Below are 44200 nucleotides of genomic sequence, written 5' to 3'. Positions count from 1 at the left end.
GAGAACTCTCTCGATTAATTCCCGCATCACTGCGAAAACCAATCTGGTGTTCTCATATCAAAACGTGACCGTCATTTGTCTTCTAACAGATGAACCTAAGTCCATCCTGCGAGACCGCCGACCACGTTTCTCTTTCTTCTCATATTCAATTGTCAAAGAACCGACGCTCCCGCCCCAAAAGGCTAAAACGTCAAAAACCCAAGAGCCAAACCGTAACCCGGCCCCAATCAGCATCCGCCAATCTTTTTAGGTTTTCACCGAAACGAAGAAGTCCGTCGCTAGCAGCGCCGCCGCCCTCGTTCAGTGAGCGGGTTATAGATCCGAGCCCCGGAACAAGTCAACAGGGGTCGTCGCAAAAACTTCAAGAAAAATGCAAGGCTCTGAATTAACACGATAATTTGCAGTTTTACGCGCAAGGGGGCTGTCAGCACCCTTTCACGCTCATGATTCACGCGCGGCGGTGAAGCGATTGGCCGGCATAGAGAGACCAAGGTTCTCGCGCAGCGTCTTTCCTTCGTACTCGTCACGGAAGAGACCGCGGCGGCGCAGTTCCGGGAGCACCAGTTTGACGAAATCATCGAGGCTGGACGGCAGGGTCGGGAACATCAGGATAAAGCCGTCGGCTGCCCGGGTCTCGAACCATTCCTCCATGAAGTCGGCAATCTGGGTGGGCGTCCCGGTGATACCATTGCCGGTGTGCTTTTCCGCATAGTGACGGATCAGCTCGCCGACCGTCCGGCCGCTTTTGACGAAATCCACAAGCTCGTCGAACAGCGCCCGCGAACCGCGTGGCGTCTCGGGCAGACGGTCCATGGGGAACGGCTGGTCGAGAGGAACGCCTGCGAGATCCGCCTCAAGAAATTCCGACAGCATCAGCCGACCGACATCGGGATGCAGCTTGTCGATCATGAAATCGACCTTGGCCTGCGCTTCGGCTTCGGTCTCTCCGACGTTGATGACAATGCCCGGCATGATCTTGAGATCGTCAGGATCCCGACCGTAGGCGGGCATGCGATCCTTGACGTTCTTATAGAAGGCCCGGTTGCGATCGATGTTGGAGGCGAGACTGAAGACGATCTCCGAGGTGCGCGCGGCAAGATCCATGCCGGGCTCCGACCCGCCGGCCTGAGCAATCACCGGGCGGCCCTGGGGCGAACGTGCGATGTTGAGGGGACCCCGGACCTGGAAATGCTTGCCCACATGGTTGAGCGTATGCAGCTTATCCTTGTCGTAATAGATCCCGGTCTCGCGATCGAGCTTGAGCGCGTCCGCCTCGAAACTGTCCCACAGACCGAAAACGACATCGACGAATTCCGCACCCCGCTCGTAGCGCAGGGCGTGGGGATCGAGTCCGTCGCGGTTGAAGTTATAGCCCGTCTCGTTGTGATCTGATGTCACGACATTCCAGCAGGCGCGGCCGCCGCTCAAATGATCGATCGAGGCAAAGATGCGCGCGACGTTGTAGGGTTCGTAATAACTGGTCGAAACGGTCGCGACCAGACCGAGCTTTTCGGTGGAAACCGCGAGCGCCGAGAGAAGCGAAAGCGGCTCGAAACGGTTCATCTTGGTCGGCTGTCGCGCCAGGGCTGCCGGATCGCCGACAGCGGCCGCGGGAGAGTCCGCCATGAACATGAAATCGAACTTGGCCGCCTCGGACTGTTTCGCGACGTTGAGGAGATGGGCGAAATCATTGGCGCCGTTCACATCGCTATCAGGATGCAGCCATGAAGCGGGATGAAAGCCGAAGGTATAGACGAATGTGCCAAGCTTGAGTTTGTCGCGACGCGCCATGCTGTTATTTCGAACTCCCGATTGATGCCGATCGGTGCGCGGTATCGATCCGCTCTGCGCACACTTGCCCGAAGCTTAGCAGCAGCCTCCCGGTCGGCAAGAACCGACCGGTTGTTTTCGCGCAAATACCGCACGCAATCTGGGGGCAAGGGGATCAGCCCGCTCGATATCCCGGCCGACAACGGTAAAACATCGGCAAGGGTCCTGCCCGTCAGGACGGTGCGAAGGGTTGAACCGCCTGACCGCCGAACAATGTTTCCCGTGGGATTTGGAAGATGAAATACGGATTGAGGAGCGGCAGCATCGTTGCCTGTTCCAGCCGTTGCAAATGATCATCACTCAGTGTGATTGCGAGCGACGCGACGTTCTCCGTGAGTTGGGCGACTCGGCTCGCACCGATCAGAACCGAGGACACGCCGGGTCGGTTGACAACCCAGGCAAGCGCAACTTCCGCCGGGGAACGGCCGATCTCGTCTGCGACCGTCTTCACCACATCGACCACGTCGAAGTTGCGCTCGGTAAACAACATGCCCCCAAACGGATTGTCCCCGTTTAACCGGCCGTCGCTGTCTCCCTCGCTCGTCGGTGCACCGCTATCGGGCATCGCTGTGGCGCGCCCCGCATCGGCAATCTTGTCGCGACCATACTTGCCGGACAGCAAGCCGGCAGCGAGCGGGCTCCAGGGAACGAGCCCCAAGCCGAACTCGGCACCTGCCGGGATAACATCGAGCTCGACGCCTCTGTCGATGAGCGAATAACTGTACTGCAGGCCGATCGGCTTCGGAAGGCCGTGCGCTTCCGCAAGTGTTGCGATCTTGGCGACATACCAGGCCGGCGTGTTGGAAAAGCCGTAATGCAGGATCTTTCCGGCGTGCACCGCGTCCGCCAGGGTCTGCAGCACCTCCTCGGCGGGCGTCGTACGATCCCAGACATGGATCCAGTACATGTCGATATAATCGGTTTTCATCCGCCGCAGCGAACCCTCCATCCCGAGCCGGATGTTTTTCGCGCCATTCCCACCCCAGAGAGGCGTGCCCCGCGCGCGGGAAAAACCGGACTTGGTGGCGATCACCAGACGATCCCGGTTGCCTTTGTCCTTCATGAAAGTGCCGAGCATGGTTTCGCTTTCGCCGCCCGAATAGATGTCGGCGGTATCGACGAAGTTGCCGCCAGCGTCGGTATAGGTATCGAACAAATCACGCGACGTCTTTTCACCGGCGCCCCACCGACCGGCGCCGAACGTCATCGTTCCGAGCGCGAGCGGGCTGACGATCAGTCCGGATTTGCCGAGTGTGCGGTAATGCGTGAGATCCATGCGTCTTCTCCATGCTGGTGATGACGAAGAACCTAGCAACACCTGCTCCTGCCGATTAGAGGTTGCGGGCGGCATGAACTTGTGAACAGCATGCAGCAATGGAACGCAACCACCTCAATGATCTCATGGCGTTCGCGACGGTCGCACGAGAGTGCAGCTTTACCCGTGCGGCCGCGATCCTCGCCATGTCGCCATCGGCACTCAGCCATGCGATGCGCGGGCTGGAAGAAAGGCTGGGCGTTCGGCTTCTGGCGCGCACGACACGCAGCGTGTCTCCGACGGAAGCGGGCGAGCGGTTGCTTCGATCACTGAACCCGGCGCTGGCGGAGATAGAAGACGGCCTGCAGGCAATGGCTGAATGGCGCGACAACCCGTCTGGCACAGTGCGGATCACCACCTTTGCCTATGCGGCCAGGATCGTGCTTCTCCCGAAACTGCCGGGATTCCTGCTTGCAAACCCGGATGTGCGCGTGGAGGTCAACATCGATGATGGCTTGACCGACATCGTCGCGGCCGGTTTCGATGCGGGCATCCGGCTGGGAGAAACGGTCGAAAAGGACATGATCGCAGTCAAGATCGGCCCGGACCTGAGGACGGTGGTCGTCGGCACTCCCTCCTATTTCGAGAGATACCCGCCTCCCCTGACACCCTATGATCTCGACCGTCATGCCTGCATCGGTTATCGGCTGAAGACATCGGGCGGACTTCTTCCCTGGGAATTCCAGAGGGGTGACAAGGAAATCAAGATCCGCACCCGCGGGCCTCTGGTCGCCAACGACGGCGATCTTCCGGCTGCAGCCGTACGAGCGGGCGCCGGACTCGGTTACATTATGGAGCATGACGTGGCGGAGGATATTGCGTCGGGCAAGCTCATCCAGGTCCTCACCGACTGGTGTCCGAAATTCCCGGGTTTTCATCTTTATCACCCGAGCCGTCGACAATCCCCGCCGGCGTTGCGGGCGCTGATCGCTGCCTTGAAAACCAGTTGAGCAAGGGCTCCGCAATTTGCTACTGGCGCGGTCAGCAACGTGTTTTTGTGCGTACGCTTGATGACATCTCCTTTCGATCTATCTGGACCTCATGAAAATTGTCGAAAAAAGAAGCGACCGGATCAAGTTCAGGGACTGCGTGCGGTTGCTCGAGCGCCCTACGGGTCGGAACGCCATCGCCATGCAGGCTGCATTTGCGGTCGTCGATCTGGCGATCCTGGCATTCTTCCTGCTCGGCCCGTATCTTCGGTCCAGCCCGTCCTATCTGATCGTCGATTACATCATCGCAGCCTGGATCGGGTTGGAGCTCATGGTCCGCGCCGTCGCAGCGCCGTCACTGCGCCACTGGCTCGCAAGGCCGTTGACCTGGATCGATCTCGTTCTCCTGGTGACGCTGCTTTTCCCCGACGCGCTGTTCAACTTTGCCTTTCTTCGCGTCATGCGCCTTTGGGCCATCGGACAAAGCCCCTTGCTGAAGGAGGTTCTGCGGCGTGCGGGCTGCGTGTCCTATCTGGACGTCGTGCGCGCCGTGCTGAACTTCCTGGTGTTCCTGTTTCTGATGACCGGGTTCGTTTACACCACGTTCTTCTACAATCGTGACGGAAGCGAAGGTTTCATCGACGCGCTCTACTTCACGGTGGCAACGGTCACCACGACCGGTTTCGGAGATATCACGCTTCCGGGAACGGTCGGCAAGCTGACATCCGTCTTCACCATGATCATCGGCATCTCGCTGTTTGTCCGGCTGGCGCAGGCGATCGTCAGGCCGCACAAGGTCACGTTTCCCTGCCCGCGCTGCGCTCTGCAACGCCATGACGCAGACGCGGTGCATTGCAAGGCCTGTGGAGAGGTGTTGAACATTCCGGATGAGGGCAGTTGAGATAGTGCACTAAATCTTAACGATGTTTCACCCTGTGACACCGCCTCCCCGGCGCCTATCTCGTTGTTCGACGAAGGCGCGCCGCATGCCGCGGTTCTAGTGGGTCTTGCTCGCAGTCAAACATGCGTCAATGCCGCAATTGTCCGCAATGCGCACCCTGTTGTTTGTAATCAATGCATCCTCTTTCCATCCTTCCCCAGGACAACAGTCGTATATAAAGAAGATGATTGATGCCCAAATGTTAGAGAGGAACTGGATCAGGGAAACGGCGCTAGCGCAGCGACTTCCGCAGTCCGAAAAACGAGAAAGACACTCGTAATTGTGAGGGGGAAATGTGGAAATCGCCTGGAATCAAACACACCTAAGAACGCTCCACTGGCGGACTGGACAGTAAGACCTCATGCTTTGACTGCAACGCCAACCGTCAGCTAAAGGTTACTCAATTTCGAAGAGGCGTCGATCCGTTCGCTTAACCTTTCAAAGTTAGCTGCGATGTTGAGTATGCTTATCTCATAGTCGAAATTGCCTGGAAATCCGTCGTCAATCGCTGAGCACCTGAACGAGTGCGTTCAGTAGTACGCAGTCGGGCTTCCTTAACCTGAAGATCTAGTTACCACACTCCAGGTATGCTTCCACATCGAAAGGCTGCAGGAAGTAAACAGAACGGGGAAGCCTCGGGCTGGGATGAGGAAGTCGAAAGCGGCCCGCTCATCGCTTCACTCCCGATATTTCCGCATGAAGCGGCTGTCGATGCGATGCTTCCACTTGGCCACCCAGCGGCCGGCCACGGCTATGTTCCACTTGTCGGCGATGGCCCGCCCGTCGGCGAGAGAGATCAGTGCCAGCCATTGCCGTTGCGGTTGATAAGATAGCGGGGCTTCTCCGCAGAGGCTGCGGCGGATGTTCTCGGCCAGGACCGGTCCTTGGCGCACGGCAAACACGCCGGCCTTTGGACGGGGGCTCGGCAGAGATGCGACGTCGCCGGCAGCGAAGACATCCGGATGCGAAAGGGATCGCAGCGTATCATCCACGCGAATGAAACCGTTTTGGTCGAGGAGAAGGCCGGTCTCGCGCAAGAAGCCTGGTGCGCCGCTCGACGTCGTCCAGATGACCTGATCTGCTGCGAGCCGCCGCCCATCACGGGCGATGAGTTCAGCGTCGTGGAAAGCGACGACATCGAACGCGGGGTGATGGGCGATGGCCGCCCTTCGCAATTCCCGCTCCAACAAATGCCGCGCCCGCCGACTGCGCTCCGGAACCGGCTCCGCTGCCCGTCCGACGAGTATTATGCGGATGTCTCGTCCGGAAAACCGGCGTCTGAGCGCAAAGGCGACCTCCACGCCTGCCACCCCCTGCCCGACGACCGCGAGCGTTGAGAGCCGTCCTTCTGCGGCCAGCGCATCGAGCCGGGCAAGGCGATCGGCAAAGCTTGCGATCGGCTTTACGGAGATGCCGGCCGATATGCCGTCGGGCAGTATAGGGGTGGAGCCTATATCGATCGAGAGCAGACCGTAGCCGAGGCTTTGGCCGCTCGCGAGCGAGACGACGCGGCGTTCCGGGTCGATAGCGGTCGCCGTGGTTTCGGCAAAGGTGACGCGAGAACGCGCGCACAAGGTCGCCAGATCGATGTGGAAATCGTCGAAACCATATTCCCCCGAGATATGGCCCGGAAGCATGCCGGAATAGGGCGCATAGCGAGACGGCGAAACCAGCGTGAGCTGCGCGCCGAGACCCATCTGCCCCAGAAGGCGCACCACCTCGACATGGGCGTGGCCACCACCGAGAAGCACGACTGGGTTTTTCGCGCTCGTCTCAGTCATGAGACGCTCCGTTCATGCCGATCCGATGAACGGGACCGCCAGCGGCCTCGGCGTCGGCATCGTCATGGGTGACGAGAATGACCGGCAGGCCGGCGGTCCTTGCGCGCTCGAACACTAGGGTTCGCATCTGGGCGCGCAGCTCCATGTCGAGCTTGGAGAAGGGTTCGTCGAGCAAAAGCAATCTGGGCCGGGAGACGAGAACGCGGGCAAGCGCCACCCGGCCCTTTTGTCCGCCAGAGAGCGTGGCCGGGTCCCGGTCCGCAAAATCTGCAAGGTTCATGTCGGCGAGAATGTCTGCCGCGATTTGTCGGCGGCGGCGGCGATCTCGTACATCTGCCGGAATGGCGAAGGCGACATTGGCACCAACAGACATATGCGGGAAGAGCAGCGGGTCTTGAAACAGGATTCCGGCGCGACGGGCTTGCGGCTCCAGCGACAGGAGATCGACACCATCGACGGAGACCTTACCTTTAGCGTCGAATACCGGATCGAGGAACCCACCGATGAAAGACAGCAAGGTGGATTTGCCCGATCCCGATGGTCCCATGACGGTGAAGACTGAACCGGGAGGAACCTCCGCGGTCAGCGCAATCAGGCTGACATCACCCATCCGGATCAGCACGTTCGAAAGGGAGAGGCCGTTGGTCGGCTGTCGCTGGAGCATCATCAGACCCTCATCTCCCGGCGGTTGCGGTGGAGCGCTGAGGGGATCAGCGCGAGGAGCGCGAAGGCGAGAAAAGGCACGATGGTCTGCAGCAGGGCATAGACTCCGATGACTCGGCGGTTGTTGCCGGAGGCTAGAGCGACGGCCTCCGTGGTGATGGTCGAGAGCCGCCCCTCCGCAATCAGGAGGGTTGGCAGATACTGCCCAACCGAGACGGCAAAGCCAAGGGCAAGCGCTGTCAGGATCGGACGGATCAGCATGGGCAGGCGGATCGACACGAGCACCGACAGCCGTGACCGGCCGAGGGCCGTGGCGATGATCTCGTACCGACGATCGAGCGCGCGCCAGGGATCGGCGAGCGAGAGGAAGACATAAGGCAGCACAAAGACCAGGTGCACGAGCACGAGGGCTGTCAGCCTGTATTCGCCGCCACCACTGCCGATGAAAAGCAGCTGCAGGCCGAAAACGAAGGTGATCTGCGGCACGATCAGCGGCAGGTAGAGCATCAACAGCGCCTTCTGGCTCGCGCTGCGTCCCGTCTGAATCTCCCGCTCCAGGCAGCCGATGGTCAAGAGGATGGCCAGCAGCGTCGAGGCGAAACCCGTCACCAATGTCGTCACCAGCGGATCGCCAATGCGCGGCAAGGCACTCATCCAGCTCCTCAACGTAAAACTCTGCGGCAGGAGATCGGGAAACTGCCAGAGACCGGCGAGAGACCAGATGGCCAGAATGGCGAGGCCTGCAAAAACGGCACCGCCGATCAGGCCGACGACCAGGATCGAAACGCGGCGCAGGAACTGGTCGCGAACGAACCGCCATCCCCTTTCCCGCGACGCGCGCAGGAGGACCGCGGCCAGCCTCTCGAGAACAAACCAGAAGAGCAATCCTGCCAAGGTGACGCCCAGTTGCAGGACGGCACCGGCCGAGGCGAGGAAACGCACGGACAGATCCGGATCGTTCATCCACTGGACGAGCCGGGTCGCGAGCGTGCCGGGCAGGTTGGGACCAAGGATCAGCGCCACATCCACGACCGAGGACGAGTAGGCGATGACGGCATAGACGGCAAAACGGATCTGCCGGTAAAGCGACGGCCAGAGCAGGTAGACGAAGCCCGCAATACGCCCATAACCGAAGGAGGCTGCAAGCCTTCGCGCAGCGGAAAGCTCCACCTGCGGCAGGGCCGCCAACGTGACCAGAAACAGGAACGGTGTTTCCTTGATCACGAGGCCCGCGATCATCGTCAGCCCCATCGGGTCATGCGGGATAAGAATGTCCGGCGGCCGATCAATGCCAAAGAGAGGCGCGACGAGGCGAATAAGGAAACCCGATGGCGCGATCAGGAAGGCGAGCCCGAAAGCGGCCGCCGCATGGGGCACGGCCAGGAGAGGCGACAGCAGATGCTGCAGGCGTGACAGCGTCGGTGTGCCGGCGTAACTCGCAACGAAGATCAGCGTGATGCCGAGAGAAATCAGGGTGGCGGCGAGGCCGGTTGCTACACTCAAGACTGCCGCTGTTGGCAGACCCGGTGTCGCCGCAAGATCTCGAAAGGGTTGCAGGCTGAGGTCATGTCCGCCGAGTGCGGGCAGATAGCCGAAGGCCGGCAGCAACGTGCCGAGGAGCCCGAAGGTGATCGGCAAGACCAGAAGGCCAAGCGTGAGGGCAACCGCACTCCTCGGAAGAAGTGCGGTCATTCCGTCCAAAAAAGAGCGATCGGTCGCCGGGGCTGTCACGGCTCAGTTGCCGCTGGCGTACCGCCGGCGCCATTCCACCTCGATGCGCTCCATCCAGCTCGCATGCGGCTCGGCAATCACGGGGCCGAGCTTGTCCGGCGCAAGGGTGGCTGCGCCGAGGTCGAGCGCTTTGAAGGCGGCACGATCCGGCTCCGGCAGTTTTGACATAGCGAGAACGGTAGGGTCGCCCCAATAGGTCGGGTCCTGCTTGCGAAGCTGTGCTTCAGGCGAGATGAGGAAGTTCGCCGTCACCAGCGCCCCCTCCTTCGCATTGGCATTGTAGGGAATGGCGACGAAATGGGTGTTGCCGAGCGTGCCTTTGGAGAAGGTGAAGGAGCGCACGGTCTCGGGCAGTTCGCCGGCCTTGATCCCGGCAGAGGCTTCAGACGGATTGAAGGCGAAGATGATTTCCAGTTCGCCGTCGGCCAGCTTCTGTTTCATATCCGAATAGTTCTGCGGGAAGGTCTTGCCCGAACGCCAGGCTGCCGGATGCAACTGGTCGAGATAGGCAAAGAGCGGCTCGACGTCAGCGTTAAAAGTCTCTTCGCTGACCGGCTTCGCCAGTTTGGAGGGGGCGCCGATCACCTCGCTCAAAACCTGCTTCAGGAAGGACGAGCCTGTAAAATCCGGTGGCGCGGGATAGGAAAACCGGCCTGGGTTCTTCTTCGCCCAATCGAGAAGCGCAGTCGCGTTGTCCGGCATGGCGAAGGCTTCGGTGCGCGCGCTGTCATGGAAGAAAACCATCTTCGCGCCACCCCAGGGGCTTTCAAGGCCCTCTGTCGGCTCGGTGAAATCTGTGAGGATGGTCGGCTGGTTTTCGACATCGACATAGGCCCAGTTGGGCAGCGAGCTTGCCCAGCCGGGGGTGAGGAGCAGCCCTTGCTGCTTCATCGAGACGAAGTTTTCGCCGTTGATCCAGATGAGATCGACCGAGCCGCCGTCATTCTTGCCGGCGGCTTTCTCGGCGATCACCTTGGCGACCGCGCTTGCGGTATCCTCGAGCTTCACCTGCACCACGCTCACCCCGTAGCGTGACTGCATCTCGGCGCCCACCCATTCGAGATAGGCGTTGATGTTTTCCGAGCCGCCCCAGGCGTTGAAATAGACCGTCTGGCCGGTTGCTGCCTTCTCGACGGCTGCCCAGTCGGAAAGCTCGGGGCCGGCGGCTTTCGCCGGAAAGCTACTTGTGGCTGCCATCAAAGCGGCGGCGAAAATCCCTGTCATCAATCGCATTCTGTGCCCTACTCCCTGAAAGTCGACCGCCTGACGCTGACGCGCTGCGGCTCCTGTTTGAATTACGTCTTCGAGATGCGCCGGGTTTCATGCTTTCTTGCCGGGACCCATTTTTCGTCGCGCGAGCGCGGCCGCAATCTCCTCGCTTGGTGCCAGATCATGCAGGGCGCCCGCCATTGCAGTCAGATCATGGGTGATGCGCATCTGTTCGACGAAGGCCCGGCATCCCCGGCAAATCGCCAGATGAAGCCTGATGTTGAGCCGCGGCCAGAAGCCCAGCTCGCCATCGATCAGAAGGCTGGCGCGCTCGACCACTTCATTGCATCGAAACATGGCTCAGCCCTCCCCGGATGTGGTAAAGTGAACGCTCATTGCGAACTCCTGCGCTTGCGGATCTGTCGCACGAGCGTCGGGATCAGCGCCACCAGCGCCAGCGCGAAGAAGGCGAGCGTGATATCGCGCGTCACGAGATCCGAAATCTGCGCTTGCCTTCCGCTCGCCTGCGCGGCGACCAGCACACTGTCAACTCCCTGGCCGAGATAGGCATAGGCGAAAGTGCCGGGCAGGATGCCGAAGAACGTGGCGGCTATGAAACGCCCGAGGCTGATGTCGAACAGGGCAGCCGCGATATTGACGACGAAGAAGGGAAAGACCGGAGCGAGACGGATGACGAAGAGATAGCCGAAGGCATTCTCCCGGAAACCGTCCGCCATCTTCTTGATGACGCCATCAACCCGGTGGCGCAGAAAATTGCCGAAGGCCGAGCGCGTGGCGAGGAACAGGATCGCCGCACCGACCGTGGCACCAACGGCCACCAGCGCACCCCCGATCATCCAGCCGAAGAGGAAACCACCGAAGATGGTCAGCACGGACGCTGCCGGAAACGAGAAGGCGACGGCCGCGGTATAGACGAGCAGGAAGATCACGGCCGACCAGAGGACATTGGTGTCGACGTAACTCCTCAAAGCCTGCCGTTGTTCGGCAAGAAATCCGAGGCTGAGATAGTCCTGCAGGCCGAAGGCATAGCCGAGTGCGAGGCCGGCGATGACGAAGACCAAGGGCATATAACGCCACATGCTACCTTTGCCGACAGCGCCCTTCGAGGTGGCGGGCTCGTCATCCGGCGGCGCGCCGTGTTGTGGGGAACGGCTGTCAATCATGGCGGTTTCCGTGAAGCTGCGGCACGCCTTGTGGGATCGGATGTACCGACGCGACAGATCCCGCGTGGTCACTATGGCTTGATAGGATCGAATGCGGCTGGACTTTGAAGGCGATTGTTTTGCTAATGACGCCTGAGCTGAGGCTGGGGGCAGCATGGCGCAGGTTGATTGTGATGATCGGGCTCTGGCGCTGCGTCTCGTCGAGGGGGATGCGGCAGCGTTCGAGTTGCTTTATCGTCGGCACAATGCTGCGATGATCCGCCTTTGCAACGGCATCGTACGCTCGCGTGTCATCGCGGAAGACGTCGCGCAGGACACCTGGGTAACAGTGCTCGACCGCATCGATCTCTTCGAAGGGCGCGGATCGCTTGCAAGCTGGATCTACACTATCCTGATCAACAAGGCGCGCAGCCGCGCCAGACGCGAAGGCCGCACGGTGTCCTTCGACGATTTTGGTGTCGACGGCACCCTCAACGACGCGTTCGACGGGCGCGGCCACTGGCGCACCATGCCCGCACTTTGGGAAAATCTGACGCCGGAACGCCATGTCGAGGGTCGAAGCGTTCTGCAGCATGTGGAAGCCGTCATCGAAACGCTGCCGCAGGCGCAGCGCGCGGTGCTGATCCTGCGCGGCCAGCAGGAGCTCGATCCGGCGGAGGTCTGCACCCTTCTCGACATTTCCGAGGGCAATATGCGGGTACTTCTGCACCGAGCGCGGCTGACGGTGCGCAACGCGCTTGACCGGCTGAATGCGGATCTCTGAGAGGGACACGGCGTGGCTCATCGATCATCTCCGGAAAAGGCGACCCAGCCCTGGCGCCAGCGGATGACGGTCGTCACCCCGCAAAGCGCGGCAAATCCATAGGCAATCAGCGGGAAATGCCAAGGCAAGAGGCACATGGCGATGAAGACCGCGATCGTCTCGAAGCCTTCGGCGAGACCGCCGGCGTAGTAGATGCCCTTGGTGGGAAATTCCGGGGCCTCGCGGCCGAGTTTCGCCGCAACTGCCGAGAAAGCGAGGAAGGACGAGCCTGTGCCGACGAAGGACACGATCAGCACCGCTGCGGGCAGCGCATTGATCTCGGGCACCGCAACCGCGAAACCGAGCGGGATCAGCGCGTAGAAGACCATGTCGAGCGCGATGTCGAGATACGCGCCACGATCCGTCGGACCATGCAGGCGGGCAACCGCACCATCGAGCCCGTCCAGCGCCCGGTTCACAAGGATCAGCAGAAGCGCCACCCAAAAGTAGCCGAGGCAAAGCGCGGCAAAGGCGCCGAGCCCGCCCATGAAACCAACGAGGCTGATCTGATCTGCACGAACCCCGCGATGGGCTAGAAACGCAGCGATGGGCTGCAGAGCTGCCTTCTGCAGCGGCAGGATCTTGGCGTCGATCATCCGCGCCTCCAGGTCTGGAAGCGTTCAAGCAGCGAGAGCAGAAACCCGTTGATGTGATTGCGGCGCCACTGACCGGCCACCAGCTTGTTGGCCTCTGCGAGCGTCGGGTAAATGTGGATCGTGCCGAGGATCTTGCCGAGCCCATGGCCATGTTTCATGGCGAAGACGAATTCCGCCAGCAGGTCGCCGGCATGCTCGCCGACAATCGTTGCACCCAGGATCTTGTCCTTGCCCGGCACCGTCAGCACCTTGACGAAGCCACGGGCGGCCCCATCGGCGATCGCGCGATCGAGATCGTCCAAGCCAAAACGCGTGACCTCATGCGGTATCTTCGTCTCCTTTGCCTCGGTCTCGGACAAGCCCACCCGCGCCACTTCTGGATCGGTGAAGGTCGCCCACGGAATGACTGAGTAATCAGCCTTGAAGCGCTTGAGATCACCGAACAGCGCATTGACAGCGGCAAACCAGGCCTGATGTCCGGCGACATGGGTAAACTGGTAGGGCCCTGCCACATCGCCAGCGGCGAGAATGTTCGGATGAAGGGTCTGGAGGTATTCGTTGGTCTCCACCACACGATCGACCTTGATGCCGAGATACTCGAGCCCGAACCCCTTCAGCCGCGGGGCGCGTCCGACCGCGACGATGATCTCGTCGAAGCCGATGCGGAACCTAGCCCCGTCCTGTTCGACCTCGATCCATTTTTCACCGGCATCCGACCCACAGGCGACCGCCTTGTGGCTGGTCAGCACATTGACGCCGTCCGCCTTCATCGAGGCTTCGACGACCCTGGCCGCATCATCATCCTCACGCATCATCAGCCGTGGTGCCATCTGGATCTGCGTGACCTCGGAGCCAAGTCGAGCAAAACTCTGAGCCAGCTCGCAGCCGATCGGCCCTCCGCCCAAAACGACGAGCCTCTGCGGCACAGAAGGGCGATCGCGGAGCCGCTCCCACATGGTATCGGATGTGAGATAGCCAATTTCGGCGAGGCCCGGTATCGGGGGCACAAAGGCCTGGGCGCCGGTCGCAATGATGATCGCGCGCGTCGTCAGACGCTGCATGCCGCCTCCGTTCAGGGCAATCTCCACCGTCCAGGGATCGATCAGCTTTGCGTAGCCTTGCAGGACGTCGACGCCCAGCCCCGTATAGCGTTCGACGCTGTCATGCGGCTCGATTTCGGCGATCACCTTGTGGATCCGCTCCATCACCGCAGAAAAAGGCACCTTCGGCTCGACCGGCTCCAGGCCATAATGGTCCGCATGGCGCATCTGGTGCGCCACCTTTGCGCTCTTGATCAGGGCCTTCGAGGGGACGCAGCCATAGTTCAGGCAATCGCCGCCCATCTTGTTCGCCTCGACCAGCGTCACCTTCGCCTTGGCGGCGGCAGCGATATAGGCCGACACCAGCCCGGCGGATCCGGCGCCAATGATCACCAGGTTGCGATCGAAACGCTTCGGCCGCGTCCAGGTGGATCGGGAAAAGCCCTCGTTCTGGTCCATAGATTTCGTCTTTCCACCCGCAATAGACGTTGCTTCAGGAAGACGCGCAGGAATCCACATTGTTACAAGGCTTCATCAAGATTTCCTGTGATGAATGGATTTTCCCTTCAGAACAGCGCTATTACGCGATGCTGGCTTCGCTCGTCACGCTTGAACAACCGCAGCTACAACCCCCCAACCGCCTCTGCCGCGGCTTTTACGCGCTCGAAATCCGCCGGCAAAGTCAGTCCATGTTTGGCCCGCTCAAGGGCCTCCCTCGAGTGGCGTATGGCATTTTCGCGATAGCGATCATGTTCAAACGTCGCGAGAATTCGCAGCACTTTCTGCAATCTCAGCCCGACTTCGACAACGCCGGCGCCGTCCCGCGCGATCGGTGTGAAGAGATCATCAAACAGTTCGTCAAGGCTGATCGCCGGCACGTAGACATTTGGATACGGCACTTCATGCTCATCCTCCCCTGTCGTTTCGTTCCAGACAGCCAGAACGCGCACTGTCCGCGTGAGAACATCGATCGCGGTACCGGGATCGTTGGTCGCCGCCGAAAGGGCGCGAGACGCAATCTCCGACAGAACTGCAGCGCCAAATCGCGGGTCCTGATCATAGGACCTGGTATCGCCCACCGTGAAACAGCGGGAGATTGCCGTTGTCTCCTCGGCGTCATCGGCGCCGTCGATCCACGCAACCGGCGTCGACGGATCAACAAACTGACCCGGAATCATGTGAATGTATATCTGCGCTTTCGCGTCGGTTGCGATGCCGGAAAGGGCGCCGGTATCAAGGTGCTGCACATACCCTATCCGATCGACAAAGACCGGTCTCGCCGTGGCCGGAATGGTCTCGAAAGCGCTTAACCGGCTTCCGCCGAGATACGGTTGCTTACGCCGGGACCGCATCGCCTCTATGGTGACATTTTCCACTCTCTCGGTCGTTTCTGTGACACGCCCGAGCCTGGAAAGGTGGTCGATCCAACGCAAGAGCGTGACGACAATCAGCACAATCACGGCAACTGTCACAACAAAGAGAACGACGCGGCCGCGGTCGCCGTAGGCGCCGGTGCTCAACGCGATGATCCCGACAAGACTGAAGAGAAAGGAGCCGATGAAGGTCGCGAGCACGTTCTGCGTCGTGCTGTCCTCCATGACCAGCGTGGTCGCGCGGGGCGTGACGTTGCTGGTTGCAGCCGAATAGGCCGACACCATCGTGCTGAGAGAGAATGTCGTGACTGTCAGCATACTTGAGGCAATGATGCCCAGTATATTATCGACAGCGTCAGCGCCAATCTTCGTCGGAAGATCATCCGGAATGAACGGACTGGCGACGATGGCGACAAGTGCGGTGATAATGGCAAGGATGGAAAACAGACTTGCCCGAAACCAGATTTTCCGGACCAGTTTCGACAAAAGCCAAACCCAGCGTGACGTCATCGGTATTCTCACTCTTCTGGCTCGTCGCGGGCCGTCTCTTGTCGACGTCTCAGGTGTACGCCTTTGCCTGCCAAGTTGGGATTAATGACGTCGCCCGTCAGTCTGCCGCGACACTTGGTGTCCGCTTTGGAGTTCAACCCACGTAGCGGGACCTCGGATCAAGCGTCTGCGAACAGACCGCCTTCCGCTACGATGAGCGTCGGACCTGTTATGGTAACAGGCGCGCCTTGCAACGAGGCCGCCCCCCATAACAGCTATATTCCGGATGGATGTTCTGGAGCACTGTGGACCAGCTGAAACTCCGGCGAATGCACCAGGTGAAGATAGCGTTCGAACTGCGCCAGGACGTCGCTGATGAGTTGATCGCGCGACATCCCCATCACGTCATACCCGCGATTGCCGCTCGAGAAATAGGTCCGCGCCTCGAAGCGAAACTCAGGCTCTCCGGCCCGCACAGGCGTAAAACTCGCGACGCGCTGCTTTGTGGGTGTGACACCGTAGACAAAGTCACGAACATCTTGTGCGGGTGAGCGCAGGACGATCGCTCCGTCCGTGTCATCGACCACCTGCGCATGCCGTCCCCTGGAGGTCAGTTCCTGCGCGACCTGATCAAGGGCTGGACGCACATGCGTGTCGATGAAGCGACGGACATCGGCTTCGGTCGCGGTGGCCAGCATCAGGGCCAGTCTCCGCTGCCAGGTCTGCCCGGATGCCGGCTGGGCAGCCGGAAGTGTGGCGCCGTTGTGCGCATCGCGCTGTGCAAGGTCCTCTCGCATGCCCAGATACAGCGAAAGGACGAGACCGAGCATGATCACGGCAAACGGCAGCGCGCTGGCGACAGTAGCAGATTGCAGCGCCGTCAGGCCACCGGCGAGCAGCAGGCACCCCGCCACGAAACCTTCCATAACGCACCAGAAAACCCGCTGTCCTGTTGTCGTGTTCGTCTCGCCGCCGGCTGCAATGGAGTCCACGACCAGCGCACCCGAATCTGCCGAGGTGATGAAGAAGATCGACACCAGCAGAACCGCGAGCGTCGAGGTAATTGCCGGCAGCGGCAGATACTCGAAGAACCGGAACAGCCCGACTGAGACGTCGTTGGCGATAGCCGCGCCGAGAGCGCCGTTGGCGATGCCGGTATCGATGAACATCGCCGTATTGCCAAACACCGTCATCCAGAAGAAGGTGAACCCGGCGGGAATGAAGAGGACGGCGACGACGAATTCACGCACCGTTCTGCCGCGGGAAATGCGGGCGATGAACATGCCGACGAAGGGCGACCAGGAAATCCACCAGGCCCAGTAGAACAAGGTCCAGGCATCAACCCAGGGCGTCGGCTCATAGGCGTAGATGTTGAATGTGCGCAGGACCAGCGTGTCGAAATAGAGACCGAGGTTCTGCACGAAATCCCGAAACAACAGGCTGGTCGGACCAACCACGAGAACGAATATCATCAACAGGATGGCAACGATAAGGTTGGTTTCCGACAGGATGCGGACGCCCTTGTCGAGGCCGGTCACGACCGACACGGTCGCCATCGCGGTCACAACTGCGATCAACGGCAACTGCACAGCGATGCCGATCGGAACGCCGAGAAGGTGGTTGAGACCCGCATTGATCTGCGAGACGCCGACACCGAGCGACGTGGCGATCCCAAACATCGTGCCGACAATCGCAAAGATATCCACCGCGTGACCGATCGGACCATCGATACGGTTTTTGAGAAGCGGATAGAGGCCGGAACGGATCGTCAGCGGCAGGTTGTAGCGATAGCCGAAATAGGCAAGCGACAGGCCGACAACGGCGTAGATTGCCCAGGCGTGGATCCCCCAATGGAAGAAGGTCACGGTCATTGCTTCGCGCATGGCTGCGACCGAACGCGGCTCGGCCGTCGGCGGCGCCATGAAATGCGTCATCGGTTCACCGACGGCGTAGAACATCAGGCCGATCCCCATGCCGGCGGCAAACAGCATGGCGATCCACGACAGGAAGCGGAAATCGGGAACGGAATCATCCGGACCAAGCTTGAGCTGTCCGAAGCGGCCAAAACAGAGCAGCAGGACGGATGCGAGAAATATGCCGACGGAAAGCAGATAGAACCAGCCGAACGCGCCGAGGATCGATGCCTGTACGGCGCCAAAAAAAGCGCCCGCTTGCCCGGGTATGGCGATGCCGACCACCAGAAACAGACCGATGACGATGACTGAGCCGTAGAAAACCGGGGGGTTGATGACAAAACTTTTCATACCGCGGATTTGTCCTCCTGCGCTCCGACTTGCGGATCATTGGGACGGACGATCCCGCCCCAATCCGGCCGCTTTTCATGGAAACTAGGCGGCGCTCCTGAAAAGTCCACAATGACGACGCAAGCCGATGCCTATCGCAAATGTCCATTCTTCGACCATGACGGCGAGAGTTTGCAATTATGCTCCAGCTTGGCCGTCGTTACTTGCGAACAGCGTATGTCGGCCTTCGGTGAGGCGATGAAACGCGCGGCACGGATGAATATGCTCGGAGACGAACTCGCGGCGGGTCGCGTCTGTTGACCGACGTGCGCCGACGGCACTCGAGAGCTCTGTAACAATGGCTCCTATCGCAAACTTCGGCGGCGACATGCTTCGCGATTCAGACCTTCAAACATGTCGGACACGGTCGATCCTCGGGACGAGGCTGATGTCTTAAAGGCGATGCTAATCGCATTGCAAGTGTGTGAGGTTTGCAAGGACGAGCCGATTAAGCGGCTAGGAAAGCGGTTGCCGTTTTCACGCAGACAGGCTTCAGCTGCGAATTCGAGATGGCAATCCTGCGTAATCCGATACTCCGGCAACCGCGCCGAACACATCTCCGACCCCGATCAGCACAGGCTCCTCGACGCCGATCGTGCGCATGGCATCGCCAAGGCTTGCGAGCGGACCAGCCCAGCGATGTTCGTGCGTACGGCTGACGGAGGAAACCACGACGACGGGCGTGTCAGCTGTCATCCCATTGTCCATCAATCTCTGCTCGATCTGGCCTGCCATGCGTCCGCCCATGTAGAATACCGAGGTCTGGTTGGGTTTGGCGAGCGAGGCCCAGTCGACGGTCTGGGGCAGTTCATGATCCCGCGAATGGGCCGTGACGAAGCGGACCTGCTGGGCGTGGTCGCGGTTGGTGAGCGATGTCTTCAGCGACGCAGCCATGGCCGACGCTGCGGTGATGCCCGGTACCACGTCCACGGCGATGCCCTCGCTTTGCAGACGGGCGATTTCTTCGCCTGCCCGCCCGAAGATCATCGGATCCCCGGATTTAAGCCGGACAACGCGTTTGCCGTCCTTTGCGAACCGCACCATCATGTCGTTGATGTCATCCTGGCGACAGCTCTCCCGTCCGCCTCTCTTGCCGACGAGGAACCGCTTTGCCTCACGCCTCGCCAGTTCCAGCACCTCCGGCGAGACAAGATCATCGAACAGGATGACATCGGCGGCCTGCAGCGCCCGCATGGCCTTGAGCGTGAGCAGTTCGGCATCTCCCGGCCCCGCACCGACCAGGGTCACCGATCCCAAACTCGGAACCGAAGCGATCTGCTCGGCGGTGGCGAGCAACCGGTCCGCGGTATCTTGCGCTGGTGGCTCGTTGGTCGAGAGGCTTCGGGCAACGAAACGCTCCCAGAAAAGGCGTCTTGCCGGACCTGGCGAAAGCCGGCGGTTGACCGCCTCCCGCACCGACTGCGCAAGGCCTGCCCATTGCTTCAGCGCCGGCGGCAGCAGTGTTTCGATCCGCTGGCGGATCGCCTGGGCGAGAATCGGTGCCGCTCCATCCGTCGAGATCGACACGATCACTGGCGACCGGTTGACGATCGAGCCGAACTGGAACTGGCAATAGGCAGGCTTGTCGATCACATTGACGGGAATGCCGGCCGCGCGCGCCGCGCAGTAGAAGGCCTGCGCCTCGGCTTCGGTCTCGCAGTCGGCGAGCGCCAGCGATGCCCCGGCGAAAATACCGCAATGCCAGGGATGGTCATGATGCGTCAGCCCGGTCCGCTCGACCAGCGCCTTCATCGTGTCGCCAAGCTCGGCGGTTTCGCAGTACAGCTCTACCTCAGCGCCGCAGGCCTGCAGAAGCTCTGCCTTCCAGGCGGCGCCATCCGATCCACCCGCCATGACCGCCCGCTTGCCCGAAAGGTTCCAGAAGACCGGCAGCTTGGCGAGTGCTGCGATGCGTTCGTTTCCGTCACTCTGCTGCAAGGGTTTGCGTCGCATCCAGGATCCTCCTGATTTCGGGGCGGCAGGAGCCGCAATTGGTTCCGGCATTCAAGACTAGGCCGACGGCTTCCACAGAACGGCAACCGCGATGGGCGGCGGCACTAATCTCATTGATACCGACCGAAAAACAAGAGCAGACGATCGCGCCCTTGTCCGGTCGCCCCGCTGCCGGACGGCCGGCTATGAGCATGGAACGGGTGCGGCTGTCCAGATGCCGCTCCTTCAGCTGCTCGACCGCCCATTGCCGCGATACGCTGACCGGTTCCGGTGCCACGAACAAGGCTGCCAGCAGATGCTCTCCGTCAAAGGCGAGCAGGCGGTGATCCCCGGCCTGCCGGTCGAGGTAACCGGAGAAGTCCTGGCGCTCGTCGAGCTGCAAACTGCGCCGCAACCAGTCCTCCCAGCCATCGGCGGGCGGGTCGCCTGCAAATTCCAGTCGGTAACCACCTTCGGTTCTCGCGATCGCCCAATAGGCAAACGGGAGGTCGAGCGGACGCTTCGCCGTCACCAGGAAGCCATGCGCTTGCGCCTCTTGGCGGGCAACGGAAACGCGCGCCATCTTCAAGGCAGGCTGGCCGGACACCGGATCGACGCGGGAGGGGACAAGCGTATCGACGCGGGCACTCGGCGCCATCTCGCCGGTCCAGTGCATGGGAACGAAGACTGAACCCCGCATCTGCCGTTCGGTCAACAGGGCGCGCACGATGATCGACCTGCCGTTTTCGCCTTCGACATGCACGAGGTCGGCATCGCCGATACTGACGTTCGCCGCGTCCGCCGGATGGATCTCGCAGAAGGGCTCCGCGATATGGGCGGAGAGCCGGGCACTCTTTCCCGTCCGCGTCATCGTATGCCAGTGATCGCGGATCCGGCCCGTATTGAGGGTGAAGGGAAAGCGGCCGTCCGTCTTTTCCAGCGCAGGCGTCGCGACCGGCACAAAGCGGGCCCTTCGATCGGCGGTGAAGAAACCACCATCGCCGAAGAAACGAGCAAGAGTTGATCCGTCACCGCGCGACGGCCACTGGAACGGATGGAGGTCGTCATAGGCGCTGTGGCTGATCGCGGCATGGGCGCCAATATCAAAATCGCGCTCGCCCTCGTTCTCGAAGGCGGACAGGGCTGCATGCTCGGCGAAGATCTCGCCCGGAGCGCCGTAATCGAAAGCCGGGCCGAACCCCATACGCTTAGCCACCTCAGCCATCTGCCACCAGTCGGCGCGGGCCTCGCCCGGCTCAGATAGGAACGGTCTCTGCCGGGAGATCCGACGCTCAGAATTCGTCACCGTGCCGGATTTTTCGCCCCAGCCGGTGGCCGGAAGCAGGACATGGGCGAGACGGGCCGTATCGGTATCCTGCTGGATGTCCGAGACCACCACGAAGGGGCATGCCTTGAGGGCCGCCTTGACCGCATCGGCCTCGGGCATGGAGACAACCGGATTGGTCGACATGATCCAGATCGCCTTGATCCGACCGTCCGCCACCGCCTCGAACATGTCGACGGCCTTCAGGCCGGGTCTGTCGGCGATGGTGGGTGAACTCCAGAAGCGCTGCACCCGATCCCGGTGGATCGGGTTTTCGATCGCCATATGGGCTGCGAGCATGTTGGCGAGACCGCCGACTTCGCGCCCGCCCATGGCGTTCGGCTGGCCTGTCAGCGACAGCGGTCCCATTCCAGGCCGACCGATCCGGCCGGTTACGAGATGGCAGTTGACGATGGCGTTCACCTTGTCCGTGCCGACGGCAGACTGGTTGACGCCCTGGCTGTAGCAAGTGACGACCTTCTCGGTTTGTCCGAAGAGACGGTAGAACTGACGGATGAGCATGCCGGACACGCCGGTCGCCTCGGATAGGTCTGGCATGCTTGTCTGCGATGCCGCCATCAACGCTTCGGGGAACCCGGATGTGTGCCTCGACACGTAGTTTTCGTCCACCGCTCCGGTCTCGGACAGATAGGTGAGAAGGCCGTTGAACAGGGCTATATCGCCATCGGCGGCCACGGTCAGATGCAGATCGGCGATGTCGCTGGTCGCGGTTTTGCGCGGGTCGATCACCACCACCTTCATGGAAGGCCGGGCAGCCTTGGCCGCCGCCAGACGCTGGTAAAGGACAGGATGGCACCAGGCCATGTTCGAGCCGACCAGGACCACCAGATCCGCCAGCTCCAGGTCCTCATAGCAGGCCGGGACGGTATCGGCGCCGAAGGCGCGGCGATGACCGGCAACGGACGAAGCCATGCACAGGCGTGAGTTGGTGTCTATGTTGGCGGAGCCGATAAACCCCTTCATCAGCTTGTTGGCGACATAATAGTCTTCGGTCAGCATCTGCCCGGAAACATAGAAGGCGACGGCATCCGGCCCGTGCTCGGAAATTGTCCGCTGGAAGTTTGCGGCAACGAGATGGAGCGCTTCGTCCCAGCCGGCTCTTTCGCCATGCACTTGAGGGTAAAGTGCGCGACCGTCCATATCCAGCGTTTCGGCCAGCGCCGAGCCTTTCGAACAAAGCCTTCCGTAATTGGCGGGATGGTCAGGATCGCCCGCCACGCTGATCTTGCCCTCGTCGTCGACTGCGGCGATCACGCCGCAGCCGACACCGCAATAGGGGCAGGTCGTCTTGGTTACACCGGACATGGTGGCTTCCCGCATCTCACCAACTATTGTAACCGAGATATTTTCCGCTCATGCGAATCTCAATGCGGTCGCCCTTCGGATTGGCAACCTTCTCCACCACCATGTCAAAATCGATGGCGCTCATGATGCCGTTACCGCATTTCTCCTGGATGAGCTCTTTCAGGGTCTCGCCGTAAACTCCAACGATCTCGTAGAGCCGGTAGATGCAGGGATCGGTAGGGATATCGCGACCCCAGACCTTGGTCGGGAACTCCGCCAGGACGACAGCACATTCCTGGGGCAGACCGAGATCGCGCACCAGAAGATCGGCCTTCACGCGTGGCAGCGCATTCATTCCAAGGCAGGCCGAGGTAACAAATACCTCGCTCATGCCGATCCCTTCGGCAATCGAGGCCCAGCTCAGGCCGGCCTGCCGCTTCTTCTCGTAGATCATCTCGGTCACGTCTGATTTTGACAGCATCATCGCCTCCTTGGGAATATGCAGGATGGGGGTGTTTACTCGGCCGCTTCCAGCCGCCTCTCCAGGAGGATGGACAATTCGCCGTCCGTGTTGCGCAGCGGCAGTGTCGCGACGGAGCCTTCGTCGGCGCCGAGTGCGCGGCCGCTCTCAAGCGAGATCACCCAGTTGTGCAAGGGGCAGGTCACGGCCTTGCCATGGACGATGCCCTGGGAGAGCGGACCGCCCTTGTGCGGGCAACGGTCCTCGATTGCAAAGACCTCGTTTTCGGCCGTGCGAAACACGGCAACCTTGCCCTGCGGCGTCTTTACGCAACGCGCCCCGCGCAGCGGAATGTCGTCGATTCGACCGATCGTCATCCAGTTGCTGTTCATCGCCTCACTCCGCTGCCTGGTTGTAGCTGATGGTCGCCATGGGCTTGAACTCGTGCTTGTCCTTGCCCGAGACACGCTCCGACCAGGGGTCGACCTGGGCGAATGTCTGGGAGAAGACGAAGCGGTCGTAATAGGCACGGCGTTTTTCGGGATCGCCCATGATCTGGCGGCGGATCTCGTCATGGCCGATGCGTTTGGCCCATTTGTAGATGCGCTCAAGGTAACGGCCCTGCTCCCGATACATCTGGGTGAGCGCCACGATATGCTCCAGCGCCTCATCCTCGGTTTTCACCAAACCCAAAACATCCGTGCCCTTGATATCGAGACCGGCGGCACCGGCGAAATGGATCTCGAAACCGCTGTCGACGCAGATCACGCCGATATCCTTGCAGGTGGCCTCGGCGCAGTTGCGCGGACAGCCGGAGACGGCAAGCTTCAGTTTGGCCGGCGTCCACGAGCCCCACATGAACTTCTCGACGCGAATGCCGAACCCCGTCGAATCCTGCGTGCCGAAGCGGCACCAGTCGGAACCGACGCAGGTTTTTACCGTGCGCAAGCCTTTGGCATAGGCCTGACCCGAGATGAATCCGGCCTTGCCGAGGTCGGCCCAGACGGCCGGCAGATCTTCCTTCTCGATGCCGAGCAAATCGATGCGCTGGCCGCCGGTCACCTTCACCATCGGTATTTCGAACTTGTCGACGACATCGGCGATGGCGCGAAGTTCCGCCGCATTGGTGACGCCGCCCCACATGCGCGGCACGACCGAATAGGTGCCATCCTTCTGGATGTTGGCATGCACACGCTCGTTGATATAGCGCGACTGGTAGTCGTCGGCATATTCGTCCGGCCAGTCGCAGACGAGGTAGTAGTTGAGCGCAGGGCGGCATTTGGCGCAGCCGCAGGAGGTCCTCCACTCCAGTTCCTGCATCACGGCCGGAATGGTCTTCAGGGTCTTCGCCTTGATCAGGCGGCGGACGTCGTCGTGGCCAAGTTCGGTACAGGTGCACATCGGCGTGACGGCGGCCGGATTGTAGGCATCGCCCAGCGTCAGCGCCATCACCTGCTCGACGAGCCCGGTGCAGGAGCCGCAGGAAGCGGATGCCTTTGTATGGGCGCGGACGTCATCCAGCGAGGTCAGACCCTTGCCGGTGATGGTCGTGGTGATCTTGCCCTTGCAGACGCCGTTGCAGCCGCAGATTTCCGCATCATCCGGCAAGGCTGCAACGGCCGCCATAGGGTCCAGCGGAGACCCTCCCTGGTAGGACTGGCCGAATATCAGGGTGTCGCGCATTTGCGAGATATCCGTCCCGCGTTTCATCAGGTCGAAGAACCAAGAGCCATCCGCCGTCTCGCCGTAGAGTACCGCGCCGATGATGCGATTGTCCTTGAGCACCAGCCGCTTGTAGATGCCAGCGGACGCATCGCGCAGCACGATTTCCTCGCGGTCCGGCGCTTCGGCAAAATCGCCTGCCGAAAACAGGTTGATGCCGGTGACCTTGAGCTTCGTGTTGACGACGGAGCCATGATATTCGCTGGTCCCGCCGATGAGGCGATCAGCGAGAACCCTTGCGGCCTCATAAAGGGGCGCAACGAGCCCATAGCAGATGCCGCGATGTTCGGCGCATTCGCCGAGCGAAAAGACGTTCGGGTCAGAGGTCATCATCCCGTCGTCGACGACGATGCCGCGGTTGACGGCGATGCCGGCATCCTTGGCAAGGCTCGAGGCCGGGCGGATGCCGACGGCCATGATCACCATAGCGCCGGTGATGACGCGGCCGTCATCCAGCTCGATACCCTCGACCTTGTCGGTGCCGAGGATCCGCTTGGTATTGGCCTTGGTGATGATGTCGATGCCGCGTTCGGTCAGCGCCTTTTCGAGCAGATAGGCGGCCGGCGGATCGAGCTGACGGTCCATGATGGTCGGGTTGAGGTGAATGACGGTCACCTCCATGCCCTGCCGCTTCAGCCCGTAAGCAGCCTCCAAGCCCAGCAGCCCGGCGCCGATGACGATGGCGCGGCCCTTGGCGCCCGCAATCTCGACCATCTTCTCGACATCGGCGAGATCGCGGTAGGCGAGAACGCCGGGCAATTGGTGACCCGGAACCGGGATGATGAACGGGAGAGAACCGGTGGCGATGACAAGCTTGTCATAGGCTGCGGTGATGCCGTTGGCCGAGGTGACCGTCTTCGCCTGGCGGTCGATCTCAGTGACCCTTGCACCCTTGTGCAGTGTCACGCCATGGCTGGCGTACCAATGGTCATTGTGGATGACGATATCGTCGTAGCACTTCTCGCCCGAAAGCACCGGCGAGAGCATGATGCGGTCATAGTTGACGCGCGGTTCGGCGTTAAAGATGGTCACGTCGAAACGACCGGGGGCCTTTTCGAAGAGCTCTTCCAGCATGCGACCGGGCGCCATGCCGTTGCCGATGATAACGATCTTTTCCGTCATGTCGGTTACTCCGCAGCTTCGACGAAGCGGTGACGTTCGTAGAGGAACTTCAGCACAGCTTCGCGGGACTTGAGGTAGGTTCGGTCGGCCGCGAGCGCGATGCGGTCGCGCACCCGCGGGATGGGCACGTCAAGCACTTCACCGATGCGGGCGGCCGGGCCGTTGGTCATCATGACGATGCGGTCGGAGAGCAGCACGGCCTCGTCGACGTCATGGGTGATCATGATCATCGTGTTGCCAAGGCGGGAATGGATCTCCATCACCGCATCCTGCAGATGGGCGCGGGTAAGCGCATCGAGCGCGCCGAAAGGTTCGTCGAGCAGGAGGATCTTCGGTTCCATGGCGAGCGCCCGGGCAATGCCGACGCGCTGCTTCATACCGCCGGAAATTTCGGAAGGGCGCTTCTCCTTGGCATGCCCCATCTGGACGAGGTCCAGGTTGCGCATCACCCAGTCATGCTTTTCGGCCCGCGTCTTCCTGCCGGAGAAAACCTTGGAGACCGCAAGATTGACGTTTTCATAGACGGTCAGCCAGGGCAGCAGCGAATGGTTCTGGAAAACGACGGCGCGTTCCGGGCCCGGCGCATTGACCTCTACGTTTTCGAGCAGGACGGCACCGGCGGAAACCCGCGTCAAGCCGGCGATCAGGTTCAGCAGGGTCGACTTGCCACAACCGGAATGGCCGATGATGGAGACGAACTCGCCCTTGTCGATGGTGAGCGAGATGTCCTTCAGCACCTCTGTTGTTGTGCCGGCGCGTTCGAAGTTCTTGTCGACGTGATCGATTTTCAGGTAGGCGCTCATGGCCGTCTCCTCAATTCCTGGCGGTGCCGCGGGTGACGATCGAGCCGAGCAGACCCACCAGCTTGTCGAGGACGAAGCCGGTCACGCCGATATAGGCGAGCGCCACGATGATGTCGGTGAGGCGTGAGGAATTCCACGCATCCCAGATGAAGAAGCCGATGCCGACGCCGCCGGTCAGCATTTCCGCCGCCACGATGGCAAGCCACGACAGGCCGATGCCGATGCGAAGGCCGGTGAAGATGTAAGGGGCTGCCGCCGGCACCATGATGCGGATGAAGAATTCGAGCTGATTGAGGCGCAGGACCCGGGCGATGTTGCGATAGTCATCCGGAATGTTGCGCACGCCGACCGCGGTGTTGATGATGACAGGCCAGATCGAGGTGATGAAGATGACGAAGATCGCGGACGGATTGGAATTCTGGAAGGCGGCGAGCGAGAGCGGCAGCCAGGCGAGTGGTGGAACAGTGCGCAGGATCTGGAAGATCGGGTCGAGGCCGCGCATGGCCCAGACCGATTGGCCGACAAGGGCGCCGAGGAAGACGCCGACCACTGCTGCAAGCCCGAAGCCGATCGCGACACGCTGAAGCGAGATCAGCACGCGCCAAGCAAGACCTATGTCCTGCGGCCCGAAATCGAAGAACGGATGGGCGATCAGGTCATAGCTGTCGATCCAGACCTGCGATGGCGGTGGCAAAGTAGCGCCAGCACCGGAGCAGGCGATCTGCCAGATGGCGAGGAGCGCGATCAGCACCACCAGCGGCGGCAGTACGTTGCGACAGACGGCAGTGGCGGCGCGCCGGATGTTGAGCTTGCGGGCTGAGGGCTGCACCATCATGACAACGGTCGCGCTTTTCTCCGACGCCGCCGGCGTTTCTGGCGTTGTCGCCTGGTCTGACTTGCGGGCTGTTGCAGTCATGGTGATCCCTTCAAGTGATGTTCGTTCTGGACAAAACAGGCCCCCCATGCGCTGCCGCGTGAGGGGCCGCTGCTTCAGGCACTTGCCTTGATCGTCAGGCTCTCGAGATAGGCCTTCGGGTTTTCCGGATCGAAGACCTTGCCGTCGAAGAAGGTCTCTTTTCCACGCGAGCTCGACGCCGGAATGTCGGCGGCAGCAATGCCCAGATCGGCTGCTGCCGCGCGCCAGATGTCCTCGCGGTTGACCTTGTCGACCAGCGCCTTGATGTCGGTATCGGGTGCGAACTTGCCCCAGCGGACGTTCTCGGTGAGGAACCAGGCGTCGTGGCTCTTGAACGGATAGGAGGCATGGTCCTTCCAGAACTTCATCTCCAGCCCGGTATTCTCGACAAGGCGCCCGTTGCCGTAGTTGATGGTGCCCTTGAGGCGGCCGGCGACATCCTTCGGCGGGACGTTGAACCACTGGCGCTTGCCAAGAATGGCGGCCATCTCTTCCTTGTTGTCCATGCTGTCGGCCCACATCTGGGCTTCCATGACGGCCATCATCAGCGCACGCGCGGCATTCGGGTTCTTCTCGATCCAGTCGGAGCGAAGCCCGAGCGCTTTTTCCGGATGACCTTTCCACATCTCGCCGGTGGTGCAGGCAGTGAAGCCGATACCCTGGTTGACGAGCTGCTCGTTCCAAGGCTCGCCGACGCAGAAGGCGTCCATGTTGCCGACCTTCATGTTCGCCACCATCTGCGGCGGCGGCACCACGATCGTCGACACGTCCTTGTCCGGATCGATGCCGCCGGCGGCAAGCCAGTAGCGGATCCAGAGATCATGGGTGCCGCCGGGAAATGTCATGGCGACCTTGATCTCGCTGCCGGCAGCCTTCTTGGCGGCAAACGCCCCCCGCAGCTTGGAAGCATCGAGCTGGACCCCGGTCCCGGCATATTCCTTGGCAACCGAAATGCCTTGGCTGTCGAGGTTGAGGCGGGCAACGATCGACATTGGCACCGGTACGTTGTTCTGGGTCACCTTGCCGGTGGACATGAGATAGGGCAACGGGGTGAGGATATGCGCACCGTCGATGCCGTTGGCGGCACCGCCGAGCACGAGATTGTCGCGCGTCGCGCCCCAGGATGCCTGTTTGAGCACTTCCACATCCGGCAGACCATGCTTGGCAAACAGGCCTTTTTCCTGCGCAATGATCAGCGGCGCGGCGTCGGTAAGCGCGATGTAGCCGATCTTGAGGCCGCTGACTTCCGGACCTGCCGAGGCGGCGAAGGCGCCGGACGGAAATGCGGCACGCACAGCACTTGCCAGAGCAACGGCAGAACTGATCTTCAGGATCTGCCGGCGGTTGATGTTCATTCCTGTAGTCTTCGTCATAGCGTTGTGCCCCTCTGGTGTGACGGAGATCCGGAAACAAAAAAACGCCGCGTGCTCGTCTGCCGGGTCCGGGCGATAAGCGCCGGACGGCAAGGGAGCATGCGACGTCGGTGTCGGATGGGTATTTGCGCCTGATCGGGCGCTCATCTGTCCTGCGATCGCCATTGACCGCGGACAATTAGATACAAGCAAACATCGTGCCAGCTCGAAATCCAGCCATCAACGAGAACTATTAGCTCGCATTTTCCGGCAGTTGCCGAATGCGCGACCAATCGCGGCGAAAACGGCGCTGCACGTTATGAAGCCTGACTTTCGATGCAGATGCCTTAGCTTTGCGCACCGCGCGATTACGCTTCGGTCACGTCGTCGCCTGATGACGTCGAGCGAACCGCAAAACGCTCCGCATAGGCCTGCACATCACGAGGGTCGAAAATCTCCCCGTCCATGAAGCCATCATATCCCGATGCACTTCGTTCGCCCGGCTCATCCGGGGTGGCCGCGTTTGCGCCCAGCGCCATCTCGTAGAGGTCGGGCCGGAAGGCGCTCGTGACCCGTGCCATGCCTTCTTCGCTGAAATCAGCCTGCCCCCAGCGGATCATCTGGCTGTAGATCCAGCTTGCCTGGTCCGGCCGCGGATAGTTTGCCGCCTTGCCGTGGTAGAGAAAGTAGTCGGGAACGACCCGCGTCGTGCCCTGCGCATCCAGACTGAATTCGCCGCTGAGGACACTGCGGATAATGCTCGTCGGCGCCGCGATATAATCGGGGGCGCTGAGGATCTCTGCGAGTTCGTTGTGATTCTGGGCGTCGTCGCACCACCGCGCTGCCCTGTCGAGCGCAACGATGAGGCGCGACACCGTATCGGCATTGGTCTCAGCCCATTCCGGCCGCATGCCCAACACTTTCTCCGGCGCCAGAGGCCATATGTCCTGCTTGGCCGCGACGATCCTGCCAGTCCCGCGTTCAGAGGCGATCATGTTCCAGGGCGCACCGACGCAAAATCCATCGATCGCGCCTGCCGAAAGCGCATCGGATGTCAGCGGCGGCGGCACTACGACCAGCTTGACGTCGCGGTCCGGATTGATGCCGCCAGCTGCCAGCCAGTAGCGGAACTCGTAATTGTGCGAGGAAAACGGATAGGTCATGCCAAGCGTCGGCATGGCTTCGCCGCGGGCGCGCATGTCGGCGAGTAGAGCCGCGAGAGCCTTCGCATTGGCAAGCGCGCCCGCATCATCGGCAAGCCCCGTCAACGACTTCATCCGCTCGAAGATCCGCGCCGACAGCGTGATGGCATTGCCGCCGCGGCCAAGCGAAAAGGGTGTGATCGTCGGCGAAGGATTGGATCCCAGCCCCAGCATGGAGGCGACCGGCATCGGCGACAGCATATGGGCAATGTCGAACTGACGAAACGCCAGCCGGTCCCGCACATTGGCCCAGGTGACATCCCGTACCAGTTCGAGACGCAGTCCCTCCCTTTCCGCAAAGCCGAGCTCGGCTGCAACGATCAGGATCGCGGCATCCATCAAAGGGATGTATCCCGCGCGCAGAAGCCTCTGCTCCTTGCCGCGGACACGTGACGGCGCTTTGACGGCGCTGTCGCCAGATTGCGTGGAAACACGATCACTCACCAGCATTCTCCGATCGATGCCGCGCTCAAAGCAGCATTCCTGCAGCCGTGACGACGCTTTGCGCGATGTCTGCCAGCTTCTTCTTCTCGTTCATCGCCGTCTGGCGTAGCAGCGCGTATGCCTGTTCTTCGCTCATCCCCCGCATCCTCATCAAAATGCCCTTGGCCCGCTCGATGACCTTGCGCTCCTCAAGCGCACTGCGTGCCTCGGCGAGTTCGCGCTGCAGCCGGCTGAAGGCATTGAAGCGGCTCACCGCCATATCGAGGATCGGTTTGATCCGTTCTTTCTTGAGGCCATCGACCACATAGGCCGAAACCCCGGCATCAACAGCAGCCTCGATCGCCGCCGTATCGGATCTGTCCACGAACATGGCAATTGGCCGCGAAATCATCCGGGTGAGCTGGAACATATGCTCCATCATGTCACGATTTGGATTTTCAATATCAATGATGATGACATCCGGATCCATCGTCTCGATCAGCCGCGCCACGCCCTGCATTTCATGGATGACCCTGACATTCAGGTGCCCCGCCTCGTTCAAACCCTCTTCGATGATCGAACCCCGGATGGCGTTCTCGTCGATGACCAGGATCGTCAGGTCGGTGGTGATTTTTGATCTGCTCATGCCGGGGCAACAGAGCAATGGCATGCGAGATGCAAGCGACCCACGCTTGACGCAGCCCCCCGACCCCGGAGCAAAGACGCACTCCTGTTGCTCGCGACGATCAGGGTTTGCCTTACTTCGAGATCGCGTACGGCAATGACCGGCAACACAAGTGCTTTGGTCCTATCATGGCGCAAAAATGCGCTGATCGCTCTCATTCCGATGGAGCTCAGCGCAATCACGGTGCATTGGATGGGCGCGTAAACTGCCAATGACGTCTCCCGGCTCACTATCTCCCGGTCACACGCAATTCTTAGGCCATGTGTCTAGTTGGAGTGATGGGAAAGAGAACTAGCTGGGCGAAACCGTACTGAAGCGTCAATTCGAGTATGTTCTCCATGCCCGAATGCATTCTGTAGTCGCGCTTGCCGCTAAAATGGCCCGGATCGTCTGGGGCGTTCTGACAAAGTTGGAGCTCTTTATGAACGCAGAGATCCTGTAGTCACCTGACGCTCTAAACTCGATTGCAATGCTTGTGAATAGTGATGACCCACCATTGGATCGATATGCAGGAGACCCGCAAGATAGCGGGCTTTGTGCTCGAACCATCTATCGGGAACAGTCCGTGCGGATCCCCTCGTATCCTGTCTACAACTTTAGGTTACTTGAGAGAGAACGGATGAATCCAAGCGACTGGAACAGTCATCCGCGATGTCGCGAAGCCTTGCGCGGACATCGCCGAGCTGGAAGCAGCAAAGGTTGCCAAACCCGAGCTGCTGTTCCTCGCGTGCAACAATGGCGACAAGGACACCTAGCGCGATCTGATGCAGACAGTGCTGATCGACAAGCTCCCGGGTTACCAACCGACAACCCTGCAGGTTCACGGTGATATCGCCAACAAAATCATATCCTTGGAGATCTTGTATCTTATGGAGCTGCAGTTCATGGCGGCAGCCAGCAACGATCTGATGGCGCGTATCGCGTCTGGTGAGATCGACACAAAGGAGAAAAAGCTACTCGACCGTTATGCCGAGGAGCTTAATCCAAATATTTGGAATGGTCTAATTTACAAGTTTTATTGGTTTCGGGGCGTCATTGCGCCGAGACCTGTAAAATCGGCCGCCTTGAAAGTATGCGAACCTGTGGCACCCATCGTGAGCGGACAAATATTTCCGCTTACCCAATGTCGAACCCTTCCGACGCCTTGATGGCAATCGAACCCGCGGCGCTAGATGCAGTATCATCCCATTGAAAAGAGCTCACACGAACATGCAGCTAATACAGTAATATGCATGAAGACACTGCATCAGATCGATCGCACCCTCCCAGATGGCTCCAGCACTGAAGCTGCTCAAACGCGGACATAGGTGGGGAATTCAGAGCTGATCACATCAATGTTGGACAGCGTGCCGGACAGATGCTTGCGCAATGCTGCCTCTGCATCCGCAAGTCTGCCGGAAGCGATGCCCTCTACGATTGTCTCGTGGTCGCCAAGCACTGTCTGCATCTTGCCGGGCATGGGCAAGTGGAGCCGTCTTAGCCTGTCGAGATGGACGCTTTGACGCCTGACGCTTGCCCAAAGCTGCAGGATGCCTGTCCTTTCATAAAGCTTCCTGTGGAAGTCACGGTCAATGCTGTCAAAAATGTCATAGGTTTCCGGTGTCGCGACCGTGGCCTGCCGGGCCAGAATCTCGCGCAGTTCCGCGGCTGTCTCGGCCGGTGCATCTGTCGTTAGACGCCTCACTGCCTCAAGCTCGATCGAGAGCCGCAGGAACTGCGCTTGTCTCGCATGATCCACGTCGATCTTTGCGACGACCGTGGCGTATTGCGGGTAAACGTCGACCAGGCTCTCCTCCTGAAGACGCATCAAGGCGTCACGCACCGGCGTCTGGCTGACGCCGAATTCCAGTTGGAGAGATGCGCGAGAGAGAACCGTACCTGGTACCAGTTGCACTTTGAGGATACGCTCCCGCAGGATTTCGTGAACCTGCAGTGCCACCTGCCGCGATCGGTCTAGTTGCCCGCCCCTGATCATTCCATTCATGCACCCATCCAATCCTGTCACCTAACCAAGGCACTTAAACACAAAATCAGGGTTGATGCACTGATGTTTTAGTGCTTCAATGACTTCGTCCGCTTGGGAGTGAGAGCGGCATGGGCAAACACATGCCCCTTTCTTGGAGGAAACAAATGCGACTGCTTATCGGCGGGATGACCGCCATGATGCTGGCCCTTGGGCTTGCCACACCAAGTCATGCTGCGGAAAAGACGACGCTTTCGATCACCCGTCAGCCGGGCATCCTTTACCTGGCGAGCCATGTGATGGAGACGCAAAAGCTGGTCGAGAAACAGGCCGCCGCCGATGGCCTGCCGGGTGTTGCCGTCGAATGGCGGACGTTCAGCGGCGGCGGCGCCCAGACCGATGCTCTGCTTGCCGGCAATGTCGACGTGGTCAACACCGGCACCGGCAATCTCCTACTCCTGTGGGACCGGACCCGCGGCAAGGTCAAGGGTATCATCACCAGCTCGGCGCAGCCGGTGATCATGGTCTCCAACGACCCGCGCATCACCACTCTCAAGGACATCCAGCAGGGCGACAAGATCGCTGTGCCGACCGTTGGCGTCTCGACCCAGGCGATCCTGCTGCAGATGGCAGCCGCCAAGCTCTACGGAGAAGACCAAGTCAAGAAATTCGATCCCAACACGGTGCAGCTCGGCCATCCGGATGCGGTTGCGGCGATTGCCAATTCCAAGCATGAGGTCAAGAACCACTTTTCCGCGCCGCCCTTCCAGTATCTCGAACTGAAGCAGCCGGGCGTCCACAAGGTGACGGACTCGCGCGAAATCCTCGGCGGCGCGCTGACCCAGGCGACGTTCTTCACCACCACGACTTTTGCGGAAGAAAACCCGAAACTGGTCAAGGCCCTGCGCACCGCGACCGAGGAAGCGATTGCCTTCATCAAGAAGGATCCGAAGGGTGCGCTCGAAGCCTACAAGTCCGTCTCCGGCGACAAGACCAGCCTCGACGACCTGATGGCAATGATGAAGGAGCCTGGAATGGACGAATGGCGCACCGATCCGCAGGGCACCATGAAGTTTGCCGAACATCTTCACAAGGTCGGCACGCTCAAATCCATGCCAAAGGCCTGGACGGACTATTACCTGGCGGACAGCGCTTATCTCAACGGCAACTGAGACCCGTAACGTCCTCTGCAGCGGCGGCATGCGCCGCTGCTCCTCTTACGGAGTGAACTCCATGATGCAGGCAACCGTTTCTGCCGCCGAGCGCATCGCGCCGGCTCCAGCCAAGGCCCCTCTCCTCTCGGTCGACCGCGTAACGCTGCGTTACAAGACGCCCAATCTGCTGATTACAGCCACCGAAGACGTCAGTTTCCAGGTTGGCGAGTCCGACCGTTTCGTGCTGCTCGGCCCCTCCGGCTGCGGCAAGTCCACGCTTCTGAAGCCGGTCGGCGGCTATATGACCCCGTCGTCCGGCACGATCCACATCAATGGCCGCCAGGTCACGCGTCCCGGCCCCGACCGGATGATGGTGTTCCAGGAGTTCGACCAGCTGATGCCCTGGAAGACGGTGCTGGAAAACGTCATGTTTCCGCTGCTCGTCGCCCGCAAGCTGCCAAAGGACGAGGCCGAGGCGCTGGCCCGCCAGTATATCGACAAGGTGAAACTCACCCGCGCCATGGACAGCTATCCGCACACGCTATCGGGCGGCATGAAGCAGCGCGTCGCGATCGCCCGCGGCATGGCGATGCAGCCGGATATCCTCCTGATGGACGAACCGTTTGCCGCGCTCGATGCCCTCACCCGCCGGCAGATGCAGGACGAATTGCTGCAGCTCTGGGAAGACACGAAGTTCACCGTGATCTTTGTGACCCACTCGATCGCCGAGGCGATCAAGATCTCCAATCGCATTCTGCTTCTGTCTCCGCATCCGGGCCGGGTGAAGGCCGAGGTCGTCGATGTCGACAAGGTCAGCCAGACCGACGGCAGCGCCGCAGCGCTCGAGCGAGACATCCACAACCTGCTGTTTTCGAACGAGCCCGGTCACAAGGAATAGAGCCATGCTGTCTCCAAACATCATCCTTGCGTCGGACGTCGAGTCTTCCAAGCCCTATGACAACGTCAAGCCGGTCGAGCAGAAGCTCAGCGCCTTCGAGACGCTGTGGGGCATTAGCGCGCTGCGCAAGGCGCTGCTGATCCTGGCGCTCGCGGTGATCTGGCAGGTCTATGCGACCTATCTCGACAATCCGCTGCTCTTTCCGACCCTCAGCGACACTCTGACAACCATGGTCGATCGCTTTGCCGACGGCACGCTGCCGGCCCGCATCTGGACAACGCTGCAGGTCCTGTTCATGGGCTATACGATCGGTACGGTTCTGGCCGCCCTGTTGACGGTCCTTGCCATCAACACCCGCATCGGCACCGACTTTCTCGAAACCATGACGGCAATGTTCAACCCGCTGCCGGCAATCTCGCTTCTGCCGCTGGCGCTGATCTGGTTCGGTCTCGGTGCCTCCAGCCTCGTCTTCGTGCTCGTGCATTCGGTGCTCTGGGCCGTCGCGCTCAACACCCATTCGGGGTTTCTGGGCGTATCGCGGACGCTCCGCATGGTCGGCGCCAATTACGGGCTGACCGGAATTTCCTATGTGCTGCGCATTCTGGTGCCGGCTGCCTTTCCGTCGATCCTTACCGGTCTAAAGATCGGCTGGGCCTTTGCGTGGCGCACGCTGATCGCCGCCGAACTCGTCTTCGGCGTCTCGTCCGGCCAGGGCGGTCTCGGCTGGTTCATCTTCGAGAACCGGAACCTGCTCGATATTCCTGCGGTGTTCGCCGGCCTGCTCACTGTTATCATCATCGGTCTGATCGTCGAAAACCTCGTCTTCCAGACGATCGAGCGTCACACGATCCAAAAATGGGGCATGAAGGAATAGGCTTCAGCTCATCCTTTGCGTGCCCAACAAGGTCAGTCTCATGACAGATAGAAAAACACCTGAAACACTGCGCAGCGCGCGATGGTTTGCGCCTGACGACCTGCGCTCCTTCGGCCACCGTTCGCGGATGATGCAGCTCGGCTATGGCGAGGAGGACTTTCGCAACAAGCCGATCATCGGCGTGCTCGACACATGGTCGGAGCTCAACACCTGCCACTCCCATTTCAAGGAGCGTGTGCAGGACGTCAAGCGTGGCGTCTTGCAGGCCGGAGGCTTCCCGGTACAGATGCCGTCTCTGTCCGTCGACGAAAGCAATATCAAGCCGACGTCGATGCTCTATCGCAACATGCTGGCGATGGAGACAGAGGAAATGATCCGCTGCCACCCGCTGGATGGCGTGGTGCTGATGGGCGGCTGCGACAAGACCACGCCCGGCCTTGTCATGGGTGCCATCAGCGCCGGCGTGCCGATGATCTACCTGCCGGCCGGACCGATGCTGCGCGGCAATTACGCCGGAAAGATCCTTGGCTCCGGTTCGGACGCCTGGAAATACTGGGACGAGCGCCGCGCCGGCAATATCTCCGACGAAGAGTGGCTCGGCGTGCAGGGCGGCATTGCCCGCTCGGCCGGCACCTGCATGACCATGGGAACCGCCTCGACGATGACCGCCATCGCCGATGCCATGGGTCTGACACTGCCGGGCGCCTCGTCGATCCCGGCGGTCGACAGCAATCACCAGCGCATGGGCGCAGACTGCGGCAGGCGGATTGTCGACATGGTATGGGAAGACCTGACGCCGGACCGGATCATCGGCGAAGGGGCGGTCCGCAATGCGGCGATCGTCGCCATGGCAACCGGCTGTTCCACCAATGCCGTCGTCCACCTGATTGCGATGGCGCGCCGCGCCGGGGTCAACCTGACGCTCGACGATCTGGACGCTCTCGGACGCGTCACGCCGCTCATCGCCAATGTTCGCCCCTCCGGTAAAGACTACCTGATGGAGGATTTCTTCTATGCGGGCGGGCTGCGGGCGCTGATGAAGCAGATCGAGGACCGCCTCGACCTGTCGGTCATGACCGTTACCGGCAAGACGATGGGTGAGAACCTCGAAGGAGCCCAGGTCTACAACGACGATGTCATCCGGCCTCTGTCCAACCCGGTCTATCACGAGGGTTCGCTGGCGGTCGTGCGCGGCAATCTCTGCCCCAACGGCGCCGTTATCAAACCGGCCGCCTGCGATCCGAAATATCATGTCCACCAGGGCCCGGCTCTGGTCTTTGACAGCTATCCGGAAATGAAGAAGGCGATCGACGACGAAAATCTTGACGTCACGCCCGACCATGTCCTGGTGCTGCGCAATGCCGGGCCGCTCGGTGGACCGGGCTTTCCCGAATGGGGCATGCTGCCCATCCCCAAGGCCCTGATCAAGAAGGGCCATCGCGATATGCTGCGGATATCGGATGCGCGCATGTCCGGCACGTCCTATGGAGCCTGTGTGCTGCATGTGTCGCCGGAAAGTTATATCGGCGGGCCGCTTGCGCTTCTGAAGACCGGCGATATCGTCCGTCTCGACCTGCCGGCCCGCAGCCTCGATATGCTGGTCAGCGAAGAGGAGCTGGCGCGCCGCAACGCCGAATGGGTTGCCCCGAAGCCCCGCTACGAGCGCGGCTACGGCTGGCTGTTTTCCCGCCATGTGACGCAGGCCGACCAGGGCTGTGATTTCGATTTCCTGGAGACCGGTTTCGGCAAGACTGCCGGCGAACCGGAAATCTACTAGAGCCCATGTCTGAGAGAGGCAACATAATGACCGACTACGTGCTGAGCGACGCAACCCGCGCCAAGTTCAAGAAAATTTCGACCGCATCGATTGCCACTGCGCTGTTCAAGCGCGGCCTGCGCAACCAGTTCATCCAGGGCGTTGTGCCGGTTTCGCCGAAGACCGAGGTGATGGTCGGCCAGGCCTTCACGTTGCGCTATATCCCGGCCCGCGAAGATCGCAATCCGATCACCGTCTTTCGCAATGCCGACCATCCTCAACGCGTCGCGATCGAGACCTGCCCTCCCGGCCAAGTCTTGGTCATGGACGCCCGCAAGGATGCACGGGCGGCCACAGCCGGGTCGATCCTGATCACCAGGCTCGCTTTGCGCGGTGCCGCCGGCGTCGTTTCCGATGGCGGCTTTCGCGATGCAGCCGGGATCGGCGCACTGGACATGCCGGCCTACCACGCCAGACCTTCGGCACCGACCAATCTCACGCTTCACGAAGCGCTCGACATCAACGTCCCGATCGCGTGCGGTGATGTGGCCGTGTTTCCCGGCGATGTGCTGGTTGGCGACCGCGACGGCGTGATGGTCATTCCAGCCCACCTCGCGGAAGAGCTGGCCGACGAGTGCACGGCGATGGAAAGCTACGAGGATTTCGTGCTCGAACAGGTGAAAGCGGGAGATGCCATCATTGGCCTCTACCCGGGCACGAAGGACGAGTACCAGCAGAAATACGAGGCCTGGCGCAAGAACAATGGCCGCTAGGGCGATCACAATGCTGAGCGACCGCAACCGGTTCAAATGGGCGATCAAGGACATGCAGCCGCAGATCGGCGCCTGGTCGAGCCTGTGTTCGAACATCGCGGCTGAAATTCTGGGCGAGGCAGGCTTTGACTGGGTGTTGCTGGATACGGAACATGCGCCCAACGAACTTCCCGGTGTGGTGACGCAATTGCAGGCGTTGAGGGCGACGCCAGCAAGTGCTGTGGTGCGTCCGGCCTGGAACGACCCGGTGCTGATCAAACGATACCTGGATGCCGGCGCGCAGACACTGCTCCTGCCTTTTGTCCAGAACGCGGAAGAAGCAAAGGCCGCTGTGGAACGCGCCACCTATCCTCCCCGTGGCAGCCGCGGCCTTTCGCTCGGATCCCGCGCCAACGGCTACGGCCGCTTTGTCTCCGAACTGGCCGATGTGCAAAAGGAGATCTGCATCATTGTCCAGATCGAGACCCGGGAGGCACTCGCAAACCTCGAGGCCATTGCCGCGGTCGAGGGCGTCGACGGTATCTTTATTGGGCCTGCCGACCTGTCGGCTGATCTTGGATATCTTGGAAACCCGGGCCACCCGGAAGTATGGACAGTTCTGGAAACGGCTGCTGAACGGATCCGGAAGCTTGGAAAGCCTCCCGGCATCCTCATCGGCCCTAACGATGCAAAGCGCTGCCTGGACATGGGCTTCGTCTTCGTCGCGGGCTGCACCGATATCGGCCTGCTGACCGCAGGCAGCAAGGCACTGCTCGCATCGATGAAGTAGAACACGTCACTGGTCCGCGTCTGGCTGGCTGGTGCCGGAGCAGCAGAGGATCATGGTGCCCTCGATCGTTTCGCCAGGCGCAAGCCGCGCAACGTCGCCATACCCGGCCAGGTCGCGGCGGTTGTGGACATCTGGCACGTGACTGACCGGCTCGACACAGAGGACGGGTAGGTTATCCGGCACATAGACCTGCAGGTTGGTCAGCGCTCCCCTCGCCTGCATCGTCATACTTACCCAGTCCGACAACCAGTCGATCGCAGCAGTCCTCGATGTCCAGCCCGCATAGTGACCGTCGAACCAGGGTATGGCCGAGACATCCACGCCCGACGAGAAAGTCGGGCGTTGCTCTGCCGGGACCGGGGCTGTGGCAAAGCCGCGTGGATCCCGCCCGAAACCAGTCGTCGCTTGAAAGGTGAGCCGCGTGTTCGCCGTCTTGCGGAACCACGGATGAAAGCCGAGGCCGTAGGGAAGGCTCTCTGTCGCCGAGTTGGTGAGGCGCAGCAGCAGTTCGACTCCGGAAGAACTGAGGCTGATCTCCAGCATCAGCGTGTAGGCGAACGGATTGCCTGGCTCAGCAAACTTGTCGACGAGCGTCAGGCGATCGCCTGACGCGTCCACCACCCTCCATGCCCGGTCCCGGGAAAAGCCGTGGATCGCGAGGTCCTCCTCCGGCCTGTTGACGGGCAGCTGGATGGGGCCGCGCGCTCCGGGAAACCGTCCGCCATCAAGCCGGTTGGCGAACGGCGCCATGACGAAGCAGCCGCCGGTTCGGGCTGTGATGGCCGGCGGGCATGGATGCAGGATCTCGAACCAGGTGCCGCCCGGTTTCAGCCATCGGAGCGCCGTGAGACTGGCGCCGTTGAGGGCATCGAGCGTCAGATCATAGCCATGCGCCGTGAGGTGATGCAGGGTCTCCGTCTCCGGTGACACGTTCAGACCCCCCGCATGCGATGGATCGGCGTGCCCGCTACCGCCGACTGCGCCAGGAGGACGCTTCCGGCAAGCGGATGGCGCTCGAGCGCCTCGGCCGAAAGATAACGGTGCGAGGTCACGAGCAGCGTCTTCAGGTCCGGCCCGCAGAAGCACGGCATGGTCGGCGAAGGCACTGGCAGCGGATGCTTACCGATCAACGCGCCATCCGGCGCATAGTGGTTAAGGCAACCGGCGGAGACACCGGCACTCCAGTAATTGCCGTCGCAATCGATGGCGGCGCCATCCGGCCGTCCGTCTACCTCGCTTGGCTCCGCAATCCGCAGCTCTTCACCCATCGCTCCCGTCGCCGGGTCGAAGTCATGCCGCTCGATCCATCTGCCGCCGGAATCGGAATGGTACATGATGCGTCCATCCGGCGACCAGGCAAGACCATTGGAGATGATGAGGCCGGTTTTCTTGGCAAGCATGCGGCCGTCGGCGCCGATCCGGTAGAGCGAACAGATCGCCTCGCGCTGCGCCCGCTGGTCTGTGGTGCCGACCCAGAACGCGCCGTCGGGACCGACCTTGCCGTCGTTGAACCGGTTCGTCTCGAGTTCTCCTTCAAGCTGCGCCAGAGGCTCCGACAGGCCGCTGTCGGGATCAAAAAGGATGATCTCGCGGGTGAGAGCCACCACCAGCCGGCCGCTTTCGCACAAACCGATCGAGCAGACATTCTCCCCGAGCACCCACTCCCGGACGATCCCTTCGCCGAGCCGCAACGCAAGCAGCCTGCCGGTCGGGATGTCGCAGAGAAAAACCAGCTCTCGCCTGTCGTCCCACACCGGGCTCTCGCCGAGTGCCAGGCTGACCCCGCCGATGGGCTGGAAGTCCAGCATCAGAAGTCACGAACCGACGTGGTGCGGCGCTGGACGTCGGGATTATCTAGTACGTAGTCGCCGAGCTCTAGCCCCAGCCCCGCCCCCTCGAACGGGTAGATCATGCCGTTCTCGATCCGCGGCATGACGGTGACGAGATCTCGATACCAGGTGGAATAATAGGCACGAACCGATTCCTGGAAGACGGCATTCGGCGCGTTCAGCGACAGGTGGATCGAGGCCGCAAACACCACGGGACCCGTGCAGTCGTGCGGCGCGATCGGCCGCTGGAAGGCTTCCGCCATGGAGGCGATCTTCTTGGCTTCGCTGAGGCCCCCGCACCAGGAAATATCGAGCATCACATAGTCCACCGCGTTCTTGCGGAGCAGCTCGACGAATTGCGCCCGGGTCGCCAGCGTCTCGCTGGCGCAGACCGGCAGGCCGGAGCGCTGCGCATAGACGGTCAGTGCTTCGGTATCCTGCATCTTGATCGGATCTTCCATCCAGAAGGGCCGGAACTGCTTGATCTCGCGGGCGATCGCCAGCGCCGACGGCAGGTCCCACATCGAATGCAGCTCGACCATGACCTCCATCCGGTCGCCCACCGCATCGCGGATCTTGCGGAACGGCTCCAGACCCTTTTCCAGATCATCCCGGTGGATGAAATTGCCGCCGCCGGCCACCGCGAACGGATCGAGCGGCCAGATCTTCATGGCCGTAATGCCTTCGGAGAGCAGGCTTTCGGCCAGCGCGCCGGCATCCTTGCTGAATGCGACCTGGTCGTCGTAAGGCCCCTGCGTTTCATCGGCATCTCCGATATAGCGGCGCGCACCGCGGCTGTTGTAGGAATAGCCGGCGCAGGTGTTGTAGGTGCGGATCGCCGGGCGCGAGAGCCCGCCGAGCAGCTGGTGGATCGGCTGGTTGGTGACCTTTCCGAAAATGTCCCACAGCGCGATATCGACCGCCGACGCCGCGCGGATTTCGACGCCCGACGAGCGGAAGCCCACATAGGTCTCGGTCAGCAGCTTGGAGATGCGGTCGATATGCAGCGGGTTCTGGCCGATCAGCGCCGGCGCCACTTCCGAGTGAATATAGGCCGCGACGGCGTTCGTGCCTCGGAAGGTTTCCCCAAGCCCGATGATGCCTTCATCGGTGTGCACATGCAGCCAGATAATATTGTTGAGGCTGGGAAGCTGGATCGTCTCGAGCGCGGTGATTTTCATCGGATCTTCCGGATAAGCACGGGATGGACCGGCGCGCTGAACGCCGGCCGGGAGGCATCAGTGGGCGTTGGACGACTGGTTGCCGCGGGCGACGATCTGGGTCGGATTGACGAAGCGCAGCGCGACCAGCAGCCAGACCAACGTCGACACCATGTAGATGACGGCCATCGCATCGATCGACTGGACGGCCCGCACGCCCGAGGCAAACACCGCGTAATAGAGCGAGACGACGAGCGTCTGGCTGGTCGGTCCGGCGGTCAGGAAGGTCAGCTCGAACATGGCGACGGTGCGCACCAGCACCAGCAGCAGCGAGGCAAGAATGCCGGGGATCAGCATCGGCATCAGCACATGCACGAAAAGCTTGAAGGTGCCGGCGCCAAAAACCCGCGCGGCCGCCTCCACCTTCGGATCGATCTGCTCAATGAAGGGGATCATCACCAGGATGACGAAGGGCACCGTCGGCACGAGATTGGCAAGCACCACGCCCCAGAAGGTTCCGCCGACGTTGAACTGGTAGAGCACGGTCGCAAGCGGAATGCCGAAGGTGATCGGCGGCACCAGCAGCGGCAGCAGAAAGAGAAACATCACCAGTTTCTTGCCCGGGAAATCCCGTCGCGCCATGGCATAGGCGGCCGTGACGCCGAGCAGGCCGGAGAGCGCCACGACCGTGAACGCGATCTGGAAGGTCACGAACAGCACGGGTCCCAGCTGGAATTCCTGCCATGCGGACGCATACCAGTTGAGCGTAAAGGCGTTCGGCAGCCAGGTGCCGAGCCAGCGGGTGCCGAGCGAAGAGACGATCACGGTCGCGATGATGGCAAGCACGTTGAGCACGAAGAAGATCGTGATGGCCCAGACCGCGGTGATCCAGAGTTTGGCGCCGATGGTGGTATCGCGGATCATGGCTTCAGCCTTTCCCGCCACTGGTGGCGCCACGGTAGAAGAGGTTGCGGACGACGAGCACGATCAGCACGATGCAGAGCTGCACGACTCCCATGATCATGGCAATCGCTGAGGCCATGGTGAAATCATACTGCTCGAAGGCTGCCTGGGCGGCGGCGATCGAGATGACGCGGGTGGGGCCTGACGGCGCCCCCAAAAGCACGGCAGAGGGAAAGACCGCGAAGGCCTGCACGAAGGTGAGGCAGAAGGCGATCGCCAGCCCCGGCACCAGCAGCGGCAGCATGACATGGCGAAACCGCTGCCAGGCGGACGCGCCATGGGTGGCGGCCGCTTTTTCAAGCCCGGGGTCGATGCCCGTCACGTAGGAGAGCGTCAGCAGGAAGGTGAACGGAAACACCGTGATGATCAGCGACAGAAACACGCCCCAATAATTGTTGGTGAGCTTCAGCGGCGAGCCGATGATGTGCAGAAGCATCAGCGATCGGCTGAACCAGCCTTGCGGACCGAGGTAGTTGAGCATGCCCTGCGCCACCAGAACCGTCCCGAGCGTGATCGGCAGCACCAGCAGCGTCGTCAGCAGCCGCTGCCGCCGGACCAGCCGCACCCGCATCGCGACCGGCACCGCGACTAGGACGCTCAAAAGCGTCACGGGCACGGCAAGGCGAAGGG

General features: G+C 61.2%; 40 protein-coding genes (1 of these 40 cut by a window edge). 12 read left to right on the top strand and 28 right to left on the bottom strand.

What is annotated here, in order from left to right; genetic code table 11:
- On the top strand, nucleotides 1-250 hold a 250-nt coding region (locus ASG19_RS24345), incomplete at its 5' end, for a hypothetical protein (RefSeq protein ID WP_210168451.1).
- Nucleotides 251-441: 191 nt separating this feature from the next.
- Here ASG19_RS24345 and ASG19_RS22785 read toward each other — a convergent pair.
- Both ASG19_RS22785 and ASG19_RS22780 read right to left on the bottom strand, forming a co-directional pair.
- Nucleotides 442-1791: an LLM class flavin-dependent oxidoreductase gene (locus tag ASG19_RS22785; protein WP_062463306.1), complete on the bottom strand. Its 1350-nt coding sequence runs from the start codon at nucleotides 1789-1791 to the stop codon at nucleotides 442-444.
- A gap of 211 nt (nucleotides 1792-2002) precedes the next feature.
- Nucleotides 2003-3106 carry an aldo/keto reductase gene (locus ASG19_RS22780; RefSeq protein ID WP_062463303.1) on the bottom strand — a complete coding sequence of 368 codons (1104 nt, stop codon included), beginning with the start codon at nucleotides 3104-3106 and terminating at the stop codon, nucleotides 2003-2005.
- A 98-nt stretch (nucleotides 3107-3204) separates the two neighbouring features.
- On the opposite strand from ASG19_RS22780, the gene ASG19_RS22775 reads away from it, so the two are divergent.
- Together ASG19_RS22775 and ASG19_RS22770 are read left to right on the top strand one after the other, a co-directional pair.
- Entirely contained in the window at nucleotides 3205-4095 is an 891-nt protein-coding gene (locus ASG19_RS22775; protein ID WP_062463301.1) for a LysR family transcriptional regulator, read from the top strand.
- A 91-nt stretch (nucleotides 4096-4186) separates the two neighbouring features.
- Nucleotides 4187-4975 (top strand): potassium channel family protein, encoded by a 789-nt coding sequence (locus ASG19_RS22770; RefSeq protein ID WP_062463298.1) that lies wholly within the window; start codon nucleotides 4187-4189, stop codon nucleotides 4973-4975.
- Nucleotides 4976-5691: 716 nt separating this feature from the next.
- On the opposite strand, the gene ASG19_RS22765 is transcribed toward ASG19_RS22770, so the two are convergent.
- The 6 genes from ASG19_RS22765 to ASG19_RS22740 all read right to left on the bottom strand — a co-directional run bounded on the left by ASG19_RS22765 (nucleotide 5692) and on the right by ASG19_RS22740 (nucleotide 11582).
- A complete protein-coding gene (locus ASG19_RS22765) occupies nucleotides 5692-6795 on the bottom strand; it encodes an FAD-dependent oxidoreductase (protein WP_062463295.1) in 1104 nt (367 codons plus the stop codon).
- Nucleotides 6788-7459, bottom strand: coding sequence for an ATP-binding cassette domain-containing protein (locus ASG19_RS22760; protein WP_062463348.1), 672 nt, complete (start codon nucleotides 7457-7459; stop codon nucleotides 6788-6790). The genes ASG19_RS22765 and ASG19_RS22760 overlap by 8 nt, the downstream gene beginning before the upstream one ends.
- Nucleotides 7460-7461: 2 nt before the next feature.
- Nucleotides 7462-9150, bottom strand: a complete 1689-nt coding sequence (locus tag ASG19_RS22755; RefSeq protein WP_062463289.1) for an ABC transporter permease subunit — start codon at nucleotides 9148-9150, stop codon at nucleotides 7462-7464.
- Between the two features lie 42 nt (nucleotides 9151-9192).
- The gene (locus ASG19_RS22750; RefSeq protein ID WP_062463286.1) at nucleotides 9193-10413 is read right to left on the bottom strand and encodes an ABC transporter substrate-binding protein; all 1221 of its coding nucleotides are present in this window, start codon (nucleotides 10411-10413) and stop codon (nucleotides 9193-9195) included.
- Between the two features lie 96 nt (nucleotides 10414-10509).
- Complete coding sequence (locus tag ASG19_RS22745) at nucleotides 10510-10755, bottom strand: zf-HC2 domain-containing protein (RefSeq protein WP_062463284.1); 246 nt, start codon at nucleotides 10753-10755, stop codon at nucleotides 10510-10512.
- A 35-nt stretch (nucleotides 10756-10790) separates the two neighbouring features.
- Nucleotides 10791-11582 (bottom strand): TVP38/TMEM64 family protein, encoded by a 792-nt coding sequence (locus tag ASG19_RS22740; protein ID WP_062463281.1) that lies wholly within the window; start codon nucleotides 11580-11582, stop codon nucleotides 10791-10793.
- A 154-nt stretch (nucleotides 11583-11736) separates the two neighbouring features.
- On the opposite strand from ASG19_RS22740, the gene ASG19_RS22735 reads away from it, so the two are divergent.
- Nucleotides 11737-12345: a sigma-70 family RNA polymerase sigma factor gene (locus ASG19_RS22735; protein WP_062463278.1), complete on the top strand. Its 609-nt coding sequence runs from the start codon at nucleotides 11737-11739 to the stop codon at nucleotides 12343-12345.
- A gap of 17 nt (nucleotides 12346-12362) precedes the next feature.
- Here ASG19_RS22735 and ASG19_RS22730 read toward each other — a convergent pair whose 3' ends face one another.
- The 4 genes from ASG19_RS22730 to ASG19_RS22715 all read right to left on the bottom strand — a co-directional run bounded on the left by ASG19_RS22730 (nucleotide 12363) and on the right by ASG19_RS22715 (nucleotide 18146).
- The gene (locus ASG19_RS22730) at nucleotides 12363-12980 is read right to left on the bottom strand and encodes a CDP-alcohol phosphatidyltransferase family protein (protein ID WP_062463275.1); all 618 of its coding nucleotides are present in this window, start codon (nucleotides 12978-12980) and stop codon (nucleotides 12363-12365) included.
- The gene (locus ASG19_RS22725; protein WP_062463272.1) at nucleotides 12977-14479 is read right to left on the bottom strand and encodes an FAD-dependent oxidoreductase; all 1503 of its coding nucleotides are present in this window, start codon (nucleotides 14477-14479) and stop codon (nucleotides 12977-12979) included. The genes ASG19_RS22730 and ASG19_RS22725 overlap by 4 nt, the downstream gene beginning before the upstream one ends.
- A gap of 164 nt (nucleotides 14480-14643) precedes the next feature.
- Nucleotides 14644-15903 (bottom strand): DUF2254 domain-containing protein, encoded by a 1260-nt coding sequence (locus ASG19_RS22720; RefSeq protein WP_062463269.1) that lies wholly within the window; start codon nucleotides 15901-15903, stop codon nucleotides 14644-14646.
- Nucleotides 15904-16157: 254 nt separating this feature from the next.
- Nucleotides 16158-18146, bottom strand: a complete 1989-nt coding sequence (locus ASG19_RS22715; protein ID WP_062463266.1) for a BCCT family transporter — start codon at nucleotides 18144-18146, stop codon at nucleotides 16158-16160.
- Nucleotides 18147-18257: 111 nt separating this feature from the next.
- On the opposite strand from ASG19_RS22715, the gene ASG19_RS24140 reads away from it, so the two are divergent.
- Nucleotides 18258-18446, top strand: a complete 189-nt coding sequence (locus ASG19_RS24140; protein WP_062463263.1) for a hypothetical protein — start codon at nucleotides 18258-18260, stop codon at nucleotides 18444-18446.
- Between the two features lie 231 nt (nucleotides 18447-18677).
- Here ASG19_RS24140 and cysG read toward each other — a convergent pair whose 3' ends face one another.
- The 10 genes from cysG to ASG19_RS22660 form a co-directional block, all read right to left on the bottom strand.
- Complete coding sequence (gene cysG / locus ASG19_RS22705; protein ID WP_062463260.1) at nucleotides 18678-20138, bottom strand: siroheme synthase CysG; 1461 nt, start codon at nucleotides 20136-20138, stop codon at nucleotides 18678-18680.
- Nucleotides 20110-22767, bottom strand: coding sequence for a nitrate reductase (locus tag ASG19_RS22700; RefSeq protein WP_062463342.1), 2658 nt, complete (start codon nucleotides 22765-22767; stop codon nucleotides 20110-20112). The genes cysG and ASG19_RS22700 overlap by 29 nt, the downstream gene beginning before the upstream one ends.
- A gap of 16 nt (nucleotides 22768-22783) precedes the next feature.
- Nucleotides 22784-23227 carry a cyanase gene (cynS, locus tag ASG19_RS22695; RefSeq protein WP_062463338.1) on the bottom strand — a complete coding sequence of 148 codons (444 nt, stop codon included), beginning with the start codon at nucleotides 23225-23227 and terminating at the stop codon, nucleotides 22784-22786.
- A 35-nt stretch (nucleotides 23228-23262) separates the two neighbouring features.
- A complete protein-coding gene (gene nirD / locus ASG19_RS22690; RefSeq protein WP_062463257.1) occupies nucleotides 23263-23598 on the bottom strand; it encodes a nitrite reductase small subunit NirD in 336 nt (111 codons plus the stop codon).
- A gap of 4 nt (nucleotides 23599-23602) precedes the next feature.
- A complete protein-coding gene (nirB, locus tag ASG19_RS22685; RefSeq protein WP_062463255.1) occupies nucleotides 23603-26050 on the bottom strand; it encodes a nitrite reductase large subunit NirB in 2448 nt (815 codons plus the stop codon).
- 5 nt (nucleotides 26051-26055) lie between these two features.
- Nucleotides 26056-26853: an ABC transporter ATP-binding protein gene (locus ASG19_RS22680; protein WP_062463252.1), complete on the bottom strand. Its 798-nt coding sequence runs from the start codon at nucleotides 26851-26853 to the stop codon at nucleotides 26056-26058.
- Between the two features lie 10 nt (nucleotides 26854-26863).
- Nucleotides 26864-27769, bottom strand: a complete 906-nt coding sequence (gene ntrB / locus ASG19_RS22675) for a nitrate ABC transporter permease (protein ID WP_062463249.1) — start codon at nucleotides 27767-27769, stop codon at nucleotides 26864-26866.
- Nucleotides 27770-27843: 74 nt separating this feature from the next.
- Nucleotides 27844-29142, bottom strand: coding sequence for a CmpA/NrtA family ABC transporter substrate-binding protein (locus ASG19_RS22670; protein WP_062463246.1), 1299 nt, complete (start codon nucleotides 29140-29142; stop codon nucleotides 27844-27846).
- A gap of 347 nt (nucleotides 29143-29489) precedes the next feature.
- Nucleotides 29490-30767, bottom strand: a complete 1278-nt coding sequence (locus ASG19_RS22665) for a CmpA/NrtA family ABC transporter substrate-binding protein (protein ID WP_244476262.1) — start codon at nucleotides 30765-30767, stop codon at nucleotides 29490-29492.
- A 25-nt stretch (nucleotides 30768-30792) separates the two neighbouring features.
- Complete coding sequence (locus tag ASG19_RS22660) at nucleotides 30793-31392, bottom strand: ANTAR domain-containing response regulator (protein ID WP_062463239.1); 600 nt, start codon at nucleotides 31390-31392, stop codon at nucleotides 30793-30795.
- Between the two features lie 803 nt (nucleotides 31393-32195).
- On the opposite strand from ASG19_RS22660, the gene ASG19_RS22655 reads away from it, so the two are divergent.
- Complete coding sequence (locus tag ASG19_RS22655; RefSeq protein WP_062463238.1) at nucleotides 32196-32579, top strand: hypothetical protein; 384 nt, start codon at nucleotides 32196-32198, stop codon at nucleotides 32577-32579.
- A gap of 143 nt (nucleotides 32580-32722) precedes the next feature.
- On the opposite strand, the gene ASG19_RS22650 is transcribed toward ASG19_RS22655, so the two are convergent.
- A complete protein-coding gene (locus ASG19_RS22650) occupies nucleotides 32723-33415 on the bottom strand; it encodes a GntR family transcriptional regulator (RefSeq protein WP_062463235.1) in 693 nt (230 codons plus the stop codon).
- A 146-nt stretch (nucleotides 33416-33561) separates the two neighbouring features.
- On the opposite strand from ASG19_RS22650, the gene ASG19_RS22645 reads away from it, so the two are divergent.
- From ASG19_RS22645 to ASG19_RS22620, 6 genes are all read left to right on the top strand, one after another.
- Nucleotides 33562-34566 (top strand): ABC transporter substrate-binding protein, encoded by a 1005-nt coding sequence (locus ASG19_RS22645; RefSeq protein ID WP_062463232.1) that lies wholly within the window; start codon nucleotides 33562-33564, stop codon nucleotides 34564-34566.
- Between the two features lie 61 nt (nucleotides 34567-34627).
- Nucleotides 34628-35446 (top strand): ABC transporter ATP-binding protein, encoded by an 819-nt coding sequence (locus tag ASG19_RS22640; RefSeq protein WP_062463228.1) that lies wholly within the window; start codon nucleotides 34628-34630, stop codon nucleotides 35444-35446.
- A gap of 4 nt (nucleotides 35447-35450) precedes the next feature.
- Entirely contained in the window at nucleotides 35451-36320 is an 870-nt protein-coding gene (locus ASG19_RS22635; protein WP_062463225.1) for an ABC transporter permease, read from the top strand.
- Nucleotides 36321-36360: 40 nt separating this feature from the next.
- Nucleotides 36361-38097 carry an L-arabinonate dehydratase gene (gene araD, locus ASG19_RS22630; RefSeq protein WP_062463335.1) on the top strand — a complete coding sequence of 579 codons (1737 nt, stop codon included), beginning with the start codon at nucleotides 36361-36363 and terminating at the stop codon, nucleotides 38095-38097.
- 26 nt (nucleotides 38098-38123) lie between these two features.
- The gene (locus ASG19_RS22625; protein WP_062463222.1) at nucleotides 38124-38849 is read left to right on the top strand and encodes a ribonuclease activity regulator RraA; all 726 of its coding nucleotides are present in this window, start codon (nucleotides 38124-38126) and stop codon (nucleotides 38847-38849) included.
- A gap of 10 nt (nucleotides 38850-38859) precedes the next feature.
- On the top strand, nucleotides 38860-39618 hold the full coding sequence (locus ASG19_RS22620; RefSeq protein WP_062463331.1) for an HpcH/HpaI aldolase/citrate lyase family protein: 759 nt from the start codon (nucleotides 38860-38862) through the stop codon (nucleotides 39616-39618).
- 6 nt (nucleotides 39619-39624) lie between these two features.
- On the opposite strand, the gene ASG19_RS22615 is transcribed toward ASG19_RS22620, so the two are convergent.
- The 5 genes in view from ASG19_RS22615 to ASG19_RS22595 are tightly spaced (at most 57 nt apart) and all read right to left on the bottom strand, a layout consistent with a single transcriptional unit that may run on beyond the window.
- Entirely contained in the window at nucleotides 39625-40548 is a 924-nt protein-coding gene (locus tag ASG19_RS22615; RefSeq protein WP_062463219.1) for a hypothetical protein, read from the bottom strand.
- A 2-nt stretch (nucleotides 40549-40550) separates the two neighbouring features.
- On the bottom strand, nucleotides 40551-41426 hold the full coding sequence (locus tag ASG19_RS22610; protein WP_082476511.1) for an SMP-30/gluconolactonase/LRE family protein: 876 nt from the start codon (nucleotides 41424-41426) through the stop codon (nucleotides 40551-40553).
- A complete protein-coding gene (locus tag ASG19_RS22605; RefSeq protein ID WP_062463214.1) occupies nucleotides 41426-42628 on the bottom strand; it encodes a mandelate racemase/muconate lactonizing enzyme family protein in 1203 nt (400 codons plus the stop codon). Before ASG19_RS22605 ends, ASG19_RS22610 begins: the two co-directional genes overlap by 1 nt.
- A gap of 57 nt (nucleotides 42629-42685) precedes the next feature.
- Nucleotides 42686-43531 carry an ABC transporter permease subunit gene (locus ASG19_RS22600; RefSeq protein ID WP_062463212.1) on the bottom strand — a complete coding sequence of 282 codons (846 nt, stop codon included), beginning with the start codon at nucleotides 43529-43531 and terminating at the stop codon, nucleotides 42686-42688.
- Between the two features lie 4 nt (nucleotides 43532-43535).
- A protein-coding gene (locus ASG19_RS22595; RefSeq protein ID WP_062463209.1) for a sugar ABC transporter permease crosses the window boundary here: on the bottom strand, nucleotides 43536-44200 show its 3' portion. The gene runs 235 nt beyond the window's last position; 665 of the gene's 900 nt are visible here — the last part of the coding sequence; its start codon lies off the right edge, out of view; its stop codon occupies nucleotides 43536-43538.

Source organism: Rhizobium sp. Leaf306 (assembly GCF_001423425.1).
GTDB classification, from domain to species: Bacteria; Pseudomonadota; Alphaproteobacteria; order Rhizobiales; family Rhizobiaceae; genus Neorhizobium; species Neorhizobium soli.
The sequence above is the reverse complement of the archived record's forward strand: the minus strand, read 5'-3'. Positions and strand labels throughout refer to the sequence as shown.

Bases quoted from the DNA above. Each gene is read 5' to 3' on its own strand.
- ASG19_RS22785 (WP_062463306.1), bottom strand. From the start codon at position 1,791: ATGGCGCGTCGCGACAAACTCAAGCTTGGCACATTCGTCTATACCTTC.
- ASG19_RS22780 (WP_062463303.1), bottom strand. From the start codon at position 3,106: ATGGATCTCACGCATTACCGCACACTCGGCAAATCCGGACTGATCGTC.
- ASG19_RS22775 (WP_062463301.1), top strand. From the start codon at position 3,205: ATGGAACGCAACCACCTCAATGATCTCATGGCGTTCGCGACGGTCGCA.
- ASG19_RS22770 (WP_062463298.1), top strand. From the start codon at position 4,187: ATGAAAATTGTCGAAAAAAGAAGCGACCGGATCAAGTTCAGGGACTGC.
- ASG19_RS22765 (WP_062463295.1), bottom strand. From the start codon at position 6,795: ATGACTGAGACGAGCGCGAAAAACCCAGTCGTGCTTCTCGGTGGTGGC.
- ASG19_RS22760 (WP_062463348.1), bottom strand. From the start codon at position 7,459: ATGCTCCAGCGACAGCCGACCAACGGCCTCTCCCTTTCGAACGTGCTG.
- ASG19_RS22755 (WP_062463289.1), bottom strand. From the start codon at position 9,150: ATGACCGCACTTCTTCCGAGGAGTGCGGTTGCCCTCACGCTTGGCCTT.
- ASG19_RS22750 (WP_062463286.1), bottom strand. From the start codon at position 10,413: ATGACAGGGATTTTCGCCGCCGCTTTGATGGCAGCCACAAGTAGCTTT.
- ASG19_RS22745 (WP_062463284.1), bottom strand. From the start codon at position 10,755: ATGTTTCGATGCAATGAAGTGGTCGAGCGCGCCAGCCTTCTGATCGAT.
- ASG19_RS22740 (WP_062463281.1), bottom strand. From the start codon at position 11,582: ATGATTGACAGCCGTTCCCCACAACACGGCGCGCCGCCGGATGACGAG.
- ASG19_RS22735 (WP_062463278.1), top strand. From the start codon at position 11,737: ATGGCGCAGGTTGATTGTGATGATCGGGCTCTGGCGCTGCGTCTCGTC.
- ASG19_RS22730 (WP_062463275.1), bottom strand. From the start codon at position 12,980: ATGATCGACGCCAAGATCCTGCCGCTGCAGAAGGCAGCTCTGCAGCCC.
- ASG19_RS22725 (WP_062463272.1), bottom strand. From the start codon at position 14,479: ATGGACCAGAACGAGGGCTTTTCCCGATCCACCTGGACGCGGCCGAAG.
- ASG19_RS22720 (WP_062463269.1), bottom strand. From the start codon at position 15,903: ATGACGTCACGCTGGGTTTGGCTTTTGTCGAAACTGGTCCGGAAAATC.
- ASG19_RS22715 (WP_062463266.1), bottom strand. From the start codon at position 18,146: ATGAAAAGTTTTGTCATCAACCCCCCGGTTTTCTACGGCTCAGTCATC.
- ASG19_RS24140 (WP_062463263.1), top strand. From the start codon at position 18,258: ATGACGACGCAAGCCGATGCCTATCGCAAATGTCCATTCTTCGACCAT.
- cysG (WP_062463260.1), bottom strand. From the start codon at position 20,138: ATGCGACGCAAACCCTTGCAGCAGAGTGACGGAAACGAACGCATCGCA.
- ASG19_RS22700 (WP_062463342.1), bottom strand. From the start codon at position 22,767: ATGTCCGGTGTAACCAAGACGACCTGCCCCTATTGCGGTGTCGGCTGC.
- cynS (WP_062463338.1), bottom strand. From the start codon at position 23,227: ATGCTGTCAAAATCAGACGTGACCGAGATGATCTACGAGAAGAAGCGG.
- nirD (WP_062463257.1), bottom strand. From the start codon at position 23,598: ATGAACAGCAACTGGATGACGATCGGTCGAATCGACGACATTCCGCTG.
- nirB (WP_062463255.1), bottom strand. From the start codon at position 26,050: ATGACGGAAAAGATCGTTATCATCGGCAACGGCATGGCGCCCGGTCGC.
- ASG19_RS22680 (WP_062463252.1), bottom strand. From the start codon at position 26,853: ATGAGCGCCTACCTGAAAATCGATCACGTCGACAAGAACTTCGAACGC.
- ntrB (WP_062463249.1), bottom strand. From the start codon at position 27,769: ATGACTGCAACAGCCCGCAAGTCAGACCAGGCGACAACGCCAGAAACG.
- ASG19_RS22670 (WP_062463246.1), bottom strand. From the start codon at position 29,142: ATGACGAAGACTACAGGAATGAACATCAACCGCCGGCAGATCCTGAAG.
- ASG19_RS22660 (WP_062463239.1), bottom strand. From the start codon at position 31,392: ATGAGCAGATCAAAAATCACCACCGACCTGACGATCCTGGTCATCGAC.
- ASG19_RS22655 (WP_062463238.1), top strand. From the start codon at position 32,196: ATGCAGACAGTGCTGATCGACAAGCTCCCGGGTTACCAACCGACAACC.
- ASG19_RS22650 (WP_062463235.1), bottom strand. From the start codon at position 33,415: ATGAATGGAATGATCAGGGGCGGGCAACTAGACCGATCGCGGCAGGTG.
- ASG19_RS22645 (WP_062463232.1), top strand. From the start codon at position 33,562: ATGCGACTGCTTATCGGCGGGATGACCGCCATGATGCTGGCCCTTGGG.
- ASG19_RS22640 (WP_062463228.1), top strand. From the start codon at position 34,628: ATGATGCAGGCAACCGTTTCTGCCGCCGAGCGCATCGCGCCGGCTCCA.
- ASG19_RS22635 (WP_062463225.1), top strand. From the start codon at position 35,451: ATGCTGTCTCCAAACATCATCCTTGCGTCGGACGTCGAGTCTTCCAAG.
- araD (WP_062463335.1), top strand. From the start codon at position 36,361: ATGACAGATAGAAAAACACCTGAAACACTGCGCAGCGCGCGATGGTTT.
- ASG19_RS22625 (WP_062463222.1), top strand. From the start codon at position 38,124: ATGACCGACTACGTGCTGAGCGACGCAACCCGCGCCAAGTTCAAGAAA.
- ASG19_RS22620 (WP_062463331.1), top strand. From the start codon at position 38,860: ATGCTGAGCGACCGCAACCGGTTCAAATGGGCGATCAAGGACATGCAG.
- ASG19_RS22610 (WP_082476511.1), bottom strand. From the start codon at position 41,426: ATGCTGGACTTCCAGCCCATCGGCGGGGTCAGCCTGGCACTCGGCGAG.
- ASG19_RS22605 (WP_062463214.1), bottom strand. From the start codon at position 42,628: ATGAAAATCACCGCGCTCGAGACGATCCAGCTTCCCAGCCTCAACAAT.
- ASG19_RS22600 (WP_062463212.1), bottom strand. From the start codon at position 43,531: ATGATCCGCGATACCACCATCGGCGCCAAACTCTGGATCACCGCGGTC.